Origin of the sequence: Acinetobacter sp. TTH0-4 (assembly GCF_015602665.1) — a bacterium.
GTDB lineage: Bacteria > Pseudomonadota > Gammaproteobacteria > Pseudomonadales > Moraxellaceae > Acinetobacter > Acinetobacter albensis.
Genome location: NZ_CP059079.1, coordinates 346,028 through 402,125 on the forward strand (window position 1 = coordinate 346,028; position 56,098 = coordinate 402,125).

Sequence of the window (56,098 nt, forward strand, 5' to 3'; positions counted from 1 at the left end):
ATTTGAATGGATTTTAAATAGCAAATAAACACTAGAACCATAGCTTTTATGAATTTAAAGATAAAAAAAGAAGCCTAAGTGGAGGAGGAGGCTTAGGCTTCTGAGTAATTAAAAAATAACAACTGAAACTTAATTGAATATTAACTTATTGTGAGCGTTTGAAACGTGAAAAACGCTTATTGAAATTGGCCACACGACCTTCATTACTGGTCTGACGTTGTTCACCCGTATAAAACGGATGCGAAGCGCTAGAAATATCTAAGGTGATATAGGGATACTCTTTGCCTTGATAGGTTTTGGTCTGCTGGCTGTTTAAAGTGCTGCCAATAATAAAATAGGCATCCGCATTGGTATCATGAAATAAAACCTCGCGGTATGCTGGATGGATGTTAGGGCGCATAAATAATTTCACACTAATAATTTAATATTGATATATTATAACATAACAAATTATTTATCAATCACACCCAACTATAGGGTTAGGTGATAAATCTGTTTTATTAGCGGGGTGGAACCAATTCATCAAATACATCATTCAGATTGTCATGCATTTTTAAATGAATCATATTCCAGTAATGTCCTGATACGGTGCGATTGACCATTAGGGTGTCAGGTGAGGGCTTGAACACATCCCAATATTTGAGTGATGGTTTGACTAATTCCATCCCATCATGATGTGCTGAATTTTCGGCAAAGTCATACAAAGTCGTCAGAGGGCGCATCAGGACATCTAACCATTGTTGATACAATTCAGGGGGGAATTTTCCTTGTTCTGAAATGGCATGTAGTGCATCGAGTTGTTGTTCTATACCCACTATATTGCCTTCACGTGCACACTGAATTAAATCTTTAAAATGTTGTAAGGTTGCACTGGATAATGTTTTTACGCCACCATAATCATAAATAATGACATAGCCATCTTCACGAAACGCAAAATTGCCCGGATGTGGATCGCAATGGAAACGTTTTAAATAAAAAATTTCCTGCCCAATTGCCCTAAATAAACGTCGTCCCAGTTCATTACGCATGTCTTGCGACCAAGTACTGGCCGTTTCAATACTCTCGCCTTGTTCTAAGCTCAGAGTTAAAATATGGCGAGAAGAATAGTCTTTATAGACTTGTGGAATAATAATTTTACTGTCTAAGGTTTGATGGAAAGTACGCGCTATTTCTAAATTCTGTGCTTCAATTTCATAGTTTAATTCATTGTCTAAACTTTCTTGAATTTCTTTAAATAATTGATCTTGTAATTTGCGATCAATTTTTAAAACACCCATAAGACGTAAAGCCAACCGCACCTGTTTAAGGTCGCTTTCACAGGCTTCATCTACGCCCGGATATTGTACTTTAACCACGACTTGTTGCCCATTTGGCAAAGTCGCTTTATGTACCTGACCAATAGAGGCCGCAGCAAAGGGTTGTTCTTCAAAATCTTTAAAGATTTGATGAAGAGGCTTACCGAGTTCTTTTTCAACTTGCGCTTTAATATCGGCAAAAGGCATGGCAGGTGCTTGACGTTGCAATTTACTGATTGCACGTGCAACTTCTGGTGGAAAAATATCTTTATATTGTGAGGCAATTTGCCCCACTTTCATGACTGCCCCTTTCATTTCTCCCAAAGTATCTGCAACCTTTAAACCAATCTCTTGAAAAAGTTGACTACGGGCGGCATTTTTTGTGTCTTCATCGGCGTTAAAGTTTTTAATTGAATTTGACACCGTTTTAGTTGCGATACTGGCCGTCATGCTGGCCAGTTTCATAAAACGACGACCGGGTGTGCGAGCCGTTTTTGCCATGCGCTATACCTTGAGATCATCATAAATGGGGTGTAATGATCATAGGCGGTAAAACTTAAATTGCATATATTAAAATGTTAAGGCTTTGTTGGTGTCTGGATATACTGAGCAGAATGAACATGGATTTTACCTAGACCTACTTTATTTTTTATAGGATCAAGGTGATGTGTTTTGAGTGAGGCGTAGAATAATTTTTTGAATCTCAACAAGCTTAATACTTTAAGCCTTGCTGCAAAATCAATGGATACTCATGAATCAGATTAAATCATTGTTTGAATGTAATTTTCAAAAAGTAGCAGTGCATGAGTTTTATGACAGGAATGAAATTCACCTGTATTTGGGTAAGGCTAAAAAAACGAGTTGTATTCAAACAACCGCTCGATAATTTCAGTGCCAAGGCGGCATTTTTTGCCGCCTACATGATGCTTAATTTTAGAGATAAACAGCGCGTTAACAGGTTTATATTGACTTAGGAATGCTGCTGCATTAAGCGCTGGTTATTCATATATAAACGTCTAAGCAATAATATACAGGCCACTGTTAAACCCACAATTAAGCCGACCCAGACACCTGCTGCCTTCATTTCGGTAAAGCGGGCTAGATAAATTCCGACTGGAAAAGCAATCACCCAATAGGCAAGCATGGTAATCCACATGGGCCCTTTAGTATCTTGCATACCCCGTAAACAACCTGCGGCACTGACTTGCCAAGCATCCATCAGTTGATAAGCAATTGCAAATAAAATCAAATACATCGCTACTTGTGTGACTTCAATATCGGAGGTATAAATCGATACGATTTCTGCGCGAAACAGCCACATTAAAGCCATAGTCATTAAAGCGAAAACTGTGCCTGTCATTAAACCTAAAAATTGAACTTTGCGCATGGCCTGCCAGTTTTGTTCGCCATAATAGGTGCCAGTACGAATAGTCAGTGCAATGGCCAGTGACATTGGAATCATGAACAGTTGCGATGTGACTGAAATGGCAATTTGATGGGCAGCCACTAAAGTTTCGCCCAGAGGACTCAACACAATTGCTGCAGTACTAAAAATACTGACTTCAAAAAATATGGCCAAACCAATCGGTAGACCTAATTGTAAAATCCGTTTCACCCAATATAAATCAATTTTTTCCCATGCCGCAAACACTTGGGTTTTACGATATGCTTTGCCTTTAAAGATATATGTGGCTAAAACCAAAAGCATAATCCATTGTAAAATGGCGGTGGCAAAGCCACAACCTGCACTTCCCAGCTCAGGAATCGGACCCCAGCCATACATAAAAATAAAGTTCAGTGGAATCAATACCAGCAGGGCAGCCAGACTTATGGCAGTCACAGGTCTTGGATAGCCCAATGCTTCGGAATAACCTCTTAATGCGGCATACATCGTCACTGCAGGCATACCAAAACCAATTGCATGTAAAAATAAGCTAGATTTCGGCAATAAGGCTGCGGGCACGCCTAAAATAGGCAATAAAAAAGGCATGACTTGTAAAATTAGACCTGCAATTACGCCTAAAATAAAAGCCACCCACAGGGATTGACGCACAATAGTCGCAATTTTTTCAGGAGTACGCGCACCATTTGCTTCAGCCACTAAGGGTGTGGTTGCAATCATGATGCCACTAAATAACAACATGATGGGAATCCATAGCCCAACACCGACCGCAATTGCAGCCAGATCAGTTGGAGAAAGGTGTCCCGCCATAATGGTATCGATTAAACCCAAACCTGCTTGGGAAAACTGTGTCACCAAAATAGGAATCATCAGATGAAAGAGTTTTTTTAATTCAAAGCGATGGGTTGTCGTTAAAGCAGTGACATTAGACACAAAAAATTCTCATTATGAATGAATAAAGGTCATGATATTTAGCGTTGCAGAGTTAAAAATACTCCAATAAAAATCACGATACTTCCTAAAAGACGTTGCCAGTGAATCGGTGTTTTTTCAGTGCCAAACCAACCAAAATGATCGAGTAACATTGACATCGAAATTTGACCAAAAATAACCACACCCGTTAGGGTCAGAAAACCAAGTTTAGGTACAGCATAAATACTTAAACTAATGGCATACACCCCTAAAAAACCACCCAGCCACAAAAACCAAGGAATTTGAATGAGGGTATTTAAAGTGGGCTTTTCTACGGATTGAAAAAACACCAGTAGGGCAAGTACTATTGTACCGACCAAAAAGGATAAAAGGGCAGCTTGCAGTGGAGAATGTAAATATTCTCTCAATTGTGTATTTAAAGCATTTTGCAAGCTCATGGCAATCCCAATACCCATCGCAAGAGGCAAGAAGAAGAGAAGTTGACTAGAAATTTTCATCATATTAAGCCATTATTCTTGTTGGATTTTTCTTAGTCTAAAACAATAACAATGAGTATTCCTTAGTGTCTTGATGCAGTCATGTTAAAATATATTTCCTGTTTCTTTGTTATTTTGAGCTTATTCCTTGGCTGAATTGAATCCTGCACTTGTTCCTTTATCTTTATATATTCATATGCCGTGGTGTGTGCGTAAATGTCCGTATTGCGACTTTAATTCGCATGCAGTACCAGATGGAAAATTATCTTTAGATTTAGAACATGAGTATTTACAGGCTTTGGTTGCAGATTTTAAGACTCAAGTGGATTTCGCTCAAGGTCGCCAGATTCACAGTGTATTTATTGGTGGTGGTACGCCGTCTTTAATTTCAGCCAAAGGTTATGTGTGGTTATTTAACCAACTTAAAAACATGATTGCTTTTGAAAATGACTGTGAAATTACCCTAGAAGCTAATCCGGGAACTGTGGAGCATGATCCTTTTGCAGGCTATCTTGCGGCAGGTATTAATCGTTTGTCGATTGGTGTGCAAAGTTTTAATACGGAGCATTTGCAAAAGTTAGGTCGTATTCATAGTAATCAGGATGCTGTGTCTGCAATTCATTTGGCGCGTGAGGCCGGTTTTAAGCGAATCAACGTCGATTTAATGCATGGCTTACCTGAACAGAGTGTAGAGCAAGCATTGTATGATTTAAAAATGGCGGTTGAACATGGCGCGACGCACGTGTCATGGTATCAATTGACCATTGAACCGAATACTGTTTTTTTCAGGACTCAACCAATTTTGCCGACTGATGATGTTCTAGAAGAGATCCAAATTCAGGGTGAAGCGTATTTAAAGGCCCATGGTTTTGTTAATTATGAAGTGTCAGCTTGGCGTAAAGAAAGACCCTCTGTACATAATTTGAATTACTGGCAGTTTGGCGATTATTTAGCGATTGGGGCAGGGGCACATGGGAAAGTGACACAGCCTAATGGTGTCTATCGTTTTCAGAAAACCCGTTTACCAAAAGACTATTTAGCCAAAGTTCCAGCAGAACATATACAGTTTAAACGAATTGAAGCTGATGAGATGCCATTTGAATTTATGATGAATGCACTGCGTTTAAACCAAGGTGTTGATGCACAACTATACGCAGAACGAACGGGTTTAAGTTTAGATCGCTTGGACGAACTTTTAAATTCTTTACGTTCACGAAAGTTGATGGTTGAAGATAAAGCTCGAATTTCATGTACTGAGCAAGGACATGTATTTTTAAATTCGGTATTGGATCATTTTTTATAAGAAAGAATAGACATTGAAAATGCTGCTGTATCCTTAAAAGTGAAGTTATTCTCGAGTGACTTCAAACTGGCACTTATGTACCACAATTTCGGTATATCCGTTTTAGTACGATTTATTCAAAACTAAACGACTTTGCCCTGCTAAAAATGATTTGAATTTTTGAGCAGATCTTTCGTGATGAAGATGTGTTTAGTCCGAATATGAGAAAAAATCATTCGGTGGGCGGCCTGATGATTACGGAAATATTGAGTTTCATGCAATGAAGATAAAACCAGTTTGAGTTAATCGATTAAATTAAAAAAGAGCGCCGAAGCGCTCTTTTTTTTATGTCTATTTATACATTAATAATCGAAACTGAAATGTTCTGCATCAAGTGACATCATGGTACGAGATGGATTAACCATGGATTCTGCATGACCTTGTGAGCGCGGTAGTAAACGCTCAAAATAAAAATCTGCCACTTTAATTTTTGCTTTGTAGAACTCAGGCGTTTCTGCACCGGTGCCAGAGGCTAATTTTTCAGAAGCAACGGCTGCTTGCTGTGCCCAGTAAAATGCCATCATTGCATAGCCTGAGAACATTAAGAAATCAACAGATGCAGAAGATACGATGTCACGGTCTTTACGTGCTGCAAGCATAATTCGAACAGTTAACGCATTCCATTGGGCACAGATTTTGGTTAAATCCCATGCAAAACGGCGCATATATTTGTTGGTAGCATGTTGCGCACAGAATCTTAAAATTTCAGCCGTATAGTCACGAACCACTTTACCTTTAGATGAAAGCAGTACTTTACGCCCAATTAAATCTAAAGCTTGGACACCCGTCGTACCTTCATATAATGTTGCAATACGTGCATCACGTGCAATTTGTTCCATACCATGTTCTTTAATATAACCATGGCCACCGAATACTTGCATGCCGTGATTTGCAGCTTCTAAACCTAACTCAGTTAAGAAACCTTTTAAAATTGGTGTGTAAAAACCAAGTTTATCATCGTAATCTTCAAATTTGGCTTGGTCACCCTGAGATAAGGCATCCGCCATTTTATCTGCAAGTTGTGCTGCATGATAAATCATGGCACGACCACCTTCAGCAATTGCTTTTTGAGTCAATAACATACGACGTACGTCAGCATGATGAATAATGGCATCTGCAACTTGTTCAGGATCTTTTTTACCTGATAAAGCACGCATAGACATACGCTCTTTAGCATAAGGTAAAGAACCTTGGAATGCCAATTCTGCGTGTGCTATTCCTTGTACCGCGGTGCCAATACGTGCGGTATTCATGAAGGTAAACATGGCATGTAGACCTTTGTTAACTTCACCAATCAAGTAACCTGTAGCAGCATCAAAGTTGAGAACAGCCGTCGCAGATGCACGGATACCCATTTTATGTTCAATTGAGCCACAGCTCACTGGATTACGCTCACCCACACCGCCATCTGCAGTTGGAAGGAACTTTGGTACAATGAACAGCGAAATACCGCGTGTTCCAGCAGGTGCGTCTGGAAGACGAGCTAGAACAATATGGATAATATTTTCAGTCAGGTCATGTTCACCTGCAGAAATAAAGATTTTTGTACCTGTGATTTTATAGGTTCCATCCGCTTGCGGTTCAGCTTTAGATTTAACTTGTCCCAAGTCTGTACCACATTGTGGCTCAGTCAAACACATGGTGCCTGACCAAGTACCTGCGGTTAGATGTGGCATATAAGTATTTTTTTGTTCATCTGTACCAAATTGCATGATGGTATTCATACAACCCATACTCAAACCTGGATACATGGTAAATGACCAGTTGGCTGTTCCCATCATTTCAGATTTAACCAAGTTAAGTGACATCGGTAAACCTTGACCACCAAACTCTTCTGGATAAGACAAACCTTGCCATCCACCTTCTACAAACTGTTTATACGCTTCTTTAAAACCTTTTGGTGTAGTGACTACGCCATTTTCAAAATGACAACCTTCTTCATCACCTGATTGATTTATCGGAGAAAGCACATTTTCACAAAAATCTGCTGCGCCTTCCAAAATCATATCTACAGTATCGGCATCAGCAGACTCACCGTTAGATAACGTTTTGTAGTGGGCAGGATAGTCAAAGACTTCATTCATTAAAAAGCGAATGTCACGTAATGGTGTTTTATAAGCTGGCATAAAATTAATCCTAATGTAGAAATAGTTTTGGATTATCTAAATCGATGATTTAATTATTCACATTGTTCATTAAAATACATTGATGATGATGCCTTATAAAAATGTCAGAAAAGCGAATCACAATAATTGTATCGGCTTTCTAAAAATATTTTTTTGACTTTAGTCGGTTGAAAATTTTTGAACCATAATGTGAATTGATTAAGCGTTAAGTCTCAATAATATAAGGCATTTAGAAAAAAATTAGGCAAATAAACGGTTTAACTTTGTATCGGTTTGGTTTGAAGCTCGTCAATCAGCTAAAACTTGTCATTAAATCCAACCAAAAATTTAATCATGCTTAACTATAGGATGGATTGAGGTATTTTATTTATGCATTTTTAAAGTAAATTATTACATAAAAATCAGATTTTCCTGAAAAATCAGGGATTAAAATATTTAAAAAAATTGATGAAATTTATCTAGAGGGTGTTGGTTGAATAGGGAATGCGAGATTAAATAAAAATATGTAGAGTTTAAAAATCAATAATTTTTGTATACGTGCGACTTAAAAAAAATATAAGTATTTAAAGGAGCTTCATATGAAGTTCCTTTTACTTAAAGCTTATAATTATAAAAAATCTTTTAAAGACGGTTTAAGGCCATTCCAAATATAAAAAGCCTCAATCGCTTGTCCGACTAACATTCCATACCCTTCCGAGGTTGGAATGCCACGGCTTTTAGCTTGATTCAAAAAGCTAGATGGTTTGCCATAGGCCATTTCATAGGCATATTTGAAATGTAAGTTCTCAGGTAAAATTAAAGCATCGCCGCTTAAGCTGGCAGAAGTAGCATTAATCACTAAATCAAAATTGCCTTTCAAATCATTTAAAGAAATTGCAGCGAGACTCGCTTCTGGCACTTTTTCTCTTAAATCGGCCACCAATTGTTCTGCACGTGCCAGAGTTCGATTGGCAATGACAATGTTTCTGACCCCAGCTTGAACCAGTGGATAAATGACCCCGCGTGTTGCACCTCCAGCACCAATGATTAAAATACTGGTATTCTCCAGTATCCAATCTAAGGCTTGAATAGCATCGACCAAGCCTTGACCATCTGTATTGTCACCATAAAGTTGTCCATCTTGCATCCATAAGGTGTTGACTGCTTTGGCGATTTGAGCACGTTCAGTTAAAACATGACATTGGGCAAAGGCTTGTTCTTTAAAAGGAATGGTTACATTCATGCCTGCTCCACCTGCAGTAAAAAAAGCCTTCATGCTGGCCTCAAAACCATCAAGTGGCGCAAGTCGTTTAGTGTAACTCAGCTCAATTCCTGTTTTTTGGGCAAAGGCTTGATGAAGTTCAGGTGAGCGTGATTGTTCGATAGGGTGCCCAATCACTGCAAATTGTTTGCTCATTTCAGAATATCCAGAGGCGGAAATGGTCATCAATATACGTGATTTTTAAACGCGGCTAAAGTCAGAATAAAGCAGAACAGGCCCTAATAAAAGCGTGCTCGGTTTTAAATTTCAATAGTGAAGTAAACATGTAGAGAGTGAATAGCAGATCTTTAAGGATTACAGATTTCGTGAACCATTTCTTCTAAAAGTACAACAGAGGTAAAAAATAAGGCAAAACTTGCGAAAATACTGAACGTAATCGATAAGCTATCTGAGAGTGTGTTTTCAGATGACAGAGTAATGGTGATTGAGCAAACGATCATGATCAGAATAGACCAGAATAAAAAGACTTTATGATTCAATATTTTATTTAGCATTACAGGCTCCATAAAACATGGTGTTTTTTAATTTATGCATGTTTTAAATTCGGGCAGGGGAACAATCGTGTCAGGCAGTCTAAACGATTTTATGAAATTTAAAGAGTGTAGTGCTGTAAGAAAATATGTCGGTTCCGTATATGGCAATAGCAAAAACCAACAAAAATAAAGAGAGAATAGCTTGATCAGGTTGTTATTTGAGCGATTAAAATGATAATCAAACGAAAATAAAAGAAGTATCCAATTTATATCCCTTTGTCACCTAGTGAAAAAGGGAAGTTTAGGATCTAACTAAATGCTTGAAAATAACCCATTTAAAAGTTATTTATTTTAAACTGCTTACTTGAGTTCATTTAACCAATCACGCGGTTTTAAATAGTCATCGACTAAACGTTTTTCAGCGGAATCTTGATCCCACGCAGGTCGATATGACCAAGCCGCAAGCGGTGGCATACTGACTAAAATAGATTCAATACGTCCACTTGTTTGTAAGCCAAACAAAGTCCCTCGATCATAAACCAAATTATATTCGACATAACGTCCACGGCGATATAGCTGGAAGTCACGCTGTGCTTGAGTATAGGTTTGATTTTGATGGCGTTGAAAAATCGGTAAAATGGCTTCTAAATAGCCATTACCTACAGCTTGTATATAGTTAAAACAGGTTTCAAAATCCCACTGATTTAAGTCATCAAAAAATAAACCGCCCACACCGCGCTGCTCATCACGATGCTTTAAATAAAAATAATCATCACACCATTTTTTATGTTCTGAATACACATTTTCGCCAAAAGGTTCACAAAGATCGTGAGCTTTTTGATGCCAAGATAAAACATCAGCATCATCGACATAAAAAGGGGTTAAGTCAAAACCACCACCAAACCACCAAATAGGCTCTTGACCTTCTGGTTGTGCAACAAATAAACGGACATTGGCATGGGATGTCGGAATATGTGGGTTTCTAGGATGAATCACCAAAGACACACCCATCGCTTGTGCTTTTGCCCCTGCTATTTGGGGATGTCGTTCTGTAGCAGACGTTGGCAACTTTGAAATATTAATGTGAGAAAACATCACCCCACCTTTTTCAATGGCAGCGCCGTTTTGCAAAACACGTGAACGACCACCACCGCCTTCAGGACGTTGCCAGTCATCAATTTCAAATTGAGCAGTACTGTTGCTCTGTAATTCTTGTTGTTCTAAAGCGGCACAAATACGTGACTGTAAATCGAGGAGAAATTCGCGAACGCGTTGAATATCAGTTGAATTTGGGTTCTGCATAGATAGCCTCTATAGCACAATTTTAAGGACTCAAACCATCAAAACATAAAGTCATAAAAAAAGTAAGGGATTTTACGCTGTCTTGTTAAAATCCTTTGCTAAATGCATCAATAAAATAATGGATCAATTAAAAATCATCTTGTTTATACATGTGCGACATGCGTTCATGTTTGGTTTTTAAATAATCGGCATTCAACGGATTTAAACCCACAGTCAGCGGTACACGGTCGACCACATCAATATCCAGTTGTTTTAATGCTTCAATTTTGGATGGATTATTGGTGATTAATTTGACTTGTTTAACTTTTAAATGTTCCAACATAATCGTACACATATCATAACTGCGTGCGTCTGCAGGCAAATTTAACATGAGGTTGGCATCAACCGTATCGTGTCCTTGATCTTGTAAAGCATAGGCCCGAATTTTATTGGTGAGACCAATGCCCCGGCCTTCTTGACGTAAATACAAAATAACGCCTTGACCAAATTCATTGATGATTTTTTGTGTGGCTTGTAACTGAGGACCACAATCACATTTGAGTGAAGCAAAGGCATCACCGGTTAAGCATTCAGAATGAATACGAACCAATACAGGACCTGTAGGCGGAGTATCTAAACCCTTAGAAAGCGCGACATGTTCTTCGCCGGTTTCTGGGTCTTGAAAAACTGTAATTTTAAATTCACCAAAAGCAGTGGGTAATCTCGATGTTGCAACAAACGCTATAGGCACTGTTTAACCCGTTAAATAGTTCATTAATGCGTTAAAGTATAGCTGAATGAGTGCCCATTGGTAGAACTGGTATGATGAAAATATGGATAAGATTTTCTTTTTTGTATAAAGCACACGATAATAGTTGATAAATAGTAAGATTATTCAGGATAATCTGAATTTATGAATAAACACCCAGTTGAGAGGATTCCTCAAAACTGCATCGCTAGAAATGTGGCTGATTTAAAGGTGATACAATTCGGTTAGATGATCGAATAACCCATTTTACCTAGCTTAGGATTTGCCAGGCTTTAGAAGGCTTTGCCATATATGTTGTATACAGAAATACCTACTCATCGCCCTATAACACCGTTGCTGGATACGATTGATCATCCGCAACAATTACGTTTACTTGAGCGCGACCAATTAGAAAAAGTGGCGGATGAGTTACGTCAGTACATTTTGTATGCAGCAGGTCAAAGTGGGGGGCATTTCGGTGCGAACTTGGGCGTTATCGAGCTAACCGTTGCTTTACATTATTGTTTTAATACTCCGCATGATCGTTTAATTTGGGATGTAGGCCATCAAGCTTACCCACATAAAGCCTTAACGGGACGTCGTGAACAACTGACCACCATCCGTGCTAAAGCGGGTTTGGCTGCCTTTCCAACACGTGAAGAATCTGTATTTGATACTTTTGGTGTAGGGCATTCTTCAACCGCTATTTCTGCAGGTTTAGGTATGGCGTTGGCACGTCGCTATTTAAACGATCCTTGTGATGTTGTCGCGATTATTGGAGATGGCGCAATGACAGCAGGCATGGCATTTGAAGCCATGAATGATGCAGTGGCACATCAAGCTGATTTAATGGTGGTACTTAATGACAATGACATGTCAATTTCATGCAGTACTGGTGGATTTGCTAAACATCTAGCTGCTATTTGGGCACGTGGTGAGTCGGTTAATATTAGTGATGCGGGTGAAGCATATATACAACCTCATCCAGAGTGGTTGTACAACTCACGCTTACATTGTGCTGCCACGGATGCAGCAGATAATTTATTTAAAGCGATTGGTTTTGATTACTTCGGTCCATTCGATGGGCATGATGTTGTACAGTTGGTGCAAGTTTTTAAAGCTTTAAAAAAGCGTAAAGGCCCACGTCTGATTCACGTTTACACCAAAAAAGGTAAAGGTTTTATCCCTGCCGAATCAGACCAAATTAAATACCATGCGATTAATAAAATTAATTCAGTGACTGCTGTGAGTACAGTACCCAAATATTCTGATGTCTTTGGGCAATGGTTATGTGATGAAGCTGCCCAAGATAAGCGACTACTTGCAATAACACCAGCGATGTGTGAAGGCTCGGGGATGGTGCAATTTTCAAAGCAATTTCCGACCCGTTTTTTTGATGTGGCTATTGCCGAACAACATGCGGTGACTTTAGCTGCGGGTATGGCTTGTGAAGGTCTAAAACCTGTTGTGGCAATTTATTCCACATTCCTGCAACGTGGTTATGATCAATTGGTGCATGACGTTGCACTACAGAATTTGGATGTCACGTTTGCCATAGATCGTGCAGGCCTTGTGGGTGAAGATGGCCCGACACATGCAGGGGCTTATGATTATGCGTTTATGCGTACTGTGCCGAACATTGTGATTATGGCGCCTAAAGATGAAAATGAATGTCGACAAATGTTACATACGGGATATTTATATAACGGCCCTGCGGCAGTACGTTACCCGCGTGGTAACGGTATCGGTGTTCAAATTCAACAACAGTTGACAGCGTTGGACCTAGGTAAAGCTGAAATCGTATTAAGTTTAAATGAACAGCACGATGAGCAAATCAGTATTCTGGCTTTTGGGAGTCGAGTCAGTGCGGCTATCGAAGCAGCTCAAGCGCTTTCATTGAGGCATGATGTTGGCGTGCGTGTGGTCAATATGCGTTTTATTAAACCTCTAGATGAAGTTTTAATTTCGCAACTTGCAGAAAGTACGAACTTATTTGTGACAGTCGAAGAGCATGCCGTGATGGCAGGTGCAGGCAGTGCAGTGAATGAATATCTCGCCCAAGCCCAAATTATTAAACCTATATTAAATTTAGGCTTAGCTGATACTTTTATGCATCAAGCCTCACATGCGCAAATGTTGGAACAGGCTGGGCTAAATGCCAAAGGTATTGAAAAATCTATAGAATTGGCTTGGTTAAAACGAGCTCAAACAGCTTCTTTGTGATGCCTTAAATTTTAGAAACATTTTTTCCCTAAAAGCCCGCATATTTGCTAAAATATGCGGGCTTTTATGCATTATTCTTTATCAGTTTCTTCAAATTTGTAGTGGGTGTTCAATGGAACCTATGGTGGTTATGGCTGCGCGTGCGGCTCAGTTAGTTGGTCAAGAGCTTTTAAAAGCGCATCAAAATCGTCATAAACTCGATCTACAAGTCGAAGAAAAAGGTATTGATGGTCCAGTAACGCGTGTAGATCGTTATTTAGAAGAATTAACAATTGCAACTCTTAAAAAAAGCTATAAAAACCACAGTTTTTTAGGTGAAGAGTTTGGCCTGCAAGAAGGCAAAGGTCATGATGCTGACTGGTGTTGGATTATCGATCCACTTGACGGGACTCTAAACTTCATTAATGGCGTACCACATTTCTGTATTTCTATTGCGGTTCAGCACAAAGGCGTGACTCAACACGGTGTGATTTATGACCCTGTGAAAGATGAGCTATTTTCTGCAAGTCGTGGTCGTGGGGCGATGATGAATCAGCGCCGTATTCGCGTAAATGTTAAAGACAGCCTAGAAAATACATTTATGGCTGTAGGTCATGCTTACCGTGCGCAACGTAACGGTGAAATTATTTCTTATGCGAAAAACCATTTTGAAACATTATTAAATATTACTGATGCCGGTTCGCAATATCGTCGTACAGGTTCTGCTGCATTAGATTTGGCTTACGTCGCTGCTGGTCGTTTCGATGGTTATTTTGAGCTTGGTTTAAAGCCTTGGGATATCGCTGCGGGTGAACTCCTCGTGAAAGAAGCAGGCGGTACAGTTGTCGATGCGCGTGGTGGTAGTGATTCAATGGAAAATGGTCAGGTCTTGGCTTGTTCAATGAAAATGCTAAAACCTTTAATGCGTGCAGTCATTCCAGCTTGGGGCGATGCCGCAAAATAAGTCAATTCAACATAGTGAAATAAAAATGCTATTTTAAATAAATGCCAGTCAGCTTTCAGCTGACTGGCATTTTCATTTTTGAATGCATCATTTGATTATTAAAATGTCATATCAAGCTCTCGAAAGTATACACTAAGACAAAAATAGTTTTTTGCGATGTAGTGATGCTGAATAACAAGAGGTGGAACGATTTGCGTTATAAAATCTCACATTTTAGTAAGTAGATGGGGGAATTGCTCAATGCTAAATAGGAAAAATTTAAATAATTGATTTTAAAAAAGTATAAGGGAGTGTATTTGGAAAGCAGATACTTCTTAGATAAGAATTCTATTTAGCATAGTTTTTTATGCGATGAACTTAAATATAGAATTTACTCACTTATCACTTATCACTTATTTTTCATAAATAGACTGAAAGAGAAAAACTTTATTTTATATAATTGAATAAAAAAATAAACTAAATTGGGTTGTAGAATAGGTGTTTACTGAAAAAAACAGTGTGGATGAAGAATTTAATCGAAAAAAATGATTACTTTTAAAAAAAGTTCTGCTATCATGCTGCCACGCACTTAAATTTCCGTTCTTTACCTGAACATTATCTTCTAATCATTGTATGCGCGTTCTGTCCATAGAGAGGACATATCCTTCGCGCCCCAATCGCTTAAGCGATTCCTTCAGGTTTGCGGCCGTAATCATGTGTGCGTTATATCCACATCGACGTTATTCGGATCGCTGCTGAATTCATATTTTTCAGCTCTATTTGCTGTACCGCTTTTTGCCGATGTCCATATTGTAATTTATTAAATGGAGCACCCAATTTAGGGTGAACACTCTCTATGAGCAAAACTTTTGCTGATTTTTCCCTCGATGAGTCTTTAACACTAGCGATCGAAGGTTTAGGTTTTACTACACCAACTCCTGTACAAGAACAAGCAATTCCAGCGGCACTTGAAGGTAAAGACCTTCTTGTATCAAGCCAAACTGGTTCTGGTAAAACAGCTGCATTCTTACTTCCTACTTTAAATGGTTTAGCGAATCAAGATACGCTTGTACCTTTTAAAGATCGTATGAAAGCGGTAACTCAACCAAATATTTTGGTGATTTCACCTACTCGCGAACTTGCACAACAAGTATGTCAAGATGCAATTGCATTAGTACGCCATATGAAAGGTGTGCGTGTTGCTGCAATCATGGGTGGTATGCCTTTTGGTAAACAAATTCAACAGTTGAAAGGTGCACAAGTAGTTGTAGCGACTCCAGGTCGTTTACTAGATCTTGTTAACCGTCGTCAAATTAAACTTGATCAAGTTGATGCGTTAATTGTCGATGAAGCTGACCGTATGCTTGATCTAGGTTTCTCTGAAGATCTAGAAGCCATTGGTGAGTTAGCGGCAAACCGTAAACAAACTTTAATGTTCTCTGCAACTTTTGCACCGCGTATTATTACGCTTGCTGAACGTATGATGAATAATCCTGTACGTATTGCGATTGAAACTGGTCACTCTACCAATACAGACATCACTCAGACTTTGCATTGGACTGATGGTTTCGAACACAAGAAAAAGTTACTTACGCATTGGTTGTCTGATGAGTCTGTAGATCAAGCTGTTGTGTTTGCTTCAACTCAAGAAGACACAGATATGTTGGCTGAAGAACTTGCTGAAGCTGGTTTATCAGTAGTTGCACTTCATGGTGCAATGCCACAAACTGTTCGTAACCGTCGTTTACGTAGTATTCGTGAAGGTCGTGCAAAAATCCTTGTTGCTACAGATGTTGCAGCTCGTGGTCTTGACGTACCAACGATTTCACACGTTATTAACTTCGGTTTACCGATGAAAAATGAAGACTATGTACACCGTATTGGTCGTACTGGTCGTGCTGGTCGTACAGGTAATGCAATTACTTTAGCGACTTATCGTGAACGCGGTAAAATTCGTGCACTTGAAGATTTCCTTGATGCACGTTTGAATGTATCTGAAATTGAAGGCCTTGAGCCATCTCCACCTCCTGCACGCGGTAGTCGTGATGGCGGCGGTCGTGGTCGTGATGGCGGTCGTGGCGGTTTCGGCGGTGGTCGTGGTCGTGATGGCGGTCGTGGCGGTTTCGGTGGTGGTCGTTCACAACGTAGCTTTGATGACAAACCACGTGGCGATCGTCCACAACGTAGTTTTGATGATAAACCACGTGGCGAACGTCCTTCTTATGGTGATGATCGTCCTAAGCGTGATTTTGGTGATCGTCCAGCGCCACGTCGTGAAGGCGGTTATGGTGATCGTCCACAACGTAGTTTTGATGATAAACCACGTGGCGAACGTCCTTCTTATGGTGATGATCGTCCTAAGCGTGATTTTGGTGATCGCCCAGCGCCACGTCGTGAAGGTGGTTATGGTGATCGTCCACAACGTTCATTTGATGACCGTCCAGCGCCACGTCGTGAAGGTGGTTTCGGTGATCGTCCACAACGTAGCTTTGGTGACAAACCGCGTTCGAATGATGACAACCGTGGTAACCGTGTAGATTACAAACCAGCTCGTGAAGGCAGTTATGCTGATCGTCCTAAGCGTGATTTTGGTGATCGTCCAGCACCACGTCGTGAAGGTGGTTTCGGTGATCGTCCACAACGTTCATTCAGTGATGACCGTCCTAAGCGTACTTTTGGTGGCGAAGATCGTCCTAAGCGTACTTTTGGCGGTGAAGATCGTCCACGTCGTAGCTTTGATGATAAACCACGTACTGAACGTCCAGCGTTTGGTGGTGAAGACCGTCCGCGTCGTAAATTTAACGATTAATTCGTTAGGTTTCGTTAAAATATAAAAAAACCGGTGGAAACACCGGTTTTTTTATGACACAACATAAGAAATGTATATTTAATCAAATTTTACTTAAAATTTGCCAATTTCTATACTAAAATTCTTAAAATATTTACACCTTATTTAAGAGGTCATCATGCCTTATGTTGTTTTAATCCTCATATTTTTTAATTTCATATTTTACATTTATCATTCTTTTTCGTAACACAACGTCCTATATTTAGCGATGTATTTCATTAATAATCACATTAGAATTCAAATGTATTCAAAATACTTCAAGTCTGAGGCTGATTAGCTAAAGATAACATTTTCAGTTTTAATCCTTTATAGTAGGCAAGCTGAAAAAATGTAGGAAAATGCTCAGCTATGAATAATCAAATCTCCTCAACCCAATCTTTGATTGAGGTAAAGAACCTGAGCTTTAAACGTGGGGAACGTATCATTTATGACAATGTTAGTTTAAACATTCGTCGTGGCCAAATTACGGCAATTATGGGACCTTCTGGTACGGGTAAAACAACCTTGCTGCGGCTGATTGGTGGGCAACTCATTCCAGATCATGGGCAGGTTTTGCTTGATGGTAAAGATATTGCCAGTATGTCACGTTCTGAATTGTTTGCTGCACGGGCACGAATGGGGATGCTGTTCCAAAGTGGCGCATTATTTACCGATATGACCACTTATGAGAATGTGGCATTTCCACTGCGTGCTCATACCCAACTTCCTGAACACTTGATTGCTGAGATTGTGGCTTTAAAATTGGAGTCGGTCGGTTTGAGGGGTGCAGAACAACTGATGCCTTCAGAACTTTCAGGAGGAATGAATCGTCGTGTTGCCTTAGCGCGAGCAATTGCACTCGATCCTGAACTCATTATGTATGATGAACCGTTTGCAGGTCAGGATCCTATTGTGATGGGTGTGCTAAGTCGTTTGATTCGTTCGCTACGTGAAGCACTTGATTTAACCACCATTATTGTGTCGCATGATGTCGCAGAAACTTTATCCATTGCAGATTATATTTACGTTGTTGCAGAAGGAAAAGTGCAAGGTGAAGGGACGCCTGCTGAATTAAAACAACATGCTTCACCTTTTGTACGTCAGTTTTTGACTGGATCCATTGAAGGTCCAGTCGATTATCAATTTAGTCATCAAGCTTATTTAAGTGATGAGGTACGTTCATGAATGCCATTGCCTTATTAGGTAGACGCGTTATTGAACGTGTACGTGGAATTGGAGTAGCAACGGTAATGTTGCTACAAATTTTATTTTCTATGCCAACTCGTTTGGGCGTTAAACTTTTTATTTATCAAATGCACCGTATTGGGGTCATGTCTTTATTGATCATTGGGGTCTCTGGTTTATTTATTGGTTTGGTGTTGGGCTTACAAGGCTATTCTATTTTAGTCAATGTCGGTTCTGAAGCGATGCTGGGAACTATGGTTTCATTGACCTTATTGCGTGAACTGGCACCTGTTGTCGCTGCCTTACTCTTTGCTGGGCGTGCAGGTTCTGCATTAACTGCTGAAATAGGTTTAATGAAAGCTACAGAACAGTTGTCGAGCATGGAAATGATTGGGGTCGACCCACTAAAAAGAATTGTTTCACCACGGTTATGGGCCGGTGTGGTCAGTTTACCGATGTTGACCGTAATTTTTGCGGCAATTGGGATTATGGGCGGTAAAATTGTTGGCGTAGATTTTTTAGGGGTAGATGAAGGCTCTTATTGGAGCGGCATGCAAAGCACAGTTCAATTTGGACATGACGTGGTAAATGGTATTATTAAAAGTATTGTTTTTGCACTGATTTGTACTTGGATTGCAGTTTATCAAGGCTATGCATGTGAACCTACTTCAGAAGGTATTGCAACATCTACAACGCGTACAGTGGTGTATTCATCATTGTGTGTATTAGGTTTTGATTTCGTGTTGACTGCGGTCATGTTCGGAGGGGTTTAATGAAATCACGTACAAGTGAGCTGACCGTCGGTATTTTTGTCATTATTTTTGGATTGGCTTTATTTTTCCTTGCGATGAAAGTCAGTGGATTATTTGGAACCAATTTACGCGATGCGTATGCTTTGACGGCACAGTTTGATAATGTTAATGGATTGAAACCACGTGCTAAAGTCACCATGAGTGGTGTCACTATTGGACGTGTAACCGATATTACTTTAGACCCTGTTTCACGTTTAGCCACCGTACATTTTGAGCTTGATGGTAAACTGACGTCATTTAATGCAGAACAGCTCAAAACGGTTACTAACAATGCCTTAGAAGAATTGCGTTATAGCACTGACTATACTGAAGCTGCACCGACACAACAAAAAACAATGGAAAAACAACTCTTAGATAACATGAGCTCCATTACCAGTATTGATGAAGATGCTTATATTATGGTTGCAACCAATGGTTTGTTGGGCGAAAAATATTTGAAAGTGGTCCCAGGCGGTGGTTTGAATTACGTTAAACGTGGTGAAAGCATTGCTAATACCCAAGGTACAATGGATCTTGAAGATTTGATTAGCAAATTTATTACTGGCGGTGCAGGTAAATCAACAGAACCAGCAGCAAATGAAAAGACATCGAGTGAATCAGCAAATACCGAAGCTTCATTTGTTGAATAATATTTGAGAGGAGATTTTAATGAATACTTTATTTAAACAAACACTCACAGCAAGTGTTTTATCGACCATGATCGCGGCAACAGCCTTTGCAGCACCTGCAGAAGCGCCACCCGCTTTTGTCAAAAAAGTTGCAGATGGTTTAATTTCACGCTTGAAAACTGATCATGCGAAATTACAAAATAATCCTGAAGCTGTAAAAAGTATTGTTCGTCAAAATCTTGATCCGTATATTGATTCTCAGTCATTTACGCGTATTGTGATGGGAACATATGCAACCAATCAATATAGTACTGCTGCACAACGTGCTCAATTTGAACGTAATTTCCGCGAAACATTAATTGAAAATTATGGTAGTGCATTTGCTAAATTCTCAAATCAGAGTTATAGCCTGCGTCCATATAAAGCGACAAACAGCAAAAATCCTGTAGTCACTTTAGATTTTACCAATAAAGGTGAAAAAATTCCTGTATCTTTCCAGTTGGTGGATAAAGGTAGCCAATGGAAAATTCGTAACATCAATGTTTCAGGAATTGATCTAGGTTTACAGTTCCGTAATCAGTTTGCTGCAACGGTAAAACGTAACGGTGGTAGTTTGGATAAAGCAATTGCAAACTTTAAACCTGATGCAGATGCAGCTGTTAACAATAAATAACTGAGGATGTATTCAGTGCTTGAAATCATTAATCAGGAAGTACAGGTATCTGGCAAAATTGATTATGACAATGCAGAAAGCTATTACCAACAAGGTTTGAAATTGATTCAAGCGCAAGGTCAGTTTCCTGTCGTGATTAATTTGGCCAATTTGGAACAGGGGAGTACTTTAGCGCTTGCTGTGTTAGTGCGTTGGTTGCGTCAGACTCCTCACGCCAAAGGCTTAAAGTTTAAAGCTGTACCTGACAAAATGATGAACATTATTCAGGCCTGTCATTTACAAGATGATTTACAACTGATCAGTTAAATACAGAGCATAAAAAAAGCACCTTAAGGTGCTTTTTTTATGCTCTGTAAATAGGTATTTATCAGATTTAGAGCTTTTCTTGCACTTCGCTTTGAAGCACTGCTTCAAAGTTCACTTAAATCCATTTCTTCCAACGGAAGTAAATCAGTGGACCAAAGAAGAACAGTAATAGAATGATGCCGACTATAATAAAACTTGTGGTGCCTTGCGCAAAAGGAAGTACATCGGTATTCATTCCATAGACACTGGCGACGAGCATAGGTGGTGCGAGCATGCTTGGTAAAATGGAGAAGCGACGAATCGTATCATTCTGCTCGGTGTTAATAAATCCAGAGGTAGTATCGAGTAAGAAACGTACTTTTTGGAATAAAAAAGCATCATGCTCGACCAGTGAGCGAACATCTTCACTCAATTCTCGAATATCTGCATCATAAATATGACTGCCTAATGCTCTTGGACGAGCCAGAAAAGTTAATACCCGACGTAAATCGATCAGACAAAGTTGTGCTTTTCCGAGGACATCTTCAAGTTGCGCCAAGCGAGTGATCATGTCATCCAAATCCAAAATTTGTTCTCGATGACGATTGTTGAGCACTTCTGTCGAGTATTTTTCTAGATCCTTGTGGATATCTTCCAAGATATCCGCAAGTTCATCCAGTTTAGCTTCGAGCAAACCTAATAGCACCCAAGTCGGATCTTTGTATTCCATTTCATAGTCATTACGACGGGCACGTGCACGAAATGCACGGAATGCGACCAGTTTTTCACCGCGTAAAGTAAACAGGTGATCTTTGTGCAGGATAAAAGCTACGGTTTGAACTGTGGCTAATATACTGGCATTGTCATCTGTCTCACCATCAACTTGAAAGTTTTTATTTTTCGTTAAAAAATAGGTGCTGATATGTAAAATACCATCATCATCACGATAAAATCGTGCCGATGAAGAAATATCTTCCAGTGATTTTAGTGTGGGTAAGTTTTGATCATAGGCATCAAGTACCCACTGTTGTTCTTCTTGTGAGGGAGCAATTAAGTCAATCCACACTAATTCTGGGTGAAGATCAAAACCGCCATTAATAGTGGCGTCTTCCAAACTACCGCGCTCTGTGGCGTAAAAGGCTTCCAGCATGCTGTCTTTTCCCCTGCGCAGTATGGGTTAAATCAATGGGTGTATTTTAGACAAGGAATGGAATAAAAACACTGATTGAAGCGGTTTTTTATTAAAAAATCTCCTTTAAATGTACTTTAACAGTATGACAACTTCGAAACAGGATAAAAAAATGATGAATTCTATCGCTATTTTTTGTGGCTCAGCTCTAGGAACAGATTCCATTTTTTTAGATACTGCGCAAAAAATGGGAAAGACCATTGCTGAGCAAGGTAAAACCTTGGTCTATGGTGGTGGTCGTTCTGGCTTGATGGGTGTGGTTGCTGATAGTGCTTTGCAAGCAGGTGGGCAAGTGATTGGTGTGATTCCACATGCTTTAGTTGACCGTGAGCTGGCTCATCCGCATTTAACTGAATTGTATGTGGTCAATAATATGCATGAACGTAAAACCAAAATGTCTGAATTATCGGATGCTTTCATTGCATTACCAGGTGGGGCGGGAACATTAGAAGAAATTTTTGAACAGTGGACGTGGGCTCAATTGGGTATCCATTTAAAGCCATGCGCATTTTTAAATGTGGAAGGCTTTTATGATGATTTACTGAAATTTATCCACTTGACCACGCAGAAAGGTTTTACTCAAGCACGCTTTACTGAAAGTATTATTGCATCGGATTCAATTGAAGACATTTTACAGCAATTTAAGACATTTCAAGCACCACAACCCAAATGGGGCATGGCCAATCAGCAAGATTTGGTGAAATAACCATGAAAATTATTACTGTTGCTGCTGCCATTATTCTCAATCAGCAACAGCAAATGCTGGTGGTGAGAAAGCAAAATACTACATGTTTTATGCAAGTGGGTGGAAAGTTAGAACCCAATGAACCACCTGAAGCAACCATGCTTCGTGAAATTCAGGAAGAGATTGGTTGTCAGGCACACATAAAACACTTTATTGGACGTTTTGAAACAGCGACAGCCAATGAGCCTGATCATCACTTGGTCAGTTATGTTTACTACGTGACCTTAGATCAAGAACCAAAAATTGAAGCGGAAATTGTTGAAATGAAGTGGGTCGATTTAGACGATCAGCAAATCCAACTGGCGCCTTTGAGTACTGAAATAGTAATTCCTTGGATCAAACGTTTCTTGATAGAGGACATACTTGCTTAATACTGTGGTTTAAGCTGTTTTAAGCTTTTGCACAGGCAAGACATGCCGCATAAATTTTTTGGCAACCGAGAACTTCTAGTTTTTGTTTTAACGCGTACAGAGAGCTTCCCGTGGTGACCACATCGTCGAGCATGAGTACTCGTCGATAACGAAGCTTTGAACGTGTGCAAATTTCAAATTGTTGTTCAATATTTTCGATTCGTTCTAGTCGGGTTAAGCCTTTTTGTGAGTGTTGGTCTGATCTTGAAATGGGTTGCCAAACGGGAACATTAAGATGTTTTGCTAAAATTTTTGCAATGACTAAAGATTGGTTATAACCACGTTCTGCTAAACGCGGAGCCGAAATAGGCATAGGAACAATTGCTTGTACTTTCGGAAGGTGGAGTTCAATCAATGTTTCGGCCAGTAAACGCTGAAACTGTAATTGTTGTTCATACTTATATTTTTGAATAATACGATCCATCGGGTAGCTATAATGGCAGGCAACTTGAATATCTATTTCCTGTCTTTGCACACTTGATTTCAACCAAGGCAGTTGTTGCCAGCAATCCTGACAGAGTGAATGGTGTTGTTGTCGGTCTATGCCACACAGAATGCAAGATGAAAGGCCATGTATGCTTTTGTTGAGCAGTGGATGAATAAGATTGAACATATATTTATTGTTCTTTTATTTTGCGTTAATTTTGCACAATTTCTAATAAGTTGCAACAAAATAAGCGAAGGTTCAAATCCCAAATTTTGCAATTAAAAGAATCAGCTTTTATTTGATGACATAGATTTTTTATAATTTCTAGTGCTTGATGATGGTCATTTTAAATGATCAACATCAGTTTTAAGCGAAGATTTAAATCTTCTCGCTTAACGGGAATAATCATATGATGATCTACTCGCTTGTTTTGAAAATATGATCTTTTCTATACATAGGCGTAGCGTGGTGCTTCAGGTAACCAACGTTTTAATAAAGCGGTGGCATTTTCAGGATAATCCTTAAGAATTTGTTGTGCCACATGATGTGCTTGGTTGAGCAGATGATCATCACGTTCTAATTTTGCGACCCGAAACCCCATATCACCCGTTTGTTTGGTACCCAGCAATTCACCCGGTCCTCGAATTTCTAAATCTTTTTCTGCAATCACGAAACCATCATTACTTTCACGTAAAATTCTTAAGCGTTCTTGTCCATTTTGAGACAGCGGACTCTTATACAATAAAGCACAAAAGCTCGCTGTCGCACCACGTCCCACCCGTCCACGTAACTGATGCAATTGTGAAAGACCCAAACGTTCTGCATTTTCAATCACCATAATTGAAGCATTTGGCACATCTACACCCACTTCAATGACAGTGGTGGCAATCAATAATTGCAACTGGTTTTCTTTAAATTGTTGCATCACGGCTTGTTTATCTTGAGCTTTCATTTTGCCATGCACAAGACCAATATTAAGATGAGGAAAGCGTTCTGTCATTTCCTGATAAGTTGCTTCAGCTGCTTGGGCATCTAAGGTTTCCGACTGTTCTACCAAAGTACAAACCCAGTAAGCCTGTTTACCTTCGCCACAATTGCTGGCGATTCGGTGAAGCACCTCTTCACGTCTTTCTAAAGGAATGGTTACGGTTTGAATAGGAGTACGCCCAGGCGGAAGCTCATCAATGACCGAGGTATCTAAATCACCGTAAGCTGACATGGCAAGCGTCCGTGGAATAGGGGTCGCGGTCATGACCAATTGATGAGGCGTGGTGTTGTGGGTGCCTTTGTTACGTAAAGCCAGTCTTTGATCGACTCCAAAGCGATGCTGTTCATCAATAATTACCAAACCGAGTTTGGCAAATTCTATATTTTCCTGAAATAGCGCATGCGTACCCACGACAAGATTGGCACTGCCCTGTTTGATGAGGTGTTCTGCGTTCGCTCGAGCTTTGCCTTTTTGCTTGCCTGAAAGCCATGACACATTTAAACCGAGCGGTTCAAACCATTTTTTAAAATTTAAATAGTGCTGTTCTGCCAAAATTTCAGTTGGAGCCATTAAGGCAACTTGCCAACCTTCTTCTAATGCATGACATGCAGTCACCCCTGCAACCAACGTTTTACCTGCTCCGACATCGCCTTGAATTAAACGCAGCATCGGTTTATTTTGCTTTAAATCGGCCACTATTTCTTTGCATACTCGGCTTTGTGCATCGGTCATCCGAAACGGCAAAGTAGCCAATAATTGTTTTGCAAAATTTTTGCTGGGTGAAAAAGCAGGGGCCGCAATTTGTTGAATATAGGCGCGTCGTGATAATAAGCTAATTTGATGTGCAACCAATTCTTCAAAAATCAGTCTTTGCTGCGCAGGGTGAGAGCCTTGCGCCAATTGCAACATGTTGGCATTGACGGGCGGTTGATGAATATATTCAAGTGCTTGTTTAAGCACATAGCCATTGGTGAATTGTGGAGGCAATAATTCTGGTAAATCATCGCTGTGTTGTATAAGCGCCTGTTTAACATATTGGCGTAATTTTGGCTGTGTTAAGCCATCTGTTGCGGGATAAATGGCGGTAAGTTCAGTTTTGGGTAAAGGTGTGTGTTCAGTAATCAGTTGAATTTCAGGATGATAGAGTTCTAAACCACGCGCACCGACACGAACTTCACCAAAAATACGCAAACGTTGATCAATTTTGGCCCGATCGGTCAAGGCTTTGTAGATATGATAAAAACGTAAAGTGACTTTAGCAAAATCATCCTGCAATAGCACGGCCATCGATTTGCGTTTGCCAGGCGGGAAATCTACACCTTTGACAATACCTTCGAGCAAATAGCTACGTCCCACGATCAATTGGTTCATGGGAATGATCGTGCTACGATCTTCATAATCACGTGGCAGATGAAACAATAAATCATCTGTAGTGAAAATATTCAGCTTTTCCAGTAAAGCAGCAGAGGCAGAACCTACCCCTTGTAATTGATGGACTGCAGCCATTTACCCTCAACTTAGATTTATCATCAGGTGTTTAATGCATATTTTATTGATTGGCTATGGTAAAACATCTCAAGGTATTGCCAAACAATTATTTGAACAAGGTCATCAAATTACCACAATTAGTCGAAGTCCGAAAACAGATGCATATGCAACGCATGACATGCAGGACGTACATCAGCTCGATTTAACGCAAATTCCACCGATTGATGGGGTCTATGTGTTATTAAGCCCAAATGAAAGTACGCTTGAAGCTTATCAAAAAACTTATGTCGATTCTGTGCAGCCGATTTGTAATGCGTTAAAACAACATCCTATACAAAGAATCATCGTGGTATCGTCTACGAGAATCTATGGTGAAAATCAGGGTGAACAGATAAAAGATGATTCTATTATTCAGCCCAAGGATGTGCAGGGACAGTTATTATTAAAAATGGAGCAGCTCTATCAGCAAGCTTTTCCACAGCAATGTATTGTCATTCGTCCGACGGGTATTTACGGCACTTCCGTTGCCCGTATGATCAAATTGGCTGAAAATACCCAACACTACCCTAAAGTTCATTATAGTAACCGCATTCATATCGAGGACTTGGCAAGGTTTTTAGTGCATCTGCTTCACGTGGAACATCCCCATAAATCCTATCTTGTGACGAATTCTCATCCTATTGCCATGCATCTAATTATTCAGTGGTTTCAACAACAACTCAATTTACCTATATTGGAATTAGACAGTTTAGAAGTTTCAGGAAAACGCATTTACGCGACCCATATGCGAGAAATGGGATTTGAATTAAAACATGAAAATTGTTTTGAAGATTATCAAAAATTATTAGCCTAAACAATAATATAGATGCTCGAATAGATAAGGATGCTGACCTCGGCTAACTTTCTCTTGTAACCTAAGAAAAAGGATACAAGAGAAAGGAGTTAAGACAAAAGGTTACTTTTTCTTACGCTTTAAGCGTTTTTTGACTTGCTGAGCTGCCACTGCATCGAGCACATCTTTAAGCTCTTGATCACTAAAGGTGGTGATGTGTTGTAACATTTGTAAAGTGACATCGTCTAAAACTAAGTTGGCATACTGTGCAATATTCTGAAATTGCTGATCGTAGACGATGGCATTTTCTGCGTTATTGCGAATATAGCCTTGCTGGGTCAAAACTTTGATGAAACTTTGGAATAAAGCTTTATCAAAGAATTCTGGCGAATTAAATTCATATAGAACAGATAAGCGTTGCCCAACCAAATGGCTCAGTTCTTCAACCTGACGGGTTGAAATATTTCCCGAACCACGTTGGGTAATCAGCGCTAATGTCATGTAGTAGCGTTCCAGACTTTGCATGACTGGCGCAGCCAAAACCATTAACTGATTATGTTCTTCTGAGTTTGGTGCGGAAGAAATTAAATGACCTTCACTATTTTCCGAAATTAAATGGGCATGAATTAAGGCTTCTACATAAGCACAAATTTGATCTTTCAGTTCGTCATCCTGCCATTTTAAAAACAGTTCCGCTTTTAAAAATGGATACAGTGTACGAATAACATTAATCAAATCGCCACGTCGGATCGAACCGTTATGTTCAACCAAAGCAGCAATCAGCGACGGCAAAACAAAGGCATGTAAAATGTTATTGCGGAAATAAGTCAGTAATACAGCTTGATTGTCTGCAATAGCAATAATATCGCCCAGTACGTGTTTAACACGTTTAATCAGCTTAAGTTTTAAACCATAAGCAATAATTTCTTTACCCGAAAGTGGCGTTACTTGAGTGCGTTCATCATAAGGTAAAGCGCTGACCAAATTACGATAAGCATCTAACTGTTTAATACAGATTTCTTCATCGAGCGTATGCTTGGGAGTCGCAAGTAGAATGAGCGAGAGGAGCGATACCGGATTAATGACGACTGCACGATTAATATTTTCCAAAATCGCATGCGCTGAACTGTTTACTGCATCTGAAACGGGTGATGGAATTGGATCATCATTTTTTTCAATTTTGATTTGATCTGCACCATGTTTTTTCAACATTGCATCTAAAAAAACAGGTTCGCCAAAATTGACATGAACTTTACCGAAAATGCGTTCAATTTTACGTAATGTTTTGAGAATGCCGATAATCGATTCAGATTCTTTTGGCTTACCTTGCATTTCACCCACGTAGGTGGAGCCTTCCATGAGACGTTCATAACCAATATAAGTTGGTAAAAATACAATGGGTTTGGCCTTACCGCGTAAATGACTATGCACGGTCATTGCCAACATTCCCGTCTTGGGTGGCAACAAGCGTCCAGTACGTGAACGTCCACCTTCAATAAAGTATTCAAGCGGTGTATTACGGGACAAAATATTAAATAAGTATTCCTTAAAAACAGTCGTATAAAGACCATTTCCGCGGAAAGTTCGGCGAATGAAAAATGCACCACCGCCACGAAGTAATTGCCCCACAAAGGGCATATTTAAATTATCACCTGCAGCAATATATGGCACCATCATGCCGCGTCTATAAATCACATACGACAAAAGCAAATAATCAATATGACTGCGATGCGAGGGGGTATAGATAATTTGATAATCTTTGGCAAGCTCACGCACTGTACTAAAGTTATGTACTTCTACACCATCATAGAGCTGCGTCCATAGACGAGTCAGGGCCATATCGGCAAAGCGGATGGCTGAATGTGAATAATCGGAAACGATTTCATTCAAATAGCCAATGGCACGACTTTCTGCTTCAATCATACTGACTTTGCTACGAATACTTTCACGACGAATCGCATCTTGGACATCAGGTGCTTTAATCAGGGAATGCATGACGTTTCGACGGTCAGATAGGTCGGGACCAAGCACCACTTCACGTTGACCATCTAAATAATTATTTAAGGTATTGAGGATATAAGTGGCAGGGGATAAATTCGGATGTGTGTTTTTGGCAAAATTGACCAAGTCGCGTAAAGATTGTCCTTGATGAAACTCTAAATAGGACTGGCGGCCATGTAAACCAATATTGACCAGTTGCTTGACTGTACCCGGCGTTGCCCAAGTATCGGTAAAAAGCAGTTTAAACCAAGAGTCTTCTTTATCAGGTGCGCGTCCCCACAATACCGTCACTGGAATAAGCTCAATATCCACTTCAGGGTGTTTTTCTAAAACGTCAATTAAACGTAACAGTCGGGGTGGAAAAGTATGTGAAGGCGGATGGAGCAGATTATTTTCATTATGATGTTGTAAAAAAAGGATAGAGGCCTTTTCTTTATGATTACCAATCACCAGTGAGTTTAAGGCTGCTGTGAGTTTTAAGCGACGTGTTTCACCATCAACCAGCAAGGCATTGCTTCGAGAGTAATTTTGTAAGACATAACACACCACTTTTTGGCTAACGGGTGCTTCTGTGATCAAATCTGTTGCTGGAACTGTCGGTTCAGTAGGAACCTCACCAAGAACATGTGGAGTTACCACAAGGTCAAGCAGCTTACTTGAAAGCTGACGATATAATTGACCAAAGCCACTCTTGGACATAGCTACTCCTACTTCACTGACCGAAACCACAGATATTCTGAGGGGGGATTGTTTTGCATGATTATAATTAAAATTGCATGTCATTTTCTGACAAAATGCAGTGGGGTAGTTAACTTTTATCGTTAAAAAACGTATTTTTAGCCTATCTTGCTGTTAAAACAGATGATAAGTCAGTCAAGCAAATGCTAGAGGATACGTCTAAAGTTGTGGCAAAATAGAAAAATAGTTTATCTGATTAATTTAAATTTTTCGCCTGCATTTTAGGTATCCCATATTAAATAGGTCGCTTATGAATACTTTAACTCAAGAACTGGTTGAACTACTCAGTCTTGAAAAAATTGAAGAAAATCTTTATCGCGGTATAAGTCGCAATTTAGTAGGGAAGCGTGTTTTTGGGGGCCAAGTACTGGGTCAAGCCTTGCGTGCTGCATCTTATACCACTGACCGTCCTGCACATTCTTTGCATGCTTATTTTTTGTATGGGGGGGATGTAAATGCACCCATCTTATATGAAGTGGATCGCTTGAGAGATGGTAAAAGTTTTGTAAGTCGCCAAGTTCGTGCTATTCAGCATGGTCGAACCATTTTTACAGCCATGATTTCTTTTACCCATCCCGAAGAAGGTTTGAACTATCAAATCAATGAGCCTGAGTATCCTGAGCCGGAACAGGTCAAATCAGAAGCTGAATTAAAAAAAATGTTAGTGGAGTTTGTACCAGAAAATGTACGTGCTAGCTTTATGCGGGATCGTCATATTGAAATTCGTCCGATTGACCCGAGTAATCCCTTTCAGCCTCAACCCGAGGCACCGTCCTATGCCCACTATTTAAAAACCCACGATAAAATTACAGCAGAAGTAGATGAGATTTCTCTACATCAAGCCATCGCTGCATTTTATTCAGATTTTACTTTAATGACCACGGCACTTCGTCCACATGGTCTAAGTTATTTATCACCAAGTTTACAATGTGCCAGTATTGACCATGCCATGTATTTTCATAAACCATTTCGCGCCGACGAATGGATGCTATACGATATGGATGCGACAGTGAGTGCTAGTTCGCGTGGTTTAAATTTTGGACGGATGTGGCAAAACGGTGAATTGGTGTGTAGTACAAGCCAAGAAGGCTTAATTCGGATTCGCGAAATTGAAACGCAGTAAGTTTTAGCATTTTTTAAAAGCCAATCATTAATGATTGGCTTTATTATTTTTAATGTAGGTGAGTGACAAAAAAAATCTCGATTCTATGTATTCTGCATGGCATAGTGCTGATAGAACTTAATGATAAAAGCATGCACAAATGAGCTTGAATACACAAATTTTAGTCGCTGCGATTTTAGGCGTAGCATTTGGCTTTATTTTAAATCTTTATCCAAACACGACTTTTTTCGATGCCAGTTTATATGGATTAGGCATCGCCAGTAGTATTTTTATTGGCTTGTTAAAAATGCTACTCATCCCTTTGATTTTTAGTTCAATTGTGGTTGGCGTCTCAAACTTAAAATCGGGTGGGCAGTTGGGTAAAGTGTGGAAAATCACTTTGGCCTGCTGTATTACGACCACCACCTTGGCACTGATTTTAGGGATTAGCAGTGCACATCTATTTGATGTGGGTAAGGGTGTGGATATTGCCATGTTCCAAGATGCTATGAGCAGTCATCAAAGCCCAGACACCTTAACTGCTAGTTCTTTTTTTACTAACTTTATTCAAAATACCCTGATTAATCCTTTTAAAGCATTTTCTGAAGGTAATGTTCTGGCGGTGGTGCTTTTTGCCTTATTTATTGGTGTGGCACTGGTTCAAGGTGGTGAGCGGTTTAAAACGGTACGTCGTTTAAGTCAGCAATTTTTTGACATTATGATGTTAATGATTACTTGGGTCATGCGCCTTGCACCTATTGGTATTTTTGCACTTTTAGCCAAACTCATTTCAACAGAAGATATTTCGGTATTAAATCGGTTGGTTGAGTTTGCTGCGGTGGTGACAGGTACCACGATTTTTCATGGTGTAGTCGTGTTGCCATTATTGTTATGGATTTTCGGTAAAATGAGTCCCATGACCTTTTTTAAAGGCACCCGCACTGCATTAATTACTGCTTTTGCCACCAGTTCCAGTTCCGCCACCATGCCATTATCGTTAAAATGTGCACAGGAAAACTTAGGCGTACGACCAGCAACAGCTGGTTTTGTTATTCCTTTAGGCACACAACTCAATATGGATGGGACAGCGCTGTATGAGGCTGCTGCTGCCTTGTTTATTGCAAATTTGATGGGCTTAGATTTAAGTATTGGGCAGCAGCTCATTGTGTGTGTAACGGCCATGATTGCATCACTGGGTGCGCCTGGAATTCCCAGTGCTGGCATGGTGACCATGATTATGGTGTTACAATCTGTGGGATTGCCTGCAGAAGCGATTGCAATTTTATTACCCATTGATCGTTTGCTTGATACTGTACGCACTGTTGTCAATGTTCAAGGCGATATGATGATTAGTGTCGTGGTTGATCGTCACACGCGTGATGATGACGTTTTGGTTTAAATGCTATTCCACACAGACTCTAAACTATTTTCCCATATGTATCCGTTTCTGGCTTAAAACAAACCTGCATAATTAACTTAGCAATAGTTTATGCAGGTTTGTTTATTTAAGGACCTTGTTGACCCAAAATATTTTTATTTTATCAGTTTAAACCTTCAAGAATAAACTAAAGTGATTGCTATAAAGTTTGAAGGATGATGTAAGTCCATGAGAGCTGGGATTTCCTTTCAATCCAATTCTTTCAATCCTTCTAGCTTTGATTCGGTTGATTTTAAATACATAAAAAATCGGGCATATAGCCCGATTTTTTATATTTCTATGTTTTTTTAGGCAACTTTAAGCGCAGCTCGTTTTGCCGCAGGAGACTGATCCAAATAAGCAATCGCATCTTCGGTTTTGGCTTCATGTACAGGGTCGTACCAAGGCATTAAATAACCCAATTGTTGTGAAACAATCCAAAATGGATTTGGCATGAGACGATTGTCTTTTTGCGAAATGACATACCATTCTCGCCAAATCCAAGGTTTAAATAAACTCGGTTGAATGGATTTAAAACGTGCATCCTGTTTCATAATGTGTGCTGCACCATCTACCCATAAGCCTAAGACACCAGCAATAACGAACCCACTTAAATAGTAACGCGCAATATAGCCACCGCCCAAATGGCGGTATAAATCAAAAGCCACTGTACGATGTTCAATTTCTTCTGCCCCATGCCATTTAACCAAATCTAGCATGGCAGGGTCTGCACCCAATTCTTCCCAGTGTTGATTATATAAAACATATTTTCCCAGAACGCAGGTCATGTGTTCAACCGTTGCAATAATCCCAAGACGAAATAAATCCCATTGATGTTCCAGTATTTTAGGCACTTTGAATCCTAAAGGCTGGTCTGCCAACACTTTCGTAAATAAAAAATCCATGAGGTCTAAATTACGCTGAACATCAATATTGCGTAGCGTTAAATATTCTTTATTTGCAGATGCAGATGCATGTGCTTGGGCATGCATGGCTTCTTGACGAATAAAGGCTTTCACATCTTCTTTGAGTTTTTCATTGCTAATTTGCGGCAAAACTTTGTTGTAAAGGCGACAAAACCAAAATTCGCCCGCCGGTAAGATCATATTAATTTCATTAATAAAATAACTGACAAAAGGCTGATTTGGAATCCAGTCCACAGGCGTATCTTGCCAGTCAAATTTTACTTTCCGCGGCTTAATTTGATATTCAATTGAAGAGCCAATTTTAGACTTCTTAAATAAAGATAAAAGTTTCATCATCTGATCCTATTGTTTTTCTAAACATTTATTACTTGAGATTAAGTATAAAAAAATGTCCTCTCTTGTGTTTAGCAATAGAGGACATTCAGATATCAATAGATGATGAATGTGATCAGATAAGAGGACTTAGGTCGAAGATGATCCATTTTGAGATACATCAGTTAAATTATGGTCAATACTTTGGTTTTCGGCAGTATGCTCAAATTCATTTTCATCAAACACAAGTTCAGCGTCTTCAATAAATTCCTCACCTTCAACAAATTCAATATCATCTGCTGATGCGTCAGGAATACTGTCTAAATTAAATTCACTGGCTTGTTCAAGGGTAAAGTTCAGACGGCCCCCCATGACACTGGCCAGCTCTTCTAAGCCTTGTTTATTCATAGATGAGAACAATTGAATCGAGAACTGGAGCTTCATTTTTTTCAATTGTTGTTGAACTTCTTGCAATACTTTTGATGCAGGACCACGATTTAACTTATCGGATTTGGTCAAAAGCACATGTACGAACAATTGGCGAGAGTATGCCCATTCCAACATCATGACATCGAAGTGTTGTAATGGATGACGAATATCCATTAATAAGACCAAACCTTGTAGGCTTTGGCGATGAATCAAATAATTTTCCAGCTCTTTTTGCCAAACCAATTTCATCGCTTCAGGTACGGCTGCATAACCATAACCGGGTAAATCGACCAGACGTTGATCAGGATTACCCAAGCTAAAAAAGTTGATCATTTGGGTACGGCCAGGTTTTTTAGAGGCCCGCGCTAATTGTTTTTGATTGGTCAATGCATTGATAGCACTCGATTTACCGGCATTCGAGCGACCTGCAAAAGCTATTTCATAACCTGTATCGTCAACGCACAAATTCAGTTTTGGTGCGCTCATTAAGAATTCAGCTTGACGTAACCAGTTGAGTGAACGCACAGAATATTCAGTAATGGCGGAATCAACTTTTTTCTCATAGCTGATCTTTTGCTTAGGCGCACTGGCCGTCTTACTGTTTTTGGATTTTCCTCTGCTGTGGTGCATAACTCAACTTCAATAAATGATCTACAAGGAAGCATTATAGAGGAAGTCGTCTAGGCAAGCGACCTTTGCATTTTGAAAGCTGAAAACTTTGCGTGAGTATTTAGACATTAATGAGAGGAATGGGGGATGAAACCGTATATTTATTTGGCGTGTTTGGATCGACGACATCGCTTAACCGATACTGATCTAAAGATTGATAAAAGTCTTCAAGTGCTTGATCTAGAATTCCTTTTAAATCACAGTTATTGCGGAATACACAGGGGGGGGTATGACATTCTACTATCGGATTTTGGCCCTGCAAAATACGCACAATTTGACCGAGATTTAAATTTAATGTTTCTGCATTTAAGCGAATACCACCGCCTTTACCGCGTGTGGTCATAATCCATTTTTGTTTTCCCATAAAATGCACAATTTTGACCAAATGATTTTGTGAGACATGCAAATCTTGTGCAATATCTGCAATGGTGTAAGCGTTTTCTCTAGGCCGTGCAATATACAATAAAATGCGCAAAGCATAGTCAGTAAACTTGTTAAGCTGCATGATTATACTGATATTTTCATTGATTAAATAAATTAGGGCTAGTCTATCATAAGCAGACTAGCCCTAGATATTTTGCTGATAGGTTTAGATTAGTGGTGAACACCACCTGTTCCAAATGCTTCACTGTGGATATTTTCAGCAGCAATACCTTGGGCAAGCAGTACTTTCTGCTGTTCAACCATAAAAGGCATTGGGCCACATAAATAGTAATCTGCATCTGGCGACAGTAATATACGATCTACAGCATTTAAGTCTAGACGACCTGTTGCGTCATAATCTTCGTCTAATTTATCGCTTTGATGTGGGAATTCGTAAACTGTAAATGTGCTTAAACGCGGATATTGAGCCTTTAATTCATGAATATGCTGTTTCATTGCGTGAACATGTTTGCTTCGGCAAGCATGGATGAATGTCACAGGTTGCGGCATGTCTAAAGTCACCAGCTGATTAAGCATGGCAATCATTGGAGTAAGGCCTACACCACCACTGATAAAGACATTACGTTTATTTGGATCAATCAGGTAGAAATTACCTGTTGGTGCAGAAACTTCAATTTCTGAACCTTCTGGCAAGCCATGTAAGGTATTCGATACCCAACCTGGAACCATATCGCCTTTTTGATCTTCACGTTTCACAGAGATACGCAAATAGTCCGCTTGCGGGCTTGTTGAAAGCGTATATTGACGAGGTTGTTTTAAGCCAAGTTCTTCGACGAAAACACGCACTGAAATATATTGGCCAGCTTCGTATTTCGGTAAAGCACCACCATCTGCAGGTTGAAGATATAAAGACGTGATTTCATCGCTTTCAACGACTTTCTTGGCAATCTTGAAGTTACGCCAGCCTAACCAGCTGCCTTTGGTTTCTTGATGTTGATCATAGATGGTTTTTTCAGTACGAATAAAAAGATCAGCTAATTGACCATAAGCCGCTGCCCAAGCATCAATCAGTGGATCTTGCATAGAAATGCTAAGTACTTCACTAATCGAATGCAGTAAATTTTCACCCACAATATTGTAGTCTGGTGCTTGAATATTCAAGCTGACATGCTTGTGTGCAATAAGTTCAACCACAGGCAACAGCACAGAAGGATCTTCAATATTTTCAGCATATGCTAAAACTGCACCCGCTAAAGCTTGCGCCTGTGCGCCACTACGTTGATGTCCCATATTGAAGGTTTCTTTTAAATGGGGATTGTTGCCTAACATGCGATTATAAAAATAACCCGTCAAAGCGACGCCATTTTCACGTAGTACAGGAACGGTGGCTTTTACAAGGTCAATTTGCTGCGGAGTCATAACTGATCTCTCATGGCGATAAATTTATAAGATATATTTAAAATACATCTTTAAAGGTGTATTGTAAATACACTTTATAAAAAACCATAAAAAAAATATGGAATATTAAAATATTCCATATTTTCAAAATTAAAGCAGGAAAGGGTGGTTTATTTTCTACCAAACAGTGAACCCAGTAAGCCACGAACAATTTTTTGTCCAGTACTGCCGCCTAAACTACGAGCTGCGCTTTTAGCAAATGTCCCGACAATATCTTGAGTCATTTTTTCACGTTTTTTTGCAGCCTGTTCAACTTCTTTCTGTTGTTCACGGGCAATGCGTTCTTGCTCACGCTGTTGTTGTTTTGCTAGGGTATCTTGTTCTTTTGCTTGTTGTTTGTTGATGATTTCTTGCTCTTTCGCTTGTTGTTTGGCTGTTTGCTCAGCGACTTCTTGCTGTTGGCGTTGGGCTACTTTTTGCTGTAACAGTTCATAAGCACTTTCACGGTCGACAGCTTGTTCATAAATCCCTGCCACAATACTTTGACTGATTAAGACTTTACGTTCATCTAAGCTAATGGGACTAAACGATGAATACGGTGGCATAACCCAACCTCGTTCTACAATTTGTGGAATACCTTGTTCATCTAAACAGCTAATGAGTGCTTCTCCGACACCCAGTGCTGTAATGGCTTCATCCACTTTAAACTCAGGGTTAGCACGAAAAGTATCTGCTGCTGTTTTCACCGCTTTTTGGTCTTTGGGTGTAAAGGCGCGCAAAGCATGTTGTATGCGATTTCCCAGTTGTCCTAGTACGCTTTCAGGTAGATCGAGTGGATTTTGTGTCACGAAATAAATACCGACACCTTTGGAGCGAATCAGACGAACCACTTGTTCAATTTTTTCTTGTAAGGCGCTACTGGCATTATCAAACAGTAAGTGTGCCTCATCGAAAAAGAACACCAACTTCGGTTTATCCATATCACCCACTTCTGGTAATTGCTCAAACAGTTCTGAAAGCATCCATAACAAAAAGGTGGCATACAGTTTCGGTGTATTCATCAGTTTATCTGCGGCTAATAAATTAATGTAGCCTCGACCTTCACTATCTGTTTGAATAAAATCTAAAATATTGAGACTGGGCTCACCAAAAAATTGTTCACCACCTTGGTCAGCCAGCGCCAATAAATTACGCTGAATTGCACCTAAACTGGCGGGGGACAAATTGCCATATTCAGCCTGAAATTCTGTTGTGTGCTCAGCCACATAGGTGATCATTGATTTCAAATCTTTAAAATCAATCAGTAATAAACCTTGGTCATCTGCAATACGGAAAATAGCGGAAAGTACACCTTCTTGGGTGTCATTTAAATTCAGCATACGGGCTAAAAGTAGCGGGCCAATTTCTGATACTGTAGTGCGGATAGGGTGACCTTGTTGCCCAAATAAATCCCAAAACACCACGGGTGATGCTGTAAAAGCAACAGGCTCTAAATTTAAAACTTTCAGTCGTTCATCAAATTTAGGGCTGCTTGAGCCTGCTTTTGCAAGACTTGAAACATCCCCCTTTGCATCAGCTAAAAATACAGGTACACCAAGACGAGAAAAACTTTCCGCCAGTACTTTTAAGGTTACGGTTTTCCCTGTTCCTGTTGCACCCGCAATGAGACCGTGGCGATTGGCAAACTGAGAATGTAAAACAATTTCTTGTTGGGTATTCGACGTTTTTTTGGCAATAACGATTGGTGTGCCCATATTTATTCCTATTTTATTTTTGTGTTTGAATGATTGATGTCACTATATATTCAATTGTTTTAGTGCATTTTCTATATCTTGAATTAAATCGGCAGGATGTTCTAGTCCTATACAAAAACGAACCAATAAACCTTGTTGTAAATGTGTATTTTCTAAAGTTCGCATTTCCTTTAAGTTATATAACATCACCAAGCTCACTGGGCCGCCCCAACTAAATCCAAGTTTGAACAGATTAAGTGAATCGCAAAATTTCCGAATAGCATTTAAATCATATTCAGGTTTGAAAATAACACTGACCAAACCTGCGCTTTGATCTGTCGTGCAAATCTCTTTCCAATAGTGATGACCCGCAGAATTTTCATTTGCTGGATGCAGAATTTGTATGAACTGTGGTTGTTGCTTGAGCCATTTTAATAATTGCACTGTACTTCGCGATTGTTGCTCATAACGAAGTTGCATAGAGGCTAAGCTGCGTTGTACTTGTGCTGCATCATCAGCCGAAATTGCAATACCTTGAATGGCATGCATGCGAAATAATTGATGATGCAAATGCTGATCTTGCGTCACCACTGAGCCCATTAAGATATCACCACCGCCACTTGGATATTTGGTTAGGGCATGCACACTAATATCAACACTCAAATGTTCTTCAGAAAAATCAAAAGCATTAAAAGCGAGTCCAGCACCCCACGTATTATCCAGTGCAGTGAGAATATTCGCTTGTTTGGCTTTTTTGACCAGATTGATTAAGTCTGGAAATTCTAGAGTGACAGAGCCTGCCGCTTCTAACCAAATCAGTTTTGCTTTTAAGGTGGGTTCAAAAGTAGACACATCTATTGGATTGTAGGCTTTAACTTGAATCCCATAACGGGTTTCCAGATTGCGCAAATGCTCCATATTTGGACCATAGATGTTATCGGCTACCCAGACTTCATCGCCCTGACTTAAAAAACACGCATTAACGAGGTTAATGGCAGATAATCCACTCGGTGCAAGGAGACAATGTTTTCCGCCTTCAAGACGAGCAATATTGTCCGCTAAAGTAAAGGTGGTGGGTGTACCGTGTGTACCATAACTATAGTCATATTCATCTGTCCAATGGCGATTAAACAGTGCATGGGTGTTTGGGAAAATAATGGTTGATGCACGAAACAAGGGAGGTTGTACGGTTGATATGTATTGCGGTGCTCGCCGTGGTGCATGAATGAGTTCTGTTTGTAAATTCTTTTTCAAAATTTGGCTCTAATTTGTTCATTATTGCGTCTTAGCTTAAGAGAAACGGAGTGATTAGGCTATACCCATGCTAAAATGTATAAAATCAGATACCATTTAAAAAATTGGCTCTATTTTTGCAAAGTTCTCCCGAAAACATAACAATAGGTGAGAGCAGATGAAGTCACATTTGAATGTCCATTATTTTCAGCATATTGCAGGTGAGGGATTTGGAAGTTGTTATTCATTTCTTAAACAGCATCAGGCACACATTACTGCAACCGAATTTTTTGCCCTGCCTGTGGATCAACCTTTAGAAATAGAAGCACTACCAAGCGTTACCGACGTAGATTTGCTGATTATTATGGGGGGAACGATGAGCGTAAACGACGAAGCAAATTTTCCATGGTTGAAAATTCAAAAACGCTGGTTAAGACGCTACTTGTCAATGGGTAAGCCTGCAATTGGGCTGTGTTTCGGTGGACAGTTGATTGCCAATGCCCTTGGAGCCGCAGTCAATACCAATCAGAATCAAGAACTGGGCTGGATGGACGTTCATAAAGTCAAACAGCAGGCTGTAGAATGTTTTCAATTACCCGAGAAATTCAATGTCATGCATTGGCATAGAGAAACTTTTGAAATTCCCAAAGGTGCAATTCATTTGGCAGAAAATGATGTTTGTCGAAATCAAATGTATCAGATAGGGAAAAATGTTTTGGGGTTTCAGTTCCACCCAGAAATCACTCCCGAAAGTTTAACCTTATTTCTAAATGATGACGATGAGTTGGAAAGCTTTAAAGGTAAATATGTACAAAGCGAACAACAATTAAAAATTACACCTAAATCGTCTTTTCATGCAGGAAATCTATTGCTGAATCGAGCAATAGAGTATGTTTTACAAGATAATTATTGTTGATTTATTTTTGAACAAATTAATAAGCCATTTAACAGGATAAATAAGCAAAAAGTTGAAAAGAGATTTGCTTAAGCGTTAAACAATCGCTATAATGAGCGACCCTTGAATAAAGGGGCTGGCTGCGAATAAAGTAGTTAGCATCGTGACAGTCGTGGCATCGATCATGACCTTAGTGATATTTCACTGCCTTTGACACTTGCCTACTTAATAGTGGGGTGAGATGCGTCAAGGGTGATTCTTTATATATTTGGCTTGGAGTTAACTGGTATGTCTAACCAGAGAATTCGTATCCGTTTGAAGTCTTTTGATCATCGTCTGATTGATCAATCTTCTCAAGAGATCGTAGAAACAGCAAAGCGTACAGGCGCACAAGTGTGTGGTCCTATCCCGATGCCTACTCGTATCGAACGCTTTAACGTTTTAACATCACCACACGTTAATAAAGATGCGCGTGACCAATATGAAATCCGCACATATAAACGTTTGATCGACATCGTTCAACCAACAGACAAAACTGTTGATGCGTTGATGAAGTTGGATCTAGCAGCTGGTGTTGATGTTCAGATCGCATTGGGTTAAGGCTTTCGGTTAATTAACGTTATTAAGTTAATTAGGCCGCTTTTTTAGAGGTTTATGCACATGGCTATTGGTTTAGTCGGTCGCAAGTGCGGTATGACCCGTATCTTTACAGATGCTGGTGTTTCTGTACCTGTTACAGTGATTGAGGTTGATCCTAACCGCATCACTCAAATCAAAACGCTTGAAACTGATGGTTATCAAGCGATTCAAATCACTACTGGTGAACGTCGCGAATCTCGCGTAACCAACCCTCAGAAAGGTCACTTCGCTAAAGCGGGTGTTGCTGCTGGTCGTTTGGTTCAAGAATTCCGTGCTACAGAAGTTGATCTTGAAGGTCGTGAAGTTGGCGGTACGCTTACTGTTGAACTGTTCACAGTTGGTCAAGTTGTTGACGTAACTGGTCAGTCTAAAGGTAAGGGTTTCCAAGGTGGTGTTAAGCGTTGGAACTTCCGTACTCAAGATGCTACTCACGGTAACTCACTTTCTCACCGTTCTCTAGGTTCAACTGGTCAAAACCAGACACCTGGTCGCGTGTTCAAAGGCAAAAAAATGGCTGGCCATTTAGGTGCTGAGCGCGTAACAGTTCAAGGTCTTGAAATTGTTTCTATCGATACTGAACGTTCAATCCTAGTTGTGAAAGGTGCAATTCCTGGCGCGACTGGTGGTGACGTTACTGTTCGTCCTACGATCAAGGCTTGAGGGGAAATATTGTGAATTTAAATACTGTTTCCGGTTCTGCTGTTGAATTATCTGAAGTTGCTTTTGGACGTGAGTTCAATGAAGCTCTTGTACACCAAGTTGTTACAGCTTATTTAGCTGGTGGTCGTCAGGGTTCTAAAGCTCAGAAATCACGTGGTGATGTATCTGGTGGTGGTCGTAAACCATTCCGTCAAAAAGGTACGGGCCGTGCACGTGCTGGTTCTATTCGTAGCCCGATCTGGGTTGGTGGTGGTAAAACTTTTGCTGCGCGCCCACAAGATTGGTCTCAAAAAGTAAACCGTAAAATGTACCGCGGTGCTATGCAATGCATCCTAGCTGAACTTGTTCGTCAAGATCGCTTGGTTTTGGTTGAAGAGTTTTCTGTTGAAGCTCCAAAAACTAAAGAATTGCTTGCTAAGCTTAACGACTTAAACGCAACTCGCGCGTTGATCGTTACGGATGTTGTAGATGAAAATCTATACCTTGCTGCACGTAACATTCCACATGTAGATGTGGTTGATGCTGCTGCAATTGATCCTGTTAGCTTGATTGCGTTCGATAAAGTTGTTATGTCTGTAGCTGCTGCTAAGAAAATTGAGGTAGAACTCGGATGAACAACGAACGTATCTATCAAGTCCTACAAGGACCTGTATTCTCAGAAAAAGCACAAGCTTTAGGTGAGGCTGCTGGTGTTCAAGTTTTTAAAGTTGCGATTGATGCAAACAAACTTGAAATCAAAAAAGCAGTTGAACAACTCTTTGGTGTAGACGTTGTTAAAGTTAACACGACTATTACTAAAGGTAAGACTAAACGCTTTGGTAAAACATTAGGACGTCGTTCTGATGTTAAAAAAGCATACGTCACCCTGAAAGCTGGCCAAGATGTTGAAATGGCTGACTTGGGCGATACCGCTGAAAGCGCAGCGGAATAAGGACGAAATTTATGCCTATTCAAAAATGTAAGCCAACGTCTCCAGGACGTCGCTTTGTAGAGAAAGTCGTTCACGACCATCTTCATAAAGGCGCACCGTACTCTCCGTTGGTTGAAGCTAAAAAACGTACTGGTGGTCGTAATAATAACGGTCACATTACAACTCGTCATGTTGGTGGTGGTCATAAACAAAACTACCGTCTTGTTGACTTCAAACGTAATAAAGATGGCATTCCAGCCACTGTAGAACGTATTGAATACGATCCTAACCGTACTGCACACATTGCTTTAGTTTTGTATGCTGATGGTGAGCGTCGTTATATTATTGCAGCTAAAGGTTTGCGTGCTGGTGATAAAGTACAATCTGGTAACGATGCTCCAATTCGTCCAGGTAACTGCTTGCCACTTCGTAACATGCCTATTGGTTCTACTCTTCACAACGTCGAACTTAAAATCGGTAAAGGCGCGCAGTTAGCTCGTTCAGCTGGTACTTCGGTTCAGCTGTTGGGTCGTGACGGTTCTTACGCTATTGTTCGTCTACGTTCTGGCGAAATGCGTAAAATTCACGTTGAATGTCGTGCTGTACTTGGTGAGGTTTCTAACCAAGAAAGCAACCTTCGTTCACTTGGTAAAGCAGGTGCATCTCGCTGGCGTGGTATTCGTCCTACCGTTCGTGGTATGGCGATGAACCCAGTTGACCATCCACATGGTGGTGGTGAAGGGCGTAATAAAGGTATTCAACCTGTAAGCCCATGGGGTCAAAAAGCGAAAGGGTACAAGACACGTACCAACAAGCGTACGACTAAGATGATTATTCGCGACCGTCGCGTTAAGTAACAAGTAAAGGAATCTGACAATGCCTCGTTCTCTGAAAAAAGGCCCATTCGTCGATGCGCACTTGTTCGCTAAGGTTGAAGCGGCTATCGCGGCTAATAACCGTAAGCCGATCAAAACTTGGTCGCGTCGTTCGATGATACTCCCAGATTTTGTTGGTTTAACAATTTCTGTTCATAATGGTCGTAACCATGTTCCGGTAATTGTATCTGAGCATATGGTTGGTCATAAACTCGGTGAATTCGCGCCAACTCGTACCTATCGTGGTCACGGTGTTGATAAGAAATCTAAACGTTAAGGTGCTATGATGGAAGTTACTGCTAAGTTACGCGGTGCCGCTATCTCGGCACAAAAAGCACGTTTGGTTGCAGATTTAATCCGTGGCAAATCTATTGCCCACGCTTTAAATATCTTGAACTTCAGCAATAAAAAAGCTGCAGCGATAGTGAAAAAAGCATTGGAATCTGCAGTTGCAAACGCTGAACACAATAACAGTTTAGATGTAGACGACCTTAAAGTTTCTACGATCTACGTTGATGAGGGCGTTAGCCTGAAACGTATTATGCCACGTGCCAAAGGCCGTGCAGATCGTATTACTAAGCGTACTTGTCACATCACCGTTAAGGTAGGGGTTTGATATGGGTCAGAAGGTTCATCCAATCGGTATCCGCCTAGGTGTTGTGAAACGTCATAACGCTAACTGGTATGCGAGTCCGAAACAATACGCTGAATATTTGCTTAAAGATCTTCAAGTTCGTGAGTTTTTAACTAAAAAACTTAAAAATGCGATGATCAGCAAAATTCTTATCGAACGTCCAACAGGTGCTGCTAAAATTACTATTAGCACTGCTCGTCCTGGTATCGTAATCGGTAAAAAAGGCGAAGACATTGAGAAACTACAGCGTGAATTAACATCTATTATGGGTGTTCCTGCACAAGTAAGTATCAACGAAATTGATCGCCCAGATTTAGACGCTCGTCTAGTTGCTGAAGCAATTGCTTCTCAATTAGAGAAACGTGTAATGTTCCGTCGTGCTATGAAGCGTGCGGTTCAAAACTCAATGCGTGCTGGTGCTAAAGGTATCAAAGTTGAAGTTTCTGGTCGTTTAGGTGGTGCAGAGATTGCGCGTACTGAATGGTATCGTGAAGGTCGTGTACCTTTACATACACTTCGTGCAGACATCGATTACTCTACTATGCGTGCTGAAACAACTTACGGTACGATTGGCGTTAAAGTTTGGATTTTCCGTGGTGAGATTTTAGGTGGCATGAAACAAGTCATGAACCCTGCTCCTGCTGAAGATCGTCCAGCTAAACGTGGTCGCGGTCGTGGTGAAGGTCAAGAGCGTCGTGGTCGTCGCAATGATCGTTCTGCTGAAAAAGGAGAATAATCCATGTTGCAACCTAAACGTACTAAATTCCGTAAGGTACAAAAAGGCCGTAACACTGGTCTAGCGCATCGTGGTAGCACTGTATCTTTTGGTTCTATTGCGCTTAAAGCAGTTGAACGTGGTCAAATGACTGCGCGTCAAATTGAAGCTGCGCGTCGTACAATTAGCCGTCGTGTAAAACGTGGTGGTAAGATCTTTATCCGTGTTTTCCCAGATAAACCAATTACTCAAAAACCATTAGAAGTACGTATGGGTAAAGGTAAAGGTTCTGTGGAATACTGGGTTTGCCAAATCAAACCAGGTAAAATCTTGTACGAAATGGATGGTGTAAGCGAAGAGTTAGCGCGTGAAGCATTTACGCTTGCTGCTGCGAAGCTTCCGTTTAAAACCACTATCGTGACTCGGACGGTAATGTAATGAAAACTAATGATCTACGTGAAAAATCGGTAGAAGAGTTGACAGCTTTGCTTGATGAGCAACAGCTTAACCAATTCCGTCTTCGTATGGCGAAAGCAACTGGTCAATTGGGTAAATCGCATGAAGTTGCGCTTACTCGTAAAACTATTGCTCGCATCAAGACACTCCTTACCGAAAAACAGGGGAACGGACAATGAGTGAACAAACAGTTCGCACGTTAACCGGCAAGGTCGTAAGCGACAAAATGGACAAGTCTATTGTTGTGCTTATTGAACGCCGCGTTCAACACCCGTTGTATGGCAAATCAATCCGCCGTTCAACTAAATTACACGCTCATGATGAGAATAACACTGCTAAAACTGGCGATGTTGTAACCATTAAAGAAAGCCGCCCAATTTCTAAAACTAAAGCTTGGACTTTAGTGGAAGTTATTGAAGCTGCTGCTGAGTAATTAGACGTTCTTGTTGCATCATCGGTTAATTTCGAGTACTCTTTGAGCCTTTCGAAATTGTGACCGGTGATGCTCGGTTTTGGAGTAGGGCAATGATTCAAACCGAAAGTATGCTCGACGTAGCAGACAACAGTGGTGCTCGCCGCGTACAATGTATTAAAGTACTAGGTGGTTCACACCGTCGTTATGCTTCTGTTGGCGATATTATTAAAGTTACTGTAAAAGAAGCGATTCCGCGTGGCCGTGTTAAAAAAGGCGACGTAATGAATGCTGTAGTTGTACGTACAAAATTCGGCATCCGTCGTTCAGATGGTTCAGTTATTCGTTTCGATGATAACGCTGCTGTTATTTTGAACAACAACAAAGCGCCGATTGCAACTCGTATTTTCGGACCAGTGACTCGTGAACTTCGTACCGAACAGTTCATGAAAATCATTTCATTGGCTCCTGAAGTTCTATAAGAGGCACTCATGGCTAAGATTAAAAAAGGCGATCAAATTATTGTGATCGCAGGTAAAGAAAAAGGCAAACAGGGAACTGTTTTGTCTGTTTCAAATGATCGAGTTAAGGTTGAAGGCCTTAATTTGGTGAAGAAGCATCAAAAGCCGAACCGAGCTACTGGCGCTGAAGGCAGCATCGTAACTCAGGAAGCTACGCTTCATATCTCAAACGTGGCAATTTTTAATGCTACAACCCAAAAGGCTGACCGTGTTGGTTACCAAGTTGATGCCGAAGGCGTGAAAACTCGCGTATTCAAATCAAATGGTGAATCAGTGGCGGTAGCGAAGTAATAGGTTGAACTAGGCTATGGCCAGACTTAAAACACGTTATAACGACGAACTTAAAGCTCAGTTATTAGAGCAATTGGGCGTTAAGAATGTGATGGAAATTCCTCGCATTACCAAAATTACCATTAATATGGGCGTTGGTGCTGCATCAGCTGACAAGAAATTGTTAGATGGCGCTCTTTCTGATATGCAAGCAATTGCAGGTCAAAAGCCAGTTCTTACATTAGCGCGTAAATCGATTGCGGGTTTTAAAATCCGTGATGGTTGGCCGATCGGTTGTAAAGTTACTTTACGCGGCGAACGTATGTACGAATTCTTAGACCGTTTGATCGCGATCGCAATCCCACGTATTCGTGACTTCCGCGGTTTTTCTGCGAAGTCGTTTGATGGTCGTGGTAACTATTCGATGGGTTTGAAGGAACAAATCATGTTCCCTGAAATCGATTTCGATAAGATTGATCGTATTCGTGGTATGGATATTACCATTACTACGACTGCTCGTACTGATGACGAAGGCCGTGCGCTTATGCGTGCATTCGGCTTCCCGTTCAAATAAGAGGTCGATATGGCTAAGAGAAGTATGATTAATCGCGAATTAAAACGCGAAAAGACAGTTGCTAAATTTGCTGCAAAACGTGCTGAGTTAAAAGCAACGATTGCAAATGTAAATGCAACTGACGAAGAGCGTTTTGAAGCGACTTTGAAGTTACAAGCATTACCACGTAATGCGTCTCCAGTACGTCTTCGTAACCGTTGTGGTTTAACTGGTCGTCCTCATGGTTACTTCCGTAAGTTCGGTCTAAGCCGTAACAAACTACGTGAAACAGTAATGCAAGGTGATGTACCGGGCGTTGTTAAGGCAAGCTGGTAAGGAGCGACTATAAATGAGTATGCAAGATACCGTTGCCGACATGTTAACCCGTGTTCGTAACGCACAAATGGCAAAGAAACAGACCGTTTCTATGCCCAACTCTAAGTTGAAGGTAGCTATTGCTAACGTTCTTCAACAAGAGGGTTATATTTCTAACGTAGAAGTTGCTGATGCTGAAGGTAAAGCAACTTTAACGATTACGTTAAAATATTTTGAAGGCAAACCAGTTATCGAAACTGTGAAACGCGTAAGCCGTCCAGGGTTACGTCAGTATCGCGGTAAAGATGCACTTCCAAGCGTTAAGCAAGGTTTAGGTATTGCAATTGTTTCTACAAGCAAAGGCATCATGACTGATCGCGCTGCACGTGCTGCGGGCATCGGTGGTGAAGTTATTGCTTTTGTTTCTTAATAGGTGATTCCTCATGTCTCGTGTGGCTAAAGCCCCAGTAACTGTGCCTAACGGCGTAACAGTTACTCAGAACGGCCGGCAGGTCGAAGTGAAAGGCAGCAAAGGTACTTTGTCTTTCAACCTGCATGCGCTGGTCGAGCTTAAACAGGAAGAAGGTAATCTTCAAGTTGCTCCAGTTAAAGAGTCGAAAGACGCTTGGATGCAAGCTGGTACAGCTCGCGCTGTTCTTAACAACCTTGTTAAGGGTGTTAGTGAAGGCTTCGAACGTAAGTTACAACTAATCGGTGTTGGTTATAAAGCTGCGGTTAAAGGTGATGTTGTTCACCTTAACCTTGGTTATTCACACCCTATCGATTACAAACTTCCTGAAGGTGTAACTGCTGAAACTCCAACAGCTACTGAAATCATTTTGAAATCAGCAAGCAAACATATGTTGGGTCAAGTAGCTGCAGATATCCGTTCATATCGTGAACCAGAGCCTTATAAAGGTAAAGGTGTTCGTTATTCGGATGAAGTTGTTCTTCGTAAAGAAGCTAAGAAGAAATAAGGCGCGAGGTTCTTATGAACGAAAAGAAACAATCCCGTTTGCGTCGTGCGAAAAGCACACGCTTGCACATCCGTGCATTGGGTGCGACTCGCTTGTGTGTAAACCGCACTCCGCGTCACATCTATGCACAAGTTATCTCAGCAGATGGTGGCAAAGTTTTAGCGCAAGCTTCGACTTTAGATGCTACTTTACGTGCTGGTACAACTGGTAACGTTGATGCAGCAACTAAAGTAGGTGCTCTAATCGCAGAACGCGCTAAAGCAGCTGGTGTTACTAAAGTTGCATTTGACCGTTCTGGTTTTAAATATCATGGTCGTATCAAAGCCTTGGCTGATGCTGCTCGTGAAAACGGCTTGGAGTTCTAATCATGGCTAAAGTTGAACAAAACGAAGGTCTTGTTGAAAAGCTGGTTGCCGTTGATCGTGTAGCCAAAGTTGTTAAAGGTGGTCGTATCTTCTCTTTCACAGCATTGACTGTGGTAGGTGATGGTAATGGTCGCGTAGGTTTTGGTCGTGGTAAAGCACGTGAAGTTCCAGCTGCTATTTCTAAAGCACTTGAAGCTGCTCGTCGCAACATGATTACTGTTGAGCTTGTTGACGGTACTGTTCAACACCCTATTAATGCTCGTCATGGTGCAAGCCGTGTTTACATGCAGCCTGCATCTGAAGGTACTGGTGTAATCGCTGGTGGTGCTATGCGCGCAGTTTTAGAGGCTGTTGGTGTACGTAACGTATTAACAAAATGTTATGGTTCTACAAATGCTGCTAACGTAGTTAACGCAACTTTTAAAGGTTTGCGTGATATGACTTCTCCTGAGAAAGTCGCTGCGAAACGTGGTCTTTCAGTAGCACAAATTCAAGGGTAATCAATCATGAAAACGATTAAAGTTACCCAGACTAAATCTTCTTCGCATCGTTTGAAAAATCACAAACTTTGCCTACAAGGTCTAGGTCTGCGTCGTATTGGTCATACTGTAGAAGTTCAAGATACACCTTCTAACCGTGGTATGGTCAACAAAGTTTACTATATGGTTAGTGTAGAGGAATAAGCCATGACTCTGCGTTTAAATGAGCTTGCACCTGCTGAAGGTGCAAAACGTGATAATCTTCGTCTAGGCCGTGGTATTGGTTCGGGCGTTGGTAAGACTGGTGGCCGTGGTGTCAAAGGTCAGAATTCACGTAAAAGCGGTGGTACTCGTCCAGGATTTGAAGGTGGTCAAACTGCGTTATATCGTCGTTTGCCTAAATTCGGTTTTACGAGCCAAATTGCTTTAAAAACTGCTGAAGTACGTTTGTCAGAGCTTGCTAAAGTTGAAGGTGATGTTGTTTCACTTGAAACTTTAAAAGCAGCGAATGTTGTACGTAAAGATATGATTCGTGCTCGTATCGTACTTTCTGGTGAAATTACTCGTGCATTCACTGTTCAAGGTGTTGCATTGACTAAAGGCGCTAAAGCTGCTGTTGAAGCTGCTGGCGGCAAAGTCGAGGAGTAATCGCTAGTGTCTATGTCTCCTAGTTCTTCAGGTCATGTTAACATGATGAAAGGGCAGCCATTTCATGTGAAATATCGTGAAATTATTCGCCGAATGATGTTCCTGATTGGGGCGTTGATGGTCTTTCGACTAGGGGCACATATTCCAGTACCAGGCATTAATAATGCCGCACTTGAAAACCTTTTTAATGCAAACCAGGGCACGATCCTTGGTTTGTTTAATATGTTTTCGGGTGGTGCATTAGAGCGAATGTCCATCCTTGCTTTAGGGATCATGCCTTACATTTCTGCTTCAATTATCGTGCAGTTAATGTCGACGGTTGTTCCTTCGCTAGAAGCTTTAAAGAAAGAAGGCGAGCAGGGTAAGCGTAAGATTAATCAATATACGCGACAAGGCACATTGTTACTTGCATTAGTACAGTCTGTTGGAATGTGCGCAGGACTTATTAGTCAAGGTATTACTTTGACCGCTGGTCTTGCTTTTTATATTCCTGCAGTAACTTCACTGGTTGCAGGTACCATGTTCTTAATGTGGTTAGGTGAGCAAATTACTGAACGTGGAGTGGGTAATGGTATATCCATGATCATTTTCGCGGGTATTGTTGCAGGATTGCCAAATTTAATTATGCAGTCTTTATCATCTGTAGATAATGGCCAAACCAGTCTTATCGGCTTGGTAGTATTTGGTCTTCTATCTATTGGTGTATTAGCAGCGATTGTGTTTATTGAAAAAGCACAACGTCGTATACCAGTCAATTACGCTCAAAAACAACAAGGTCGTCGTGTATTTACTGCACAGCAGACACATTTGCCATTAAAAATTAATATGGCCGGTGTGATTCCCGCAATTTTTGCAAGTTCATTGCTTTTGTTCCCCGCGAGCTTAGGTCAATGGGTGGGAAGTTCTGATCCGAGTGCAGGGATTGTCAAGCGAAGTCTGCAAGACTTGGCATTGGTATTGTCGCCTGGACAGCCATTGTATTTGGTGCTCTTTGGTGCGTTAATTATCTTTTTCTGCTACTTCTATACGGCACTGGTATTTAGTCCGAAAGAAGTTTCAGAGAACTTGAAACGCAGCGGAGCTTATGTGCCTGGAATTCGACCAGGTGAGCAAACTGCTCGTTACTTAGATCATATTCTTAATCGTTTGACCTTTATTGGCGCGATTTATATCACAGTGATTTGTTTAATGCCGATGGTATTACAGAGTTCATTTGGTATTCCATTCTCTTTGGGTGGTACCTCTTTACTCATCGTTGTGGTAGTCGTGATGGACTTTATGGCTCAGCTTCAAGCACATCTGACTTCACACCAATATGATAATCAAACGTTAATGAGAAAAACGACTGCTCATCCTAAGGGATAAGCGCACTTGAGGTTTCATCATGAAAGTACAAGCTTCTGTAAAAAAAATTTGTGGTAGCTGCAAAGTTATCCGTCGTAATGGGGTTATCCGCGTGATTTGTAGCGCTGAACCTCGTCATAAGCAGCGTCAAGGTTAATCTAATCAAGACCTGTTGATTTCAGTAGGTGAATTAGGTTAATATCCGCCCCTCAAGGTTTTGTCGGGCGGTTGATTATCTCTACCGCCTTTTTGGAGAAAGTGAATGGCTCGTATTGCCGGTGTAAACATTCCGGATAACAAGCATGCTGTTATCTCCCTCACGTATATTTTTGGTATCGGTCGCCATACTGCTAAGAACATCTTAGCGGCTGTTGGTATTCCGACTACAACTAAGATTCGTGAATTGGATGATGCTCAACTTGATGCGATTCGTGCAGAAATTACCAAGGTTCCGACCGAAGGTGATTTACGTCGCGAAATTTCCATGAACATTAAACGTTTAATGGATTTAGGCTGCTATCGTGGTCTTCGTCATCGTCGCAGCTTGCCTGTCCGTGGACAACGCACCAAAACTAACGCACGTACCCGTAAAGGTCCGCGCAAACCTATTAAGAAATAAGATTTCTGGAAGCTAAAAGATGGCTAAAGATACTCGCGCACGCAAGAAGGTCACTCGTACCGTCTCTGAAGGTGTCGCACACATTCACGCTTCTTTTAATAACACCATTGTGACTATTACCGATCGTCAAGGTAATGCATTGGCTTGGGCCACCTCAGGTGGACAAGGCTTCCGTGGATCACGTAAATCAACACCGTTTGCTGCTCAGGTAGCTGCTGAAGTTGCTGGTAAAGCTGCTTTAGATTATGGTTTGAAAAACTTGGACGTCCTTGTAAAAGGTCCTGGTCCTGGTCGTGAATCTGCGGTTCGTGCTTTAGGTGCAGTGGGTTATAAAATTAACAGCATTACCGATGTGACGCCAATCCCGCACAACGGTTGTCGTCCACCTAAAAAACGTCGCGTCTAAGGAGAATCATTCATGGCTCGTTATATTGGTCCAAAATGCAAACTCTCTCGCCGCGAAGGGACAGACCTGCAACTTAAATCAGGCGTTAAACCGTTTGATGTTAAGACAAAAAAACATGCGAAAGCTCCTGGCCAACACGGTGGAGCTCGTGGTAGTAAACAATCTGAGTACTCACTACAATTACGTGAAAAACAAAAAGTACGTCGTACGTATGGTGTTTTAGAACGTCAATTTAGTAATTACTATAAAGAAGCTGCTCGTGTTAAAGGCGCAACAGGTGAAAACTTGTTGAAATTGCTTGAAAGCCGTCTTGATAACGTCGTTTATCGCATGGGTTTTGGTTCTACACGTGCAGAAGCTCGTCAGCTTGTATCTCACCGTTCAATCACTTTAAATGGTCGTCGCGTTAACATCGCGTCAATCCAAGTTAAAGCGGGTGACGTGGTTGCAGTTCACGAAGGTGCTAAACAACAATTGCGTATTAAAGGCGCAATCGAGTTAGCAACTCAACGTGGTATTCCTTCTTGGATGGAAGTTGATCATTCTAAGTTGGAAGGTACGTACAAAGCTGCACCGGATCGTTCTGATTTACCTGCTGAAATCAACGAAAGCTTGATTGTAGAATTGTATTCTAAATAATCCTTGAGGTAGCAATAATGACGCGTACTGCAAATGAGTTTCTAACTCCGCAAGCGATTAAGGTCGAAGCGGCTAGCGGGACCTCGGCAAAAGTGATTCTAGAACCATTAGAGCGTGGCTTCGGTCATACTCTGGGTAATGCTTTACGTCGTATCCTTCTTTCTTCTTTACCTGGCGCTGCTGTGGTTGAAGTTGAAATAGAAGGGGTCGAGCATGAGTACAGTACCTTAGAAGGCTTGCAGCAGGACATCGTCGAGCTCTTGCTGAACCTAAAAGGATTGTCGATTAAGCTGTTCGATCAAAACGAAGCATATTTGACATTAGAGAAACAAGGTCCTGGCGATGTAACAGCCGCTGATCTTCGTTTACCTCATAATGTTGAAGTGGTAAACCCTGAGCATTTGATTGGCACATTAAGTGCTTCAGGCTCATTAAAAATGCGCCTGAAAGTTTCTCAAGGTCGTGGTTATGAGACATCTGACTCACGTTTCCCAGAAGGCGAAACTCGCCCAGTGGGTCGTTTACAGTTAGATGCTTCTTATAGCCCGATCAAACGTGTGTCTTATACCGTTGAAAATGCGCGTGTAGAACAACGTACTGACCTTGATAAATTGATCATTGATCTTGAGACCAATGGTACAGTTGATCCTGAAGAGGCAATCCGCAAAGCGGCAACAATTTTGCAACAACAAATTGCAATTTTTGTTGATCTTCAGAAAGATCAAGCTCCTGTTGCTCAAGAACCTCGCGAAGAAGTGGATCCAATTTTGCTTCGTCCAGTAGATGATCTAGAGCTTACTGTTCGTTCTGCTAACTGTTTGAAAGCAGAAAATATTTACTACATCGGTGATTTGGTTCAACGTACTGAAGTAGAGTTATTAAAAACTCCTAACTTAGGTAAAAAATCGTTAACTGAAATCAAAGATGTTCTGGCTTCAAAAGGCTTACAACTCGGCATGCGTTTAGAAAACTGGCCACCAGCTAGTTTACGTATGGACGATCGTTTTGCCTATCGCAGCCGTTAATTAAGTAGGACTATCACCATGCGTCATCGTAATAGTGGTGTGAAATTAGGCCGTACAAGCAGCCATCGTAAAGCGATGTTTCAAAACATGGCGAATTCTTTGTTTGAGCACGAGTTGATTAAAACAACTGTGCCTAAAGCAAAAGAGTTACGTCGTGTAGCTGAGCCTTTAATCACTTTAGCTAAAAACGATACTGTTGCAAACCGTCGTTTAGCGTTTGCTCGTACTCGTTCAGCAGCAACTGTTGGTAAATTATTTACCGTTCTTGGCCCTCGTTACAAAGAACGTAACGGCGGTTATCTACGTGTTCTTAAAGCGGGCTTCCGTGCAGGTGATGCTGCGCCGATGGCTTACGTTGAACTTGTAGATCGCGAAGTTAAATAATTTCGTACAGATCTGTTCAGTTGTTCAAAAAAGACCAGTGTTTCACTGGTCTTTTTTTATGTCTGATTGTTAGACAATCAATCATTTTGTCCTCAATTGATATAAATTTTATTAGATTTCTTTAAACTTGACATTGAGTATTGTCAGATTTATGCTTTAATAAAATAAAGTTCAAACAAGGTAATAAAAACAAAATGGAAAAGCATGTTGATATTTTGATTATAGGTGCAGGCATTTCAGGTCTTGGCTTAGCTGCACATCTTTCAAAAATTTGCCCACAACGTCAATTTGATATTATTGAACGTCGGGAAAGTTTTGGTGGAACATGGGATTTATTCAAATACCCAGGAATTCGTTCTGATTCAGATATGTCCACTTTTGGTTATAATTTTAAACCATGGCAAAAAAGTAATGTTTTGGCAGATGGTTCAGCCATTAAAAATTATTTATCAGAAGTTGTTGATGAATATCAGCTCAAAAATAAAATTCATTTTAAACACCGTGTCATCAGTGCAAATTATGATTCATCACTTAAAAAGTGGTTGGTTAAAATTGAAGATCAACAACAAAAACAACAGATTTGGATTGCCAATTTTGTATTGGGTTGTACTGGGTATTATAATTATGATCATGGCTTTCAACCTGATTTTCCAAATCAAGAAGCCTTTAAAGGTCAAATCATTCACCCACAACATTGGCCAGAAAATTTTGATTACAGTGGTAAAAAAGTGGTCATTATTGGCAGTGGGGCAACAGCGATTACTTTAGTTCCTGCAATGGTCAAAGGTGGAGCTAAACATGTCACCATGTTGCAACGCTCACCGACCTATATTGCTTCAGTGCCTTCTATCGATTTTGTTTACGATAAAATGCGTAAAGTACTGCCTGAAGACTTGGCCTATAAATTGACCCGAGCCCGTAATATCGGTGTACAGCGCGGTATTTATGCACTTGCACAGAAGCAACCTAAACTATTGCGTAAACTGTTATTAAAGTCGATTGAAATGCAATTAAAAGGTAAAGTGGATATGAAGCACTTTACCCCAACATATAATCCATGGGATCAGCGTCTTTGTGTTGTTCCTGATGGAGATCTATTTAAGATTTTGCGTTCTGGTCAAGCAAGTGTCGCCACAGATCAAATTGATCATTTCACAGAAACAGGAATTTTACTGCAATCAGGTCAGCATTTAGAGGCGGATATTATTATTTCTGCGACAGGATTAGAAATTCAAATTTTAGGTGGAATGAAAGCGACAATTGATCATCAACCGATAGATACTTCCAAACATATGCTCTACCAAGGAATTATGGTGAGTGATGTGCCAAATATGGCCATGATTATTGGCTATATCAATGCTTCTTGGACTTTAAAAGTGGATATTGCAGCGGATTATATTTGTCGTCTAATTAATCATATGGATAAAAATGGCTATGCTGAAGTGATTGCACAGGGTGACCAAAAAGAATTGATGGATGATACTGTGATGGGTAATTTATCTTCGGGTTATATTGCACGTGCAGCAAATGTCATGCCTAAACAAGGTAAGCATGCGCCATGGAATATCACCAATAACTATTTGGCGGATCGGAAAGAATTGAAACAAGCTAAATTCAATGATCCTGTACTCAAATTTGAAAAGCGAGTAGAGGAAGAGTTGCGTAAGCCTCAATTGGTCTCTTGATTGAGTGTTTAAGATATAAATAAAAAGGAGCATATGCTCCTTTTTATTTATATCGTCGTTCTAAAGTGAACGGGAAATCAGCTCTTTCATAATTTCATTGGTACCTGCATAAATACGGTTAGCTCGATTATCGATATAAGCACGTGCAATTGGATATTCCATCATGTAACCATAGCCACCATGGAGTTGTAGGCATTCATCAACAACTTTAGAAAACATATCAGAAATTTTATATTTTGCCGCTGCTGCCGCATCAATACCTAAATTTTCATCTAATTGTAATTCCATACATCGATCTAAATAACTACGGCAAAAATCGATTTCTGTACGTAATTCTGCTAGTTTAAATCGTGTGTTTTGAAAAGATGAGATTGATTTT

General features: G+C 40.4%; 63 protein-coding genes and 1 pseudogene (2 of these 64 cut by a window edge). 45 read left to right on the top strand and 19 right to left on the bottom strand.

What is annotated here, in order from left to right; translation table 11 throughout:
- Nucleotides 1–28 carry the end of a fluoride efflux transporter CrcB gene (gene crcB, locus H0S58_RS01600; RefSeq protein ID WP_053579469.1) on the top strand. It extends 353 nt beyond the left edge of the window, so 28 of the gene's 381 nt are visible here — the last part of the coding sequence; its start codon lies beyond the left edge, outside the window; it ends in the stop codon at nucleotides 26–28.
- Between the two features lie 117 nt (nucleotides 29–145).
- On the opposite strand, the gene H0S58_RS01605 is transcribed toward crcB, so the two are convergent.
- From H0S58_RS01605 to H0S58_RS01620, 4 genes are all read right to left on the bottom strand, one after another.
- Complete coding sequence (locus H0S58_RS01605; protein WP_053579470.1) at nucleotides 146–400, bottom strand: type B 50S ribosomal protein L31; 255 nt, start codon at nucleotides 398–400, stop codon at nucleotides 146–148.
- A 100-nt stretch (nucleotides 401–500) separates the two neighbouring features.
- Nucleotides 501–1,796, bottom strand: a complete 1,296-nt coding sequence (locus tag H0S58_RS01610; RefSeq protein WP_193889560.1) for an ABC1 kinase family protein — start codon at nucleotides 1,794–1,796, stop codon at nucleotides 501–503.
- Between the two features lie 469 nt (nucleotides 1,797–2,265).
- Entirely contained in the window at nucleotides 2,266–3,630 is a 1,365-nt protein-coding gene (locus H0S58_RS01615) for an MATE family efflux transporter (protein ID WP_193889562.1), read from the bottom strand.
- A gap of 38 nt (nucleotides 3,631–3,668) precedes the next feature.
- Entirely contained in the window at nucleotides 3,669–4,130 is a 462-nt protein-coding gene (locus tag H0S58_RS01620; protein WP_053579473.1) for a DMT family transporter, read from the bottom strand.
- 124 nt (nucleotides 4,131–4,254) lie between these two features.
- Between H0S58_RS01620 and hemW the strand changes: the two genes are divergently transcribed.
- Entirely contained in the window at nucleotides 4,255–5,409 is a 1,155-nt protein-coding gene (gene hemW / locus H0S58_RS01625; RefSeq protein WP_053579474.1) for a radical SAM family heme chaperone HemW, read from the top strand.
- A 341-nt stretch (nucleotides 5,410–5,750) separates the two neighbouring features.
- Here hemW and H0S58_RS01630 read toward each other — a convergent pair whose 3' ends face one another.
- The 4 genes from H0S58_RS01630 to ribA all read right to left on the bottom strand — a co-directional run bounded on the left by H0S58_RS01630 (nucleotide 5,751) and on the right by ribA (nucleotide 11,340).
- Nucleotides 5,751–7,574 carry an acyl-CoA dehydrogenase C-terminal domain-containing protein gene (locus H0S58_RS01630; RefSeq protein ID WP_053579475.1) on the bottom strand — a complete coding sequence of 608 codons (1,824 nt, stop codon included), beginning with the start codon at nucleotides 7,572–7,574 and terminating at the stop codon, nucleotides 5,751–5,753.
- Nucleotides 7,575–8,181: 607 nt separating this feature from the next.
- Nucleotides 8,182–8,970 (bottom strand): shikimate dehydrogenase, encoded by a 789-nt coding sequence (gene aroE / locus H0S58_RS01635; protein WP_195726959.1) that lies wholly within the window; start codon nucleotides 8,968–8,970, stop codon nucleotides 8,182–8,184.
- A gap of 698 nt (nucleotides 8,971–9,668) precedes the next feature.
- Nucleotides 9,669–10,610: an oxygen-dependent coproporphyrinogen oxidase gene (hemF, locus tag H0S58_RS01640; protein WP_195726960.1), complete on the bottom strand. Its 942-nt coding sequence runs from the start codon at nucleotides 10,608–10,610 to the stop codon at nucleotides 9,669–9,671.
- A 127-nt stretch (nucleotides 10,611–10,737) separates the two neighbouring features.
- Nucleotides 10,738–11,340, bottom strand: coding sequence for a GTP cyclohydrolase II (ribA, locus tag H0S58_RS01645; RefSeq protein WP_053579479.1), 603 nt, complete (start codon nucleotides 11,338–11,340; stop codon nucleotides 10,738–10,740).
- A 309-nt stretch (nucleotides 11,341–11,649) separates the two neighbouring features.
- Between ribA and dxs the strand changes: the two genes are divergently transcribed.
- From dxs to H0S58_RS01685, 8 genes are all read left to right on the top strand, one after another.
- Nucleotides 11,650–13,560 carry a 1-deoxy-D-xylulose-5-phosphate synthase gene (dxs, locus tag H0S58_RS01650; protein ID WP_193889579.1) on the top strand — a complete coding sequence of 637 codons (1,911 nt, stop codon included), beginning with the start codon at nucleotides 11,650–11,652 and terminating at the stop codon, nucleotides 13,558–13,560.
- A 112-nt stretch (nucleotides 13,561–13,672) separates the two neighbouring features.
- Nucleotides 13,673–14,503 (top strand): inositol monophosphatase family protein, encoded by an 831-nt coding sequence (locus H0S58_RS01655; protein ID WP_195726961.1) that lies wholly within the window; start codon nucleotides 13,673–13,675, stop codon nucleotides 14,501–14,503.
- Nucleotides 14,504–15,338: 835 nt separating this feature from the next.
- Nucleotides 15,339–17,291: a DEAD/DEAH box helicase gene (locus H0S58_RS01660; protein ID WP_053579482.1), complete on the top strand. Its 1,953-nt coding sequence runs from the start codon at nucleotides 15,339–15,341 to the stop codon at nucleotides 17,289–17,291.
- A gap of 387 nt (nucleotides 17,292–17,678) precedes the next feature.
- Nucleotides 17,679–18,494: an ABC transporter ATP-binding protein gene (locus tag H0S58_RS01665; protein WP_092718637.1), complete on the top strand. Its 816-nt coding sequence runs from the start codon at nucleotides 17,679–17,681 to the stop codon at nucleotides 18,492–18,494.
- Entirely contained in the window at nucleotides 18,491–19,267 is a 777-nt protein-coding gene (gene mlaE / locus H0S58_RS01670) for a lipid asymmetry maintenance ABC transporter permease subunit MlaE (RefSeq protein WP_195726962.1), read from the top strand. Before H0S58_RS01665 ends, mlaE begins: the two co-directional genes overlap by 4 nt.
- Nucleotides 19,267–19,935, top strand: coding sequence for an outer membrane lipid asymmetry maintenance protein MlaD (locus H0S58_RS01675; protein ID WP_195726963.1), 669 nt, complete (start codon nucleotides 19,267–19,269; stop codon nucleotides 19,933–19,935). Before mlaE ends, H0S58_RS01675 begins: the two co-directional genes overlap by 1 nt.
- A 19-nt stretch (nucleotides 19,936–19,954) precedes the next feature.
- Complete coding sequence (locus H0S58_RS01680) at nucleotides 19,955–20,587, top strand: phospholipid-binding protein MlaC (RefSeq protein ID WP_053579486.1); 633 nt, start codon at nucleotides 19,955–19,957, stop codon at nucleotides 20,585–20,587.
- A gap of 6 nt (nucleotides 20,588–20,593) precedes the next feature.
- The gene (locus H0S58_RS01685) at nucleotides 20,594–20,893 is read left to right on the top strand and encodes an STAS domain-containing protein (RefSeq protein ID WP_227552568.1); all 300 of its coding nucleotides are present in this window, start codon (nucleotides 20,594–20,596) and stop codon (nucleotides 20,891–20,893) included.
- A gap of 115 nt (nucleotides 20,894–21,008) precedes the next feature.
- Here the strand turns inward: H0S58_RS01685 and H0S58_RS01690 are convergent, their stop codons facing one another.
- Nucleotides 21,009–22,022 (bottom strand): CorA family divalent cation transporter, encoded by a 1,014-nt coding sequence (locus H0S58_RS01690; RefSeq protein WP_053579488.1) that lies wholly within the window; start codon nucleotides 22,020–22,022, stop codon nucleotides 21,009–21,011.
- A gap of 154 nt (nucleotides 22,023–22,176) precedes the next feature.
- Here H0S58_RS01690 and H0S58_RS01695 point away from each other — a divergent pair, with 154 nt between their 5' ends.
- Nucleotides 22,177–22,767 (top strand): TIGR00730 family Rossman fold protein, encoded by a 591-nt coding sequence (locus H0S58_RS01695; RefSeq protein WP_053580295.1) that lies wholly within the window; start codon nucleotides 22,177–22,179, stop codon nucleotides 22,765–22,767.
- 2 nt (nucleotides 22,768–22,769) lie between these two features.
- Nucleotides 22,770–23,177: an NUDIX hydrolase gene (locus H0S58_RS01700; protein ID WP_195726964.1), complete on the top strand. Its 408-nt coding sequence runs from the start codon at nucleotides 22,770–22,772 to the stop codon at nucleotides 23,175–23,177.
- Between the two features lie 19 nt (nucleotides 23,178–23,196).
- Here the strand turns inward: H0S58_RS01700 and H0S58_RS01705 are convergent, their stop codons facing one another.
- Together H0S58_RS01705 and recG are read right to left on the bottom strand one after the other, a co-directional pair.
- The gene (locus tag H0S58_RS01705; protein WP_195726965.1) at nucleotides 23,197–23,829 is read right to left on the bottom strand and encodes a ComF family protein; all 633 of its coding nucleotides are present in this window, start codon (nucleotides 23,827–23,829) and stop codon (nucleotides 23,197–23,199) included.
- Nucleotides 23,830–24,091: 262 nt separating this feature from the next.
- Entirely contained in the window at nucleotides 24,092–26,137 is a 2,046-nt protein-coding gene (recG, locus tag H0S58_RS01710) for an ATP-dependent DNA helicase RecG (protein ID WP_195726966.1), read from the bottom strand.
- Nucleotides 26,138–26,171: 34 nt separating this feature from the next.
- Between recG and H0S58_RS01715 the strand changes: the two genes are divergently transcribed.
- The gene (locus H0S58_RS01715) at nucleotides 26,172–26,972 is read left to right on the top strand and encodes an NAD-dependent epimerase/dehydratase family protein (protein ID WP_195726967.1); all 801 of its coding nucleotides are present in this window, start codon (nucleotides 26,172–26,174) and stop codon (nucleotides 26,970–26,972) included.
- A gap of 102 nt (nucleotides 26,973–27,074) precedes the next feature.
- Here H0S58_RS01715 and plsB read toward each other — a convergent pair whose 3' ends face one another.
- Nucleotides 27,075–29,651 (bottom strand): glycerol-3-phosphate 1-O-acyltransferase PlsB, encoded by a 2,577-nt coding sequence (plsB, locus tag H0S58_RS01720; RefSeq protein WP_195726968.1) that lies wholly within the window; start codon nucleotides 29,649–29,651, stop codon nucleotides 27,075–27,077.
- Between the two features lie 289 nt (nucleotides 29,652–29,940).
- On the opposite strand from plsB, the gene H0S58_RS01725 reads away from it, so the two are divergent.
- A complete protein-coding gene (locus H0S58_RS01725; RefSeq protein ID WP_195726969.1) occupies nucleotides 29,941–30,813 on the top strand; it encodes an acyl-CoA thioesterase in 873 nt (290 codons plus the stop codon).
- A 139-nt stretch (nucleotides 30,814–30,952) separates the two neighbouring features.
- A complete protein-coding gene (locus tag H0S58_RS01730) occupies nucleotides 30,953–32,191 on the top strand; it encodes a dicarboxylate/amino acid:cation symporter (protein ID WP_195726970.1) in 1,239 nt (412 codons plus the stop codon).
- A 326-nt stretch (nucleotides 32,192–32,517) separates the two neighbouring features.
- Here the strand turns inward: H0S58_RS01730 and H0S58_RS01735 are convergent, their stop codons facing one another.
- The 6 genes from H0S58_RS01735 to H0S58_RS01760 form a co-directional block, all read right to left on the bottom strand.
- Nucleotides 32,518–33,471, bottom strand: coding sequence for a metal-dependent hydrolase (locus H0S58_RS01735; protein WP_413784408.1), 954 nt, complete (start codon nucleotides 33,469–33,471; stop codon nucleotides 32,518–32,520).
- Nucleotides 33,472–33,597: 126 nt separating this feature from the next.
- Nucleotides 33,598–34,506, bottom strand: a complete 909-nt coding sequence (gene yihA / locus H0S58_RS01740; RefSeq protein ID WP_195726972.1) for a ribosome biogenesis GTP-binding protein YihA/YsxC — start codon at nucleotides 34,504–34,506, stop codon at nucleotides 33,598–33,600.
- A 100-nt stretch (nucleotides 34,507–34,606) separates the two neighbouring features.
- A complete protein-coding gene (locus H0S58_RS01745) occupies nucleotides 34,607–35,050 on the bottom strand; it encodes an RrF2 family transcriptional regulator (RefSeq protein WP_195726973.1) in 444 nt (147 codons plus the stop codon).
- 89 nt (nucleotides 35,051–35,139) lie between these two features.
- A complete protein-coding gene (gene hmpA / locus H0S58_RS01750; protein WP_195726974.1) occupies nucleotides 35,140–36,348 on the bottom strand; it encodes an NO-inducible flavohemoprotein in 1,209 nt (402 codons plus the stop codon).
- A gap of 149 nt (nucleotides 36,349–36,497) precedes the next feature.
- A complete protein-coding gene (locus H0S58_RS01755) occupies nucleotides 36,498–38,081 on the bottom strand; it encodes a helicase HerA-like domain-containing protein (protein WP_195726975.1) in 1,584 nt (527 codons plus the stop codon).
- A gap of 42 nt (nucleotides 38,082–38,123) precedes the next feature.
- Nucleotides 38,124–39,314 (bottom strand): PLP-dependent transferase, encoded by a 1,191-nt coding sequence (locus H0S58_RS01760; RefSeq protein ID WP_195726976.1) that lies wholly within the window; start codon nucleotides 39,312–39,314, stop codon nucleotides 38,124–38,126.
- A 157-nt stretch (nucleotides 39,315–39,471) separates the two neighbouring features.
- Here H0S58_RS01760 and H0S58_RS01765 point away from each other — a divergent pair, with 157 nt between their 5' ends.
- From H0S58_RS01765 to H0S58_RS01910, 30 genes and pseudogenes are all read left to right on the top strand, one after another.
- Entirely contained in the window at nucleotides 39,472–40,209 is a 738-nt protein-coding gene (locus H0S58_RS01765) for a type 1 glutamine amidotransferase (RefSeq protein ID WP_195726977.1), read from the top strand.
- 267 nt (nucleotides 40,210–40,476) lie between these two features.
- Entirely contained in the window at nucleotides 40,477–40,788 is a 312-nt protein-coding gene (rpsJ, locus tag H0S58_RS01770; RefSeq protein ID WP_004725677.1) for a 30S ribosomal protein S10, read from the top strand.
- 60 nt (nucleotides 40,789–40,848) lie between these two features.
- Nucleotides 40,849–41,487, top strand: a complete 639-nt coding sequence (gene rplC / locus H0S58_RS01775) for a 50S ribosomal protein L3 (protein ID WP_053579503.1) — start codon at nucleotides 40,849–40,851, stop codon at nucleotides 41,485–41,487.
- A gap of 11 nt (nucleotides 41,488–41,498) precedes the next feature.
- Nucleotides 41,499–42,101 carry a 50S ribosomal protein L4 gene (rplD, locus tag H0S58_RS01780; protein ID WP_053579504.1) on the top strand — a complete coding sequence of 201 codons (603 nt, stop codon included), beginning with the start codon at nucleotides 41,499–41,501 and terminating at the stop codon, nucleotides 42,099–42,101.
- A complete protein-coding gene (gene rplW / locus H0S58_RS01785) occupies nucleotides 42,098–42,418 on the top strand; it encodes a 50S ribosomal protein L23 (RefSeq protein ID WP_053579505.1) in 321 nt (106 codons plus the stop codon). The genes rplD and rplW overlap by 4 nt, the downstream gene beginning before the upstream one ends.
- An 11-nt stretch (nucleotides 42,419–42,429) precedes the next feature.
- Entirely contained in the window at nucleotides 42,430–43,254 is an 825-nt protein-coding gene (rplB, locus tag H0S58_RS01790; protein WP_053579506.1) for a 50S ribosomal protein L2, read from the top strand.
- Between the two features lie 19 nt (nucleotides 43,255–43,273).
- Complete coding sequence (rpsS, locus tag H0S58_RS01795) at nucleotides 43,274–43,549, top strand: 30S ribosomal protein S19 (protein WP_004281508.1); 276 nt, start codon at nucleotides 43,274–43,276, stop codon at nucleotides 43,547–43,549.
- Between the two features lie 9 nt (nucleotides 43,550–43,558).
- Nucleotides 43,559–43,888, top strand: coding sequence for a 50S ribosomal protein L22 (rplV, locus tag H0S58_RS01800; protein WP_053579507.1), 330 nt, complete (start codon nucleotides 43,559–43,561; stop codon nucleotides 43,886–43,888).
- Nucleotide 43,889: 1 nt separating this feature from the next.
- Nucleotides 43,890–44,706: pseudogene (gene rpsC / locus H0S58_RS01805) on the top strand (30S ribosomal protein S3).
- Complete coding sequence (gene rplP, locus H0S58_RS01810; RefSeq protein ID WP_053579509.1) at nucleotides 44,646–45,059, top strand: 50S ribosomal protein L16; 414 nt, start codon at nucleotides 44,646–44,648, stop codon at nucleotides 45,057–45,059. Before rpsC ends, rplP begins: the two are co-directional and overlap by 61 nt.
- Complete coding sequence (gene rpmC, locus H0S58_RS01815; RefSeq protein ID WP_005012982.1) at nucleotides 45,059–45,256, top strand: 50S ribosomal protein L29; 198 nt, start codon at nucleotides 45,059–45,061, stop codon at nucleotides 45,254–45,256. The genes rplP and rpmC overlap by 1 nt, the downstream gene beginning before the upstream one ends.
- A complete protein-coding gene (gene rpsQ / locus H0S58_RS01820; RefSeq protein WP_004725698.1) occupies nucleotides 45,253–45,510 on the top strand; it encodes a 30S ribosomal protein S17 in 258 nt (85 codons plus the stop codon). The genes rpmC and rpsQ overlap by 4 nt, the downstream gene beginning before the upstream one ends.
- A gap of 92 nt (nucleotides 45,511–45,602) precedes the next feature.
- Nucleotides 45,603–45,971 carry a 50S ribosomal protein L14 gene (gene rplN / locus H0S58_RS01825; RefSeq protein WP_053579510.1) on the top strand — a complete coding sequence of 123 codons (369 nt, stop codon included), beginning with the start codon at nucleotides 45,603–45,605 and terminating at the stop codon, nucleotides 45,969–45,971.
- A 9-nt stretch (nucleotides 45,972–45,980) separates the two neighbouring features.
- Complete coding sequence (gene rplX / locus H0S58_RS01830; RefSeq protein ID WP_053579511.1) at nucleotides 45,981–46,301, top strand: 50S ribosomal protein L24; 321 nt, start codon at nucleotides 45,981–45,983, stop codon at nucleotides 46,299–46,301.
- A gap of 16 nt (nucleotides 46,302–46,317) precedes the next feature.
- Nucleotides 46,318–46,854: a 50S ribosomal protein L5 gene (gene rplE / locus H0S58_RS01835; protein ID WP_053579512.1), complete on the top strand. Its 537-nt coding sequence runs from the start codon at nucleotides 46,318–46,320 to the stop codon at nucleotides 46,852–46,854.
- Nucleotides 46,855–46,863: 9 nt separating this feature from the next.
- Nucleotides 46,864–47,169, top strand: coding sequence for a 30S ribosomal protein S14 (rpsN, locus tag H0S58_RS01840; RefSeq protein WP_053579513.1), 306 nt, complete (start codon nucleotides 46,864–46,866; stop codon nucleotides 47,167–47,169).
- A 13-nt stretch (nucleotides 47,170–47,182) separates the two neighbouring features.
- Nucleotides 47,183–47,578, top strand: a complete 396-nt coding sequence (gene rpsH / locus H0S58_RS01845) for a 30S ribosomal protein S8 (RefSeq protein ID WP_053579514.1) — start codon at nucleotides 47,183–47,185, stop codon at nucleotides 47,576–47,578.
- A gap of 13 nt (nucleotides 47,579–47,591) precedes the next feature.
- The gene (gene rplF, locus H0S58_RS01850) at nucleotides 47,592–48,125 is read left to right on the top strand and encodes a 50S ribosomal protein L6 (RefSeq protein ID WP_092718592.1); all 534 of its coding nucleotides are present in this window, start codon (nucleotides 47,592–47,594) and stop codon (nucleotides 48,123–48,125) included.
- A gap of 14 nt (nucleotides 48,126–48,139) precedes the next feature.
- Nucleotides 48,140–48,490 (top strand): 50S ribosomal protein L18, encoded by a 351-nt coding sequence (rplR, locus tag H0S58_RS01855; protein WP_053579516.1) that lies wholly within the window; start codon nucleotides 48,140–48,142, stop codon nucleotides 48,488–48,490.
- A 2-nt stretch (nucleotides 48,491–48,492) separates the two neighbouring features.
- Nucleotides 48,493–48,990, top strand: a complete 498-nt coding sequence (rpsE, locus tag H0S58_RS01860) for a 30S ribosomal protein S5 (RefSeq protein WP_053579517.1) — start codon at nucleotides 48,493–48,495, stop codon at nucleotides 48,988–48,990.
- 6 nt (nucleotides 48,991–48,996) lie between these two features.
- Nucleotides 48,997–49,173, top strand: coding sequence for a 50S ribosomal protein L30 (gene rpmD / locus H0S58_RS01865; protein WP_003653652.1), 177 nt, complete (start codon nucleotides 48,997–48,999; stop codon nucleotides 49,171–49,173).
- A 3-nt stretch (nucleotides 49,174–49,176) separates the two neighbouring features.
- Complete coding sequence (gene rplO, locus H0S58_RS01870; RefSeq protein ID WP_053579518.1) at nucleotides 49,177–49,617, top strand: 50S ribosomal protein L15; 441 nt, start codon at nucleotides 49,177–49,179, stop codon at nucleotides 49,615–49,617.
- A 45-nt stretch (nucleotides 49,618–49,662) separates the two neighbouring features.
- On the top strand, nucleotides 49,663–50,982 hold the full coding sequence (gene secY / locus H0S58_RS01875; protein ID WP_171250376.1) for a preprotein translocase subunit SecY: 1,320 nt from the start codon (nucleotides 49,663–49,665) through the stop codon (nucleotides 50,980–50,982).
- 19 nt (nucleotides 50,983–51,001) lie between these two features.
- Nucleotides 51,002–51,118 (top strand): 50S ribosomal protein L36, encoded by a 117-nt coding sequence (gene rpmJ / locus H0S58_RS01880; RefSeq protein ID WP_000867907.1) that lies wholly within the window; start codon nucleotides 51,002–51,004, stop codon nucleotides 51,116–51,118.
- Between the two features lie 105 nt (nucleotides 51,119–51,223).
- Nucleotides 51,224–51,580, top strand: coding sequence for a 30S ribosomal protein S13 (gene rpsM / locus H0S58_RS01885; protein WP_053579520.1), 357 nt, complete (start codon nucleotides 51,224–51,226; stop codon nucleotides 51,578–51,580).
- Nucleotides 51,581–51,599: 19 nt separating this feature from the next.
- Complete coding sequence (gene rpsK / locus H0S58_RS01890; protein WP_004281491.1) at nucleotides 51,600–51,986, top strand: 30S ribosomal protein S11; 387 nt, start codon at nucleotides 51,600–51,602, stop codon at nucleotides 51,984–51,986.
- A gap of 12 nt (nucleotides 51,987–51,998) precedes the next feature.
- The gene (rpsD, locus tag H0S58_RS01895) at nucleotides 51,999–52,625 is read left to right on the top strand and encodes a 30S ribosomal protein S4 (RefSeq protein ID WP_053579521.1); all 627 of its coding nucleotides are present in this window, start codon (nucleotides 51,999–52,001) and stop codon (nucleotides 52,623–52,625) included.
- A gap of 17 nt (nucleotides 52,626–52,642) precedes the next feature.
- On the top strand, nucleotides 52,643–53,650 hold the full coding sequence (locus H0S58_RS01900; protein WP_004650465.1) for a DNA-directed RNA polymerase subunit alpha: 1,008 nt from the start codon (nucleotides 52,643–52,645) through the stop codon (nucleotides 53,648–53,650).
- 18 nt (nucleotides 53,651–53,668) lie between these two features.
- Nucleotides 53,669–54,034, top strand: a complete 366-nt coding sequence (gene rplQ, locus H0S58_RS01905; RefSeq protein WP_004691290.1) for a 50S ribosomal protein L17 — start codon at nucleotides 53,669–53,671, stop codon at nucleotides 54,032–54,034.
- Nucleotides 54,035–54,228: 194 nt separating this feature from the next.
- Entirely contained in the window at nucleotides 54,229–55,719 is a 1,491-nt protein-coding gene (locus H0S58_RS01910) for a flavin-containing monooxygenase (protein WP_195726978.1), read from the top strand.
- 60 nt (nucleotides 55,720–55,779) lie between these two features.
- Here H0S58_RS01910 and H0S58_RS01915 read toward each other — a convergent pair whose 3' ends face one another.
- Nucleotides 55,780–56,098 carry the final stretch of an acyl-CoA dehydrogenase family protein gene (locus H0S58_RS01915; protein WP_195726979.1) on the bottom strand. The gene runs 854 nt beyond the window's last position, so the window shows 319 of its 1,173 coding nt (coding positions 855–1,173); its start codon lies off the right edge, out of view; it ends in the stop codon at nucleotides 55,780–55,782.

What these genes read in the sequence shown, in the direction of transcription:
- rpsJ (WP_004725677.1), top strand. Translation starts at nt 40,477, where the DNA reads ATGTCTAACCAGAGAATTCGTATCCGTTTGAAGTCTTTTGATCATCGT.
- rplP (WP_053579509.1), top strand. Translation starts at nt 44,646, where the DNA reads ATGTTGCAACCTAAACGTACTAAATTCCGTAAGGTACAAAAAGGCCGT.
- rplR (WP_053579516.1), top strand. Translation starts at nt 48,140, where the DNA reads ATGAACGAAAAGAAACAATCCCGTTTGCGTCGTGCGAAAAGCACACGC.
- rplF (WP_092718592.1), top strand. Translation starts at nt 47,592, where the DNA reads ATGTCTCGTGTGGCTAAAGCCCCAGTAACTGTGCCTAACGGCGTAACA.
- rplO (WP_053579518.1), top strand. Translation starts at nt 49,177, where the DNA reads ATGACTCTGCGTTTAAATGAGCTTGCACCTGCTGAAGGTGCAAAACGT.
- yihA (WP_195726972.1), bottom strand. Translation starts at nt 34,506, where the DNA reads ATGCACCACAGCAGAGGAAAATCCAAAAACAGTAAGACGGCCAGTGCG.
- rplE (WP_053579512.1), top strand. Translation starts at nt 46,318, where the DNA reads ATGGCCAGACTTAAAACACGTTATAACGACGAACTTAAAGCTCAGTTA.
- rpsN (WP_053579513.1), top strand. Translation starts at nt 46,864, where the DNA reads ATGGCTAAGAGAAGTATGATTAATCGCGAATTAAAACGCGAAAAGACA.
- aroE (WP_195726959.1), bottom strand. Translation starts at nt 8,970, where the DNA reads ATGAGCAAACAATTTGCAGTGATTGGGCACCCTATCGAACAATCACGC.
- rpsD (WP_053579521.1), top strand. Translation starts at nt 51,999, where the DNA reads ATGGCTCGTTATATTGGTCCAAAATGCAAACTCTCTCGCCGCGAAGGG.
- H0S58_RS01610 (WP_193889560.1), bottom strand. Translation starts at nt 1,796, where the DNA reads ATGGCAAAAACGGCTCGCACACCCGGTCGTCGTTTTATGAAACTGGCC.
- rplC (WP_053579503.1), top strand. Translation starts at nt 40,849, where the DNA reads ATGGCTATTGGTTTAGTCGGTCGCAAGTGCGGTATGACCCGTATCTTT.
- hmpA (WP_195726974.1), bottom strand. Translation starts at nt 36,348, where the DNA reads ATGACTCCGCAGCAAATTGACCTTGTAAAAGCCACCGTTCCTGTACTA.
- hemF (WP_195726960.1), bottom strand. Translation starts at nt 10,610, where the DNA reads ATGCAGAACCCAAATTCAACTGATATTCAACGCGTTCGCGAATTTCTC.
- H0S58_RS01735 (WP_413784408.1), bottom strand. Translation starts at nt 33,471, where the DNA reads ATGATGAAACTTTTATCTTTATTTAAGAAGTCTAAAATTGGCTCTTCA.
- rpmC (WP_005012982.1), top strand. Translation starts at nt 45,059, where the DNA reads ATGAAAACTAATGATCTACGTGAAAAATCGGTAGAAGAGTTGACAGCT.
- H0S58_RS01660 (WP_053579482.1), top strand. Translation starts at nt 15,339, where the DNA reads ATGAGCAAAACTTTTGCTGATTTTTCCCTCGATGAGTCTTTAACACTA.
- rplB (WP_053579506.1), top strand. Translation starts at nt 42,430, where the DNA reads ATGCCTATTCAAAAATGTAAGCCAACGTCTCCAGGACGTCGCTTTGTA.
- rpmJ (WP_000867907.1), top strand. Translation starts at nt 51,002, where the DNA reads ATGAAAGTACAAGCTTCTGTAAAAAAAATTTGTGGTAGCTGCAAAGTT.
- rpsE (WP_053579517.1), top strand. Translation starts at nt 48,493, where the DNA reads ATGGCTAAAGTTGAACAAAACGAAGGTCTTGTTGAAAAGCTGGTTGCC.
- H0S58_RS01655 (WP_195726961.1), top strand. Translation starts at nt 13,673, where the DNA reads ATGGAACCTATGGTGGTTATGGCTGCGCGTGCGGCTCAGTTAGTTGGT.
- H0S58_RS01695 (WP_053580295.1), top strand. Translation starts at nt 22,177, where the DNA reads ATGAATTCTATCGCTATTTTTTGTGGCTCAGCTCTAGGAACAGATTCC.
- rpsS (WP_004281508.1), top strand. Translation starts at nt 43,274, where the DNA reads ATGCCTCGTTCTCTGAAAAAAGGCCCATTCGTCGATGCGCACTTGTTC.
- H0S58_RS01900 (WP_004650465.1), top strand. Translation starts at nt 52,643, where the DNA reads ATGACGCGTACTGCAAATGAGTTTCTAACTCCGCAAGCGATTAAGGTC.
- rplN (WP_053579510.1), top strand. Translation starts at nt 45,603, where the DNA reads ATGATTCAAACCGAAAGTATGCTCGACGTAGCAGACAACAGTGGTGCT.
- mlaE (WP_195726962.1), top strand. Translation starts at nt 18,491, where the DNA reads ATGAATGCCATTGCCTTATTAGGTAGACGCGTTATTGAACGTGTACGT.
- secY (WP_171250376.1), top strand. Translation starts at nt 49,663, where the DNA reads ATGAAAGGGCAGCCATTTCATGTGAAATATCGTGAAATTATTCGCCGA.
- H0S58_RS01685 (WP_227552568.1), top strand. Translation starts at nt 20,594, where the DNA reads ATGTATTCAGTGCTTGAAATCATTAATCAGGAAGTACAGGTATCTGGC.
- H0S58_RS01765 (WP_195726977.1), top strand. Translation starts at nt 39,472, where the DNA reads ATGAAGTCACATTTGAATGTCCATTATTTTCAGCATATTGCAGGTGAG.
- H0S58_RS01620 (WP_053579473.1), bottom strand. Translation starts at nt 4,130, where the DNA reads ATGATGAAAATTTCTAGTCAACTTCTCTTCTTCTTGCCTCTTGCGATG.
- H0S58_RS01745 (WP_195726973.1), bottom strand. Translation starts at nt 35,050, where the DNA reads ATGCAGCTTAACAAGTTTACTGACTATGCTTTGCGCATTTTATTGTAT.
- H0S58_RS01725 (WP_195726969.1), top strand. Translation starts at nt 29,941, where the DNA reads ATGAATACTTTAACTCAAGAACTGGTTGAACTACTCAGTCTTGAAAAA.
- rpsQ (WP_004725698.1), top strand. Translation starts at nt 45,253, where the DNA reads ATGAGTGAACAAACAGTTCGCACGTTAACCGGCAAGGTCGTAAGCGAC.
- rpsH (WP_053579514.1), top strand. Translation starts at nt 47,183, where the DNA reads ATGAGTATGCAAGATACCGTTGCCGACATGTTAACCCGTGTTCGTAAC.
- H0S58_RS01700 (WP_195726964.1), top strand. Translation starts at nt 22,770, where the DNA reads ATGAAAATTATTACTGTTGCTGCTGCCATTATTCTCAATCAGCAACAG.
- recG (WP_195726966.1), bottom strand. Translation starts at nt 26,137, where the DNA reads ATGGCTGCAGTCCATCAATTACAAGGGGTAGGTTCTGCCTCTGCTGCT.
- plsB (WP_195726968.1), bottom strand. Translation starts at nt 29,651, where the DNA reads ATGTCCAAGAGTGGCTTTGGTCAATTATATCGTCAGCTTTCAAGTAAG.
- rplW (WP_053579505.1), top strand. Translation starts at nt 42,098, where the DNA reads ATGAACAACGAACGTATCTATCAAGTCCTACAAGGACCTGTATTCTCA.
- H0S58_RS01715 (WP_195726967.1), top strand. Translation starts at nt 26,172, where the DNA reads ATGCATATTTTATTGATTGGCTATGGTAAAACATCTCAAGGTATTGCC.
- rpmD (WP_003653652.1), top strand. Translation starts at nt 48,997, where the DNA reads ATGAAAACGATTAAAGTTACCCAGACTAAATCTTCTTCGCATCGTTTG.
- H0S58_RS01605 (WP_053579470.1), bottom strand. Translation starts at nt 400, where the DNA reads ATGCGCCCTAACATCCATCCAGCATACCGCGAGGTTTTATTTCATGAT.
- H0S58_RS01690 (WP_053579488.1), bottom strand. Translation starts at nt 22,022, where the DNA reads ATGCTGGAAGCCTTTTACGCCACAGAGCGCGGTAGTTTGGAAGACGCC.
- dxs (WP_193889579.1), top strand. Translation starts at nt 11,650, where the DNA reads ATGTTGTATACAGAAATACCTACTCATCGCCCTATAACACCGTTGCTG.
- rplQ (WP_004691290.1), top strand. Translation starts at nt 53,669, where the DNA reads ATGCGTCATCGTAATAGTGGTGTGAAATTAGGCCGTACAAGCAGCCAT.
- H0S58_RS01675 (WP_195726963.1), top strand. Translation starts at nt 19,267, where the DNA reads ATGAAATCACGTACAAGTGAGCTGACCGTCGGTATTTTTGTCATTATT.
- H0S58_RS01630 (WP_053579475.1), bottom strand. Translation starts at nt 7,574, where the DNA reads ATGCCAGCTTATAAAACACCATTACGTGACATTCGCTTTTTAATGAAT.
- rpsK (WP_004281491.1), top strand. Translation starts at nt 51,600, where the DNA reads ATGGCTAAAGATACTCGCGCACGCAAGAAGGTCACTCGTACCGTCTCT.
- rplX (WP_053579511.1), top strand. Translation starts at nt 45,981, where the DNA reads ATGGCTAAGATTAAAAAAGGCGATCAAATTATTGTGATCGCAGGTAAA.
- H0S58_RS01910 (WP_195726978.1), top strand. Translation starts at nt 54,229, where the DNA reads ATGGAAAAGCATGTTGATATTTTGATTATAGGTGCAGGCATTTCAGGT.
- rplV (WP_053579507.1), top strand. Translation starts at nt 43,559, where the DNA reads ATGGAAGTTACTGCTAAGTTACGCGGTGCCGCTATCTCGGCACAAAAA.
- rpsM (WP_053579520.1), top strand. Translation starts at nt 51,224, where the DNA reads ATGGCTCGTATTGCCGGTGTAAACATTCCGGATAACAAGCATGCTGTT.
- H0S58_RS01705 (WP_195726965.1), bottom strand. Translation starts at nt 23,829, where the DNA reads ATGTTCAATCTTATTCATCCACTGCTCAACAAAAGCATACATGGCCTT.
- H0S58_RS01665 (WP_092718637.1), top strand. Translation starts at nt 17,679, where the DNA reads ATGAATAATCAAATCTCCTCAACCCAATCTTTGATTGAGGTAAAGAAC.
- H0S58_RS01730 (WP_195726970.1), top strand. Translation starts at nt 30,953, where the DNA reads ATGAGCTTGAATACACAAATTTTAGTCGCTGCGATTTTAGGCGTAGCA.
- H0S58_RS01755 (WP_195726975.1), bottom strand. Translation starts at nt 38,081, where the DNA reads ATGGGCACACCAATCGTTATTGCCAAAAAAACGTCGAATACCCAACAA.
- H0S58_RS01680 (WP_053579486.1), top strand. Translation starts at nt 19,955, where the DNA reads ATGAATACTTTATTTAAACAAACACTCACAGCAAGTGTTTTATCGACC.